The 57671-nt window shown below is 67.3% G+C and carries 52 protein-coding genes (1 of these 52 running past the window's edge); 28 read left to right on the forward strand and 24 right to left on the reverse strand.

All coding sequences use genetic code 11. From position 1 onward, the window contains the following. Window positions 1-302: 302 nt before the first annotated feature. From JO236_RS13800 to JO236_RS13810, 3 genes are all read left to right on the forward strand, one after another. Complete coding sequence (locus tag JO236_RS13800; RefSeq protein ID WP_293330936.1) at window positions 303-2243, forward strand: potassium transporter Kup; 1941 nt, start codon at window positions 303-305, stop codon at window positions 2241-2243. 183 nt (window positions 2244-2426) lie between these two features. Next, a complete protein-coding gene (locus JO236_RS13805; protein ID WP_293330939.1) occupies window positions 2427-2696 on the forward strand; it encodes a hypothetical protein in 270 nt (89 codons plus the stop codon). A 57-nt stretch (window positions 2697-2753) separates the two neighbouring features. Continuing rightward, complete coding sequence (locus JO236_RS13810) at window positions 2754-3761, forward strand: VWA domain-containing protein (RefSeq protein WP_293330942.1); 1008 nt, start codon at window positions 2754-2756, stop codon at window positions 3759-3761. A 6-nt stretch (window positions 3762-3767) separates the two neighbouring features. Here the strand turns inward: JO236_RS13810 and JO236_RS13815 are convergent, their stop codons facing one another. From JO236_RS13815 to JO236_RS13825, 3 genes are all read right to left on the reverse strand, one after another. Beyond that, entirely contained in the window at window positions 3768-4751 is a 984-nt protein-coding gene (locus tag JO236_RS13815; RefSeq protein WP_293330945.1) for a VWA domain-containing protein, read from the reverse strand. 234 nt (window positions 4752-4985) lie between these two features. After that, window positions 4986-6341, reverse strand: coding sequence for a primosomal protein (locus JO236_RS13820; RefSeq protein ID WP_293330948.1), 1356 nt, complete (start codon window positions 6339-6341; stop codon window positions 4986-4988). A gap of 39 nt (window positions 6342-6380) precedes the next feature. Continuing rightward, window positions 6381-7205: an alkaline phosphatase family protein gene (locus tag JO236_RS13825; RefSeq protein WP_293331097.1), complete on the reverse strand. Its 825-nt coding sequence runs from the start codon at window positions 7203-7205 to the stop codon at window positions 6381-6383. Window positions 7206-7487: 282 nt separating this feature from the next. Between JO236_RS13825 and upp the strand changes: the two genes are divergently transcribed. Further along, entirely contained in the window at window positions 7488-8111 is a 624-nt protein-coding gene (upp, locus tag JO236_RS13830; protein ID WP_293330951.1) for a uracil phosphoribosyltransferase, read from the forward strand. Between the two features lies 1 nt (window position 8112). On the opposite strand, the gene JO236_RS13835 is transcribed toward upp, so the two are convergent. From JO236_RS13835 to JO236_RS13845, 3 genes are all read right to left on the reverse strand, one after another. Then, window positions 8113-9732, reverse strand: a complete 1620-nt coding sequence (locus tag JO236_RS13835; RefSeq protein ID WP_293331100.1) for a phospho-sugar mutase — start codon at window positions 9730-9732, stop codon at window positions 8113-8115. Between the two features lie 13 nt (window positions 9733-9745). Beyond that, window positions 9746-10567: a purine-nucleoside phosphorylase gene (locus JO236_RS13840; RefSeq protein ID WP_293330954.1), complete on the reverse strand. Its 822-nt coding sequence runs from the start codon at window positions 10565-10567 to the stop codon at window positions 9746-9748. A gap of 108 nt (window positions 10568-10675) precedes the next feature. Then, window positions 10676-12373, reverse strand: coding sequence for a PPE family protein (locus JO236_RS13845; RefSeq protein ID WP_293330957.1), 1698 nt, complete (start codon window positions 12371-12373; stop codon window positions 10676-10678). Between the two features lie 211 nt (window positions 12374-12584). On the opposite strand from JO236_RS13845, the gene JO236_RS13850 reads away from it, so the two are divergent. The 3 genes from JO236_RS13850 to JO236_RS13860 all read left to right on the forward strand — a co-directional run bounded on the left by JO236_RS13850 (window position 12585) and on the right by JO236_RS13860 (window position 15931). Beyond that, window positions 12585-13775 carry a M20 family metallopeptidase gene (locus JO236_RS13850; protein WP_293330960.1) on the forward strand — a complete coding sequence of 397 codons (1191 nt, stop codon included), beginning with the start codon at window positions 12585-12587 and terminating at the stop codon, window positions 13773-13775. Next, the gene (locus JO236_RS13855; protein WP_293330963.1) at window positions 13772-14941 is read left to right on the forward strand and encodes a M20 family metallopeptidase; all 1170 of its coding nucleotides are present in this window, start codon (window positions 13772-13774) and stop codon (window positions 14939-14941) included. The genes JO236_RS13850 and JO236_RS13855 overlap by 4 nt, the downstream gene beginning before the upstream one ends. Window positions 14942-15049: 108 nt before the next feature. Next, a complete protein-coding gene (locus tag JO236_RS13860; protein ID WP_293330965.1) occupies window positions 15050-15931 on the forward strand; it encodes a hypothetical protein in 882 nt (293 codons plus the stop codon). A 67-nt stretch (window positions 15932-15998) separates the two neighbouring features. On the opposite strand, the gene JO236_RS13865 is transcribed toward JO236_RS13860, so the two are convergent. Then, the gene (locus JO236_RS13865; protein WP_293330968.1) at window positions 15999-16472 is read right to left on the reverse strand and encodes a gamma-glutamylcyclotransferase; all 474 of its coding nucleotides are present in this window, start codon (window positions 16470-16472) and stop codon (window positions 15999-16001) included. Window positions 16473-16530: 58 nt separating this feature from the next. Here JO236_RS13865 and JO236_RS13870 point away from each other — a divergent pair, with 58 nt between their 5' ends. The 3 genes from JO236_RS13870 to JO236_RS13880 all read left to right on the forward strand — a co-directional run bounded on the left by JO236_RS13870 (window position 16531) and on the right by JO236_RS13880 (window position 20639). After that, entirely contained in the window at window positions 16531-17946 is a 1416-nt protein-coding gene (locus JO236_RS13870) for an NAD(P)H-quinone dehydrogenase (RefSeq protein WP_293330971.1), read from the forward strand. Between the two features lie 84 nt (window positions 17947-18030). Continuing rightward, window positions 18031-19785: a glycerol-3-phosphate dehydrogenase/oxidase gene (locus JO236_RS13875; RefSeq protein ID WP_293330974.1), complete on the forward strand. Its 1755-nt coding sequence runs from the start codon at window positions 18031-18033 to the stop codon at window positions 19783-19785. After that, window positions 19782-20639 carry a pseudouridine synthase gene (locus JO236_RS13880; RefSeq protein ID WP_293330977.1) on the forward strand — a complete coding sequence of 286 codons (858 nt, stop codon included), beginning with the start codon at window positions 19782-19784 and terminating at the stop codon, window positions 20637-20639. Before JO236_RS13875 ends, JO236_RS13880 begins: the two co-directional genes overlap by 4 nt. 16 nt (window positions 20640-20655) lie before the next feature. On the opposite strand, the gene JO236_RS13885 is transcribed toward JO236_RS13880, so the two are convergent. Beyond that, a complete protein-coding gene (locus JO236_RS13885) occupies window positions 20656-20979 on the reverse strand; it encodes a DUF732 domain-containing protein (protein WP_293330980.1) in 324 nt (107 codons plus the stop codon). A 453-nt stretch (window positions 20980-21432) separates the two neighbouring features. On the opposite strand from JO236_RS13885, the gene JO236_RS13890 reads away from it, so the two are divergent. Together JO236_RS13890 and JO236_RS13895 are read left to right on the forward strand one after the other, a co-directional pair. Beyond that, the gene (locus JO236_RS13890; RefSeq protein WP_293330983.1) at window positions 21433-22347 is read left to right on the forward strand and encodes an alpha/beta hydrolase family esterase; all 915 of its coding nucleotides are present in this window, start codon (window positions 21433-21435) and stop codon (window positions 22345-22347) included. A 99-nt stretch (window positions 22348-22446) separates the two neighbouring features. After that, window positions 22447-23571 carry a PPE family protein gene (locus JO236_RS13895; protein WP_293330986.1) on the forward strand — a complete coding sequence of 375 codons (1125 nt, stop codon included), beginning with the start codon at window positions 22447-22449 and terminating at the stop codon, window positions 23569-23571. 13 nt (window positions 23572-23584) lie between these two features. Here the strand turns inward: JO236_RS13895 and JO236_RS13900 are convergent, their stop codons facing one another. From JO236_RS13900 to JO236_RS13920, 5 genes are all read right to left on the reverse strand, one after another. Next, window positions 23585-23791, reverse strand: coding sequence for a hypothetical protein (locus JO236_RS13900; protein ID WP_293330989.1), 207 nt, complete (start codon window positions 23789-23791; stop codon window positions 23585-23587). A gap of 88 nt (window positions 23792-23879) precedes the next feature. Further along, window positions 23880-24224 (reverse strand): DUF732 domain-containing protein, encoded by a 345-nt coding sequence (locus JO236_RS13905; protein ID WP_293330992.1) that lies wholly within the window; start codon window positions 24222-24224, stop codon window positions 23880-23882. 64 nt (window positions 24225-24288) lie between these two features. Next, window positions 24289-25044 carry an endonuclease VIII Nei2 gene (nei2, locus tag JO236_RS13910; RefSeq protein WP_293330995.1) on the reverse strand — a complete coding sequence of 252 codons (756 nt, stop codon included), beginning with the start codon at window positions 25042-25044 and terminating at the stop codon, window positions 24289-24291. A 3-nt stretch (window positions 25045-25047) separates the two neighbouring features. Further along, complete coding sequence (locus tag JO236_RS13915; RefSeq protein ID WP_293330998.1) at window positions 25048-29595, reverse strand: ATP-dependent helicase; 4548 nt, start codon at window positions 29593-29595, stop codon at window positions 25048-25050. 30 nt (window positions 29596-29625) lie between these two features. Continuing rightward, window positions 29626-30297, reverse strand: coding sequence for a TetR/AcrR family transcriptional regulator (locus JO236_RS13920; RefSeq protein ID WP_293331001.1), 672 nt, complete (start codon window positions 30295-30297; stop codon window positions 29626-29628). Window positions 30298-30534: 237 nt separating this feature from the next. On the opposite strand from JO236_RS13920, the gene JO236_RS13925 reads away from it, so the two are divergent. The 4 genes from JO236_RS13925 to JO236_RS13940 all read left to right on the forward strand — a co-directional run bounded on the left by JO236_RS13925 (window position 30535) and on the right by JO236_RS13940 (window position 33000). Beyond that, on the forward strand, window positions 30535-30918 hold the full coding sequence (locus tag JO236_RS13925) for a hypothetical protein (protein ID WP_293331004.1): 384 nt from the start codon (window positions 30535-30537) through the stop codon (window positions 30916-30918). A gap of 152 nt (window positions 30919-31070) precedes the next feature. Continuing rightward, window positions 31071-31382 (forward strand): protein UsfY, encoded by a 312-nt coding sequence (gene usfY, locus JO236_RS13930; RefSeq protein WP_293331007.1) that lies wholly within the window; start codon window positions 31071-31073, stop codon window positions 31380-31382. A 398-nt stretch (window positions 31383-31780) separates the two neighbouring features. Beyond that, complete coding sequence (locus JO236_RS13935; protein WP_293331010.1) at window positions 31781-32218, forward strand: anti-sigma factor; 438 nt, start codon at window positions 31781-31783, stop codon at window positions 32216-32218. Then, window positions 32215-33000 carry an RNA polymerase sigma factor SigF gene (locus JO236_RS13940; RefSeq protein ID WP_293331013.1) on the forward strand — a complete coding sequence of 262 codons (786 nt, stop codon included), beginning with the start codon at window positions 32215-32217 and terminating at the stop codon, window positions 32998-33000. The genes JO236_RS13935 and JO236_RS13940 overlap by 4 nt, the downstream gene beginning before the upstream one ends. On the opposite strand, the gene JO236_RS13945 is transcribed toward JO236_RS13940, so the two are convergent. The 7 genes from JO236_RS13945 to JO236_RS13975 all read right to left on the reverse strand — a co-directional run bounded on the left by JO236_RS13945 (window position 32971) and on the right by JO236_RS13975 (window position 39474). Continuing rightward, on the reverse strand, window positions 32971-33408 hold the full coding sequence (locus tag JO236_RS13945) for an STAS domain-containing protein (protein WP_293331016.1): 438 nt from the start codon (window positions 33406-33408) through the stop codon (window positions 32971-32973). The genes JO236_RS13940 and JO236_RS13945 overlap by 30 nt on opposite strands. Window positions 33409-33613: 205 nt before the next feature. Further along, on the reverse strand, window positions 33614-35407 hold the full coding sequence (locus JO236_RS13950) for an acetyl/propionyl/methylcrotonyl-CoA carboxylase subunit alpha (RefSeq protein WP_293331019.1): 1794 nt from the start codon (window positions 35405-35407) through the stop codon (window positions 33614-33616). Window positions 35408-35532: 125 nt separating this feature from the next. After that, window positions 35533-35964: a SufE family protein gene (locus tag JO236_RS13955; protein ID WP_293331022.1), complete on the reverse strand. Its 432-nt coding sequence runs from the start codon at window positions 35962-35964 to the stop codon at window positions 35533-35535. Continuing rightward, window positions 35964-36854 (reverse strand): sulfurtransferase, encoded by an 891-nt coding sequence (locus JO236_RS13960; RefSeq protein WP_293331025.1) that lies wholly within the window; start codon window positions 36852-36854, stop codon window positions 35964-35966. Before JO236_RS13960 ends, JO236_RS13955 begins: the two co-directional genes overlap by 1 nt. 23 nt (window positions 36855-36877) lie before the next feature. Then, window positions 36878-37528, reverse strand: coding sequence for a Maf family protein (locus JO236_RS13965; protein WP_293331028.1), 651 nt, complete (start codon window positions 37526-37528; stop codon window positions 36878-36880). Between the two features lie 61 nt (window positions 37529-37589). After that, a complete protein-coding gene (locus JO236_RS13970) occupies window positions 37590-37802 on the reverse strand; it encodes an acyl-CoA carboxylase subunit epsilon (protein ID WP_323802159.1) in 213 nt (70 codons plus the stop codon). 31 nt (window positions 37803-37833) lie between these two features. Then, window positions 37834-39474 carry an acyl-CoA carboxylase subunit beta gene (locus tag JO236_RS13975; protein WP_293331031.1) on the reverse strand — a complete coding sequence of 547 codons (1641 nt, stop codon included), beginning with the start codon at window positions 39472-39474 and terminating at the stop codon, window positions 37834-37836. A gap of 35 nt (window positions 39475-39509) precedes the next feature. On the opposite strand from JO236_RS13975, the gene JO236_RS13980 reads away from it, so the two are divergent. From JO236_RS13980 to JO236_RS13990, 3 genes are all read left to right on the forward strand, one after another. After that, on the forward strand, window positions 39510-41078 hold the full coding sequence (locus JO236_RS13980) for an FAD-binding protein (RefSeq protein WP_293331034.1): 1569 nt from the start codon (window positions 39510-39512) through the stop codon (window positions 41076-41078). Window positions 41079-41225: 147 nt separating this feature from the next. Beyond that, window positions 41226-42002, forward strand: coding sequence for a biotin--[acetyl-CoA-carboxylase] ligase (locus tag JO236_RS13985; protein WP_293331037.1), 777 nt, complete (start codon window positions 41226-41228; stop codon window positions 42000-42002). Window positions 42003-42035: 33 nt separating this feature from the next. Further along, the gene (locus JO236_RS13990) at window positions 42036-42503 is read left to right on the forward strand and encodes a hypothetical protein (protein WP_293331040.1); all 468 of its coding nucleotides are present in this window, start codon (window positions 42036-42038) and stop codon (window positions 42501-42503) included. A gap of 2 nt (window positions 42504-42505) precedes the next feature. Here JO236_RS13990 and JO236_RS13995 read toward each other — a convergent pair whose 3' ends face one another. Further along, window positions 42506-45676: an adenylate/guanylate cyclase domain-containing protein gene (locus JO236_RS13995; protein ID WP_293331043.1), complete on the reverse strand. Its 3171-nt coding sequence runs from the start codon at window positions 45674-45676 to the stop codon at window positions 42506-42508. Between the two features lie 119 nt (window positions 45677-45795). Here JO236_RS13995 and JO236_RS14000 point away from each other — a divergent pair, with 119 nt between their 5' ends. Then, window positions 45796-47505, forward strand: a complete 1710-nt coding sequence (locus JO236_RS14000; RefSeq protein ID WP_293331046.1) for a hydroxysqualene dehydroxylase — start codon at window positions 45796-45798, stop codon at window positions 47503-47505. 10 nt (window positions 47506-47515) lie between these two features. Further along, a complete protein-coding gene (locus tag JO236_RS14005; RefSeq protein ID WP_293331049.1) occupies window positions 47516-48061 on the forward strand; it encodes a PH domain-containing protein in 546 nt (181 codons plus the stop codon). On the opposite strand, the gene JO236_RS14010 is transcribed toward JO236_RS14005, so the two are convergent. Further along, window positions 47989-48687, reverse strand: a complete 699-nt coding sequence (locus JO236_RS14010) for a GtrA family protein (protein ID WP_293331052.1) — start codon at window positions 48685-48687, stop codon at window positions 47989-47991. The two genes, JO236_RS14005 and JO236_RS14010, sit on opposite strands and share 73 nt — an antisense overlap. 98 nt (window positions 48688-48785) lie before the next feature. Here JO236_RS14010 and JO236_RS14015 point away from each other — a divergent pair, with 98 nt between their 5' ends. The 6 genes from JO236_RS14015 to JO236_RS14040 all read left to right on the forward strand — a co-directional run bounded on the left by JO236_RS14015 (window position 48786) and on the right by JO236_RS14040 (window position 55168). Continuing rightward, window positions 48786-50033 (forward strand): 5-(carboxyamino)imidazole ribonucleotide synthase, encoded by a 1248-nt coding sequence (locus tag JO236_RS14015; RefSeq protein WP_293331102.1) that lies wholly within the window; start codon window positions 48786-48788, stop codon window positions 50031-50033. Beyond that, on the forward strand, window positions 50030-50548 hold the full coding sequence (gene purE, locus JO236_RS14020; protein WP_293331055.1) for a 5-(carboxyamino)imidazole ribonucleotide mutase: 519 nt from the start codon (window positions 50030-50032) through the stop codon (window positions 50546-50548). The genes JO236_RS14015 and purE overlap by 4 nt, the downstream gene beginning before the upstream one ends. Window positions 50549-50563: 15 nt before the next feature. Further along, window positions 50564-51733: an acyl-CoA dehydrogenase gene (locus JO236_RS14025; RefSeq protein WP_293331058.1), complete on the forward strand. Its 1170-nt coding sequence runs from the start codon at window positions 50564-50566 to the stop codon at window positions 51731-51733. A gap of 243 nt (window positions 51734-51976) precedes the next feature. Continuing rightward, complete coding sequence (locus JO236_RS14030) at window positions 51977-53122, forward strand: PP2C family protein-serine/threonine phosphatase (RefSeq protein ID WP_293331104.1); 1146 nt, start codon at window positions 51977-51979, stop codon at window positions 53120-53122. 71 nt (window positions 53123-53193) lie between these two features. Beyond that, window positions 53194-54741 carry a sensor histidine kinase gene (locus JO236_RS14035; RefSeq protein ID WP_293331107.1) on the forward strand — a complete coding sequence of 516 codons (1548 nt, stop codon included), beginning with the start codon at window positions 53194-53196 and terminating at the stop codon, window positions 54739-54741. Next, a complete protein-coding gene (locus JO236_RS14040; protein ID WP_293331061.1) occupies window positions 54725-55168 on the forward strand; it encodes a response regulator in 444 nt (147 codons plus the stop codon). The genes JO236_RS14035 and JO236_RS14040 overlap by 17 nt, the downstream gene beginning before the upstream one ends. A 22-nt stretch (window positions 55169-55190) precedes the next feature. Here the strand turns inward: JO236_RS14040 and JO236_RS14045 are convergent, their stop codons facing one another. After that, window positions 55191-56393 carry a CoA transferase gene (locus JO236_RS14045; RefSeq protein ID WP_293331064.1) on the reverse strand — a complete coding sequence of 401 codons (1203 nt, stop codon included), beginning with the start codon at window positions 56391-56393 and terminating at the stop codon, window positions 55191-55193. 14 nt (window positions 56394-56407) lie between these two features. After that, window positions 56408-57319 carry a class I SAM-dependent methyltransferase gene (locus JO236_RS14050; protein ID WP_293331067.1) on the reverse strand — a complete coding sequence of 304 codons (912 nt, stop codon included), beginning with the start codon at window positions 57317-57319 and terminating at the stop codon, window positions 56408-56410. Between the two features lie 142 nt (window positions 57320-57461). On the opposite strand from JO236_RS14050, the gene JO236_RS14055 reads away from it, so the two are divergent. Next, window positions 57462-57671 carry the start of a cation transporter gene (locus JO236_RS14055; protein ID WP_293331070.1) on the forward strand. Its footprint extends 465 nt past the window's final position, so the window shows 210 of its 675 coding nt (coding positions 1-210); its start codon is at window positions 57462-57464; its stop codon lies off the right edge, out of view.

Below are 57671 nucleotides of genomic sequence, written 5' to 3' on the forward strand. Positions count from 1 at the left end.
GCCACCGCAACGCCGACCGGCAGCAGTGTGCCGACAATGGCCTTCTTCATCCTGATGTCCACAGCGCTTCCTTTCGCTTTTATCAGATCGCAACGTAACGCCGGCCTCTTGAGAAATTCTTGCGCGCTTGGTGAACTTCTGATCGGCCCAAATGGCTTCGGACAACGCGGTGTTGGTGGCACAGGCATTTCAGGTTTGAGGCATCCGCCCGCGAGGGGCGGGCCCCAGCTCGAATAGAGCGGTTCAGGGTTACGCCTTACGATCGACCCGCCGCCACGCCCCTCCGGCAAAGGAACCCCGCCATGCACGCGCACCTTCGGCCCGCCTTGCCGCTTCGCCGCATCTTCGCCTCCCAGAAGGCCCGCCCCGCACTGCTGATCGGCGCGCTCGGCGTCGTATTCGGTGACCTCGGGACAAGTCCGATCTACACGATCCAGACGATCTTCGACCCCCACGACCCCCATCCCATACCGCTCACCACCGACAATCTCTACGGGATCGTGTCGTTGGTCTTCTGGTCGGTGATGGTCATCGTCACGCTCACCTACGTGACTCTGGTGATGCGCGCCGATAACGACGGCGAGGGCGGCATTATGGCGCTCATCACGCTGGTGCGCCGCTTCGCCGGCCGGGGGAGTGGGCGCATAGCGACGCTGTTGGCCGCGCTCGGCATCTTCGGCGCCTCGTTGTTTTTTGGCGACAGCATGATCACGCCGGCGATTTCGGTGATCTCGGCGGTGGAGGGTCTCAAAGTTGTTCAACCGCACTTAGGGGGCTGGGTCGTGCCGATCACCGCGGTGATCATCGTTATCCTGTTCGCCTTTCAGAGCCGCGGCACCGCCGCCATTGGTCGCTTGTTCGGACCCGTGATGATTGTGTGGTTCACCGCAATTGGCGCCTGCGGAGTAGGGGGCATTGCCACGCACCCACAAATCCTTCGGGCGTTGTCGCCGGTATACGCGTTGATGTTCGTGGTTAAGCATTTCGACGTGGCGTTTTTTTCGTTAGCCGCTGTTGTGTTGGCGGTGACGGGCGCGGAGGCGCTCTACGCCGACATGGGGCACTTCGGCCGGCCGGCGATCACCCGGGCGTGGGTGTTTGTGGTGATGCCGGCGTGCGTGCTCAGCTATTTCGGTCAGGCGGCGCTCCTGTTGGGCAACAGGACTGTCGTCGACGCCCCCTTCTTCCTGCTTCCCCCGGAGTGGGCGCGGTTGCCGATGGTGCTGCTGGCGACGGCGGCAACAGTGATCGCGTCCCAGGCGGTGATCACGGGGGCCTATTCGGTGGCATCGCAAGCCGCTCAACTCGGCTACCTGCCCAGGGTGCGGGTCGTGCACACGTCCGAGTCGACCATCGGCCAGATCTATGTGCCCTGGATCAACGGTCTGCTGATGGTCTCGGTGCTCATCTTGGTGTTCGCGTTCCGCAGCTCGGCGGCGCTTGCGTTTGCGTTCGGCATGGCGGTGACCGGCACGATCACCATCACCACACTGCTGTTCTTCTATATCGCACGCACACGCTGGCGAACACCGTTGTGGCTGATCGTGATTGGCGCGACCACGTTGTTGTCGGTAGACCTGATGTTCTTCGCGGCCAACCTGACCAAGCTGGTTCACGGAGCGTGGGTACCGCTGTTGATCGGCGCCTCGGCCTTCACGGTGCTGACCACCTGGCAGCGGGGCAGCCAGCTCGTCACGCAGGCCCGGGCGCGAGCGGAGGGCCCACTGCGCGAATTTATCGATCAGCTGGCCATCTATCAGCCGCCCCTGCTACGAATCGCCGGCACGGCGGTATTCCTGAACCGCGGCAAAGACACCGCGCCGCTGGCCATGCGGGCCAATGTCGAACACAACCACGTCCTGCACGAACACGTGGTGATCATGTCGATCGAAATCCGCCCGGTGCCGCGGGTGCCGGACACGGAGCGAGTAGAAGTCGACCCGCTGGGTTACGCGGAAGACGGCGTCATCCACGTCACCGCGAGCTTCGGGTACACGGAACGGCCCAACATCCCGGACGCGCTGCGCCTGCTCGAGCCGCAGCAAAGCGAAGGCCAAATCGCCATAGACGACGCATCGTATTTCCTTTCCAAGGTTGAACTCCGGAGAGGCTCGGCGCCGACTATGCCGGCGTGGCGCAAGCGGCTGTTCATCGCCACCGCCTACATAGCCGCGGACGCCGCCGAGTACTTCGGCTTGCCGAGCAACCGAACCGTGGTCATGGGTTCGCGGATCGAGGTATAGGACGCCACCGCCGCCAGCAGCGATGCGGAGCGCGCAGGCGTGCGCGCCGAAACCCTTCCAATATGGGCGTCTCGCATTGAACACCGGCGTCGGCCGCGCCGACCGGATGTTCTACTACGTTGAAGGCATCGGCCCACGGCGCGGATGGTTCCGACTGGTGGCGTGACGGAGGAGGATACGCCCATGAGGATTGTCGTGATGGCCGCCGGCAGCCTGGTGGGCGTCGTGCTGTTCGGCTCCGGTGTCGCGCACGCCAACACAAGCCAGGAGATGCAGGCATGCCAGCTGATGGACGATCCATCCGGGCACGACCAGGGCTACGCGCCAGCCGAATACGCCTTCATGATGTTGCGGGCCACTATGACGGCGGAGGACGCCAGGAATGTCATGTCTCGGGCGGTCCAAGATTACTGCCCAAACCACCTTATCGACCTTCCGGCGGGCTGGCGCTAGCCGAAGCCGGCGAGCACCCAACTTGACGACGGCCCGTCCGGCCAGCACCTTGGTGTGGTGAAGTTGCCCCTGCTCGGCCCCGTTTCGTTGACCGGCTTTCATAACGCCTGGTTCTTCCTGTTCCTGCTGGCCGTGCTGCTGGTGGTGGGGGTTTACGTCGCCATGTTGTTCGTGCGGCGTCGGCGGGTGTTGCGATTCGCCAACATGGAGGTGTTGCAGCGAGTTGCCCCCGCGCGCCGCAGCCGCTGGCGCCATGTGCCGACGATCCTGCTGGTCACATCGCTGGTGCTGCTGACGACGGCGATGGCCGGCCCCACGTCCGACGTCCGGATCCCGCTCAACCGCGCCGTGGTGATGCTGGTCATCGACGTCTCGGAATCCATGGCTTCTGACGACGTCCCGCCGAACCGGCTGGCCGCCGCGCAGGAGGCCGGAAAGCAATTCGCCGACGAGCTGACCCCGGCCATCAACCTGGGCCTGGTGGAGTTCGCGGCCACCGCCACGCTGTTGGTCTCCCCCACGACCAACCGCGCCGCGGTGAAAGCGGCCATCGACAAGCTGCAGCCGGCCCCCAAAACCGCGACCGGAGAGGGCATTCTGACGGCATTGCAGGCAATCGCGACGGTCGGGTCGGTGATGGGCGGCGGCGACGGGCCGCCACCGGCCAGGATCGTGCTCGAGTCCGACGGCGCCGAGAATGTGCCACTGGACCCGAACGCGCCGCAGGGTGCATTCACCGCGGCTCGGGCCGCCAAGTCCGAGGGCGTGCAGATATCGACGATCTCGTTCGGCACGCCAGACGGCACCGTCGAGTACAACGGCTCCACCATCCCGGTTCCCGTGGACGATCAGACCTTGAAGAAAATCTGCGAGATCACCGACGGCCAGGCGTTCCACGCCGACAGCCTGGAATCGCTCCGGAACGTCTACTCGACCCTGCAAAAGCAGATCGGCTACGAAACCGTCCGCGGTGACGCCAGCGGCGCCTGGATGCTGCTCGGTGCGGTGGTCATGGCCGGCGCCGTGCTGGCGGGCCTGTTCCTGAACCGCAGGCTGCCTGCCTGAGGTGCCTCACACCGGCAGGCGCCGGTTGATCAGCAACGCCAGTCCCGCGGCGACGAGGGCCACGATGACAGCAAGCCGCAGCCAACCGGCGCTGCCGGGCCCGGGCACGATGCGATAACCGATGTCCTTTTCGATGGAGTCGTAGATCTTGTGGAGTTCGCTGAGGTTGCTGGCGGTGTACGGCTGCCCGCCAGACAGGCGTGCGATGGTCTTGAGCTGATCGGGCTTGACGGGAACCGCGACGCGCTGCCCGCTCATCTCGATGGTGCCGTTGGGCGTCCCGAACGAGATCGTCGAAATCGGCACGCCCTGATCCTTGGCTAGGCGCGCCGCCGTGTAGGCGCCGTCGTGCGGATCGCTGGGGTTGGACGGCTTATTCTCACCGCCGTCGGAGAGCAACACGATACGTGCCGGCGGTGGGGTGTCTCCGCCGGCCACGGCCGAGGCGCTGATGGCGTGCAGGGCCGTCAGGATGGCCTCGCCGGTGGCGGTGCTGTCGGCGAACTGCAGCTTCTGCAGCCCGTCGATGACCGCCTGGTGCTGCGGGGTCGGCGGAACCAGAAGGTACGGCGTTCCGGCGAAGCCGACCAGTCCCAGGTTGATTCCCGGCGTCAGTTGGGTGGCGAACTGCGTCGCGGCCTGCTCGGCGGCCTTGAGCCGGGTGGGTTCGACGTCGGTGGCCCGCATCGAGTTGGACATGTCGATCACCAGCATCACGACGGCGCGGTTGCGCGGTATGCGCATCTCGTGGGTGGGGGTGGCCAGCGCCACGGTCAGCAGGACCAGGCTGAGCAGAGAGACAACGAGGGGAATGTGACGCCACACCGGCTGCGGCACTTGCGCATCGGTGAACCGGTGCAGCCGCTGTCGGCGTCGAGCCTGAACGAAGATGTAGAAGCCCAACAGCGCCAGCGGGACCAACCCGAACAGCAACATGCCCGGGCGTTGGAACCCGTACAGCGGCAGGACGCCGATCCCGGGCAGCGACACCGACTCACCTACCTATCTGGGCCTATCTGGGGCCTGTCTGGGCTGATGCGGGGCCCTGCCTGGCCGTTCCCCGGAAAACGGGCGGATGCTGCCGCCAGTAAAGAGCAGGATGGGTGGTCCGTCAAACGCGCCTGGCCAGCACCCCCCACAACGCGTCGGCAAATTCGCCTGGTGCCGAGCAAATCCGCCGTGGTCGCCAGGAAACTCGAGCGACGCTTGAGCAGTCCTGCACCGCTATTCGCGCCGAAGCCGCGAATCCACAAACTTTTCCAGCTGCTCCCATTGGCGCACCGCCGCCGAGTACGGAGCCGCGGGCTTGCCGACCGAGCCGGGTTCCAGCACGTAGGTCACCAACTTGCCCAGCGGCTTGCCGGTTTCCAGGGCCTTGTCGACTGTGCTCTCCTCCGAGTAGTCGCCGACGTCACGGAGCAACTCGACGGCGAGGTCGAGTTGCTCGCGATCCACGGCGTCGGGCCCTTCGGCGAAATCGTCGGAGAGTCCGCTCAGCACGTAGACGTTGTCGTCGGTGATCTGGACGGCCAGTGAGCCGTCGGTCGCGGCGGTGCGGATGTCATCGTAGGTGCTGAGGTCGGACAGGTCGTGATCGTGTTCGTCGGCGAGATAGCGGGCCAGCGCGCGCTCCGAGGTGAACACGCTGATCCGACCGTTGCGGCCCAGGAAGATCGGCCGATCGTCGAGGTAACAGCGCAGCGTGTAAAAGGTGCCCGAACTCGTCATGATCCGGATCGGGTCGATACCCACCTGCGCCCAGAAATCCGCGTCGCTGCCCAGCACGACGCTGTCGCCTTGCGCGCGGGCGTCCTCTTCTTCGTCCTCGTCTTCTTCGTCCTCTGTGTCCTCGTCTTCTGTGTCCTCGTCGGCTTCTTCCTCCACGTCTTCCTCTTCGGCAACCGCGGCGGACTCCTCGTCGGACTCCTCGGCGTCTTCTTCGGCGTCTTCTTCGGGCTCGTCGGGCTCTTCGGGTTCTTCGGGTTCCTCCGCCAATTCCTCGGCGGCCTTGGCCGAGATCTCCTCGTCGACTTCGGGCGTGGTGATGACCTCGTCGATGGCCTTGAGCACGTCGTCCCAGCTTCGGTTGATGACCTCGCCGATCGCGTTCCATCGCTTCTGCCCGGCTTTGCCGGTGAAGTAGTCGATTCCGCCGGATACCGTGCCCAGGCTCGGATTGCCGTTAAAGAATTTCGCCACGGCCGGCAGCTCGCAGACCGATCCGATGGACGACACGATCGCCAGCGCGGCCGCCAGTGCGGTCACCGACTCCTCGGTGGGCTTCTCCGCCACCAGCTCCTCGACGGCCACCAGGTCGAATTGCTGGTCGTCGGGCGGGTCCAGTTTGTGCGCGTGGGCTGTGGTCACGTCCTCCCACCCCGGGTGGTCGACCAGGTCGTTGTCGGTGTCGGTACGCACGAATGCGATCAGGTCGGCCACGGTCTCGAAGCCGTACAGGTCCTCGTCCTTACCGAGAAACGCCTCCCACTCGTCGCCGGCGTCGCGCCAGCGGGGTGCCCACAGGGTGTAGCGGTCACCATCGGACAAGCTCAGGCGGACGGGCACGAGGGCAGCAACCATGCGGCACACAATAGCGACGGCCCGAGCGCGCCCCGGCGGTTACCCGCCCCAGATGGTGGCGATCGGCGGCGCGTTCGCCGCATTACCTATCTTGGGCAGGCCGTACATCTGCTCCAGCGTGGAAAGCACGTTGTAGTGGCTGATCGTCTCGTTGTAGGTTCCCGGCTGCACGTGGGCGCCATAAATCACGGTCGGGATCTGGTTGCGGGGAGTGCCATCATCCTCGTCCCAGGTCACGATCAGCAGGCTGTTGTTGGTCGTGGCCCAGTTGGCGTAGCTGGACAGCTGCCGGTTCAGCCACGCGTCGCCCTGGGCGATCGAGCCGTCATGCATGTTGTCGTCGTTGTTGGGAATGACGAACGACACGGTGGGCAGGCTCGCGTAGTTCGCCGGTTGTGGAAAGGCCGAGAACGGCACCGAGTTCGCCGGCGGCACGTTGCTGAAGTTGGCCCACGGCACGTGCTTGCGCGCGTACTTGCCCGCGCTGCAGGCGGGTGAGCCGACCGCAGGCAGGTCTTCGGCGTAGCCGCCGAATGTGTAGCCGGCAGAAAGCAATTCGGAGGCCAGGTTGGGTGCGGCGCCGGCGTTCACCGGGCAGACGTCCTTGGTCACGCCGAATGTGTCGCCCGCGAACAGCGCCAAATAATTCGGCTCGCTGGGATGCGTTTCGGCGAACGACGCCGCCATCATCGCGCCGCCCGCGGCCAACGCATTGATGAACGGAGCCGACTTGTTTCCGATGATGTTGGCCTGTGACCGGTTCTCCTCGATCACGATCACCACGTGGGCGGGAGTCGGCAGGGCCGCAGCCGCCTGGGCCGTGCGGGGGTTGACCGGGAAGGTCAACATCGCGAGGACCAGCATCGCGCCCAACACCCTCAGAGCCCGTCGCACCGGGGGAGTATACGAACGGATTTCGGCGATCCGCGGGACGGACGCAAGCGTGTCAGCAGACTTACTTCCGATTGTTATGTGGCCAGCTGATGGCGACCCGCTGCACCCGGCTTCGCCGCGCTTGCAATCGCCCGGCCATGATGGCGACCCGCTGCACCCGGCTTCGCCGCGTTTGCGATCGCCCGGCCAGCTGATGACGACCCGCTGCACCCGGCTTCGCCGCGCTTGCGATCGCCATTAGGGTCGGGATCCGTGGACGTGAGCCTCATTGACCACCCGCTGGTGGCGACCCGGTTGACCACGCTGCGCGACGAGCGCACCGACAACGCCGTCTTCCGGGTGGCGTTGCGCGAGTTGACGCTGATGCTCGTGTACGAGGCCACCCGGGATGCGCCCACCAAGCCTGCTCCGATCCGCACGCCGTTGGCCGAGACGGTGGGCTCGCGGCTGGCCAATCCACCGCTGCTGGTGCCGGTGCTGCGTGCCGGGCTGGGAATGGTCGATCAGGCGCTCGAGTTGCTGCCGCAGGCGCGGGTGGGCTTCGTCGGCATTGCCCGAGACGAGGACACCGCACAGCCGGTGCCGTATCTGGAGTCCCTGCCCGACGATCTGGCCGATGTGCCCGTCATGGTCCTTGATCCCATGCTGGCTACCGGCGGATCGATCACGCACACCGTCGGGCTGCTGTTGCGCCGCGGCGCCACGAATATCACCGTGCTCTGTGTGGTAGCGGTGCCGGAAGGCCTTGCGGCACTTGAGAAATTGGCGCCCCATGCGCGGGTGTTCACCGCGGCCGTCGATGACGGGTTAAACGAAATCGCTTATATCGTTCCGGGGCTCGGTGACGCGGGCGATCGCCAGTTCGGTCCCCGATAGCTCACCACGCGCGCACCGCGGCGGTCAGTTCATCGAGCAGCGCGGCCGCGCGTTCCTGAGCGGCACTTAGATCTTCGGCGGCAGACGCGACAGAGCAGCGAATTTCCAAGTAGCACTTCAGTTTTGGCTCGGTCCCCGATGGCCGAACCGCGAGCCGAGCCGACGTGTCGTCGTCGCCGCCGGTGAAGATCAGTATGTCGGTGAAATCGGTTGGGCCGGAAGGAGCACCGGAAAGAGAAGTGAAGAAGCCGATCAGCCGAGCCGGCGGGTCCGCGCGCAGTTGCCGCATCAAGACGGCCGCCTCGTCGGGGCCTGCGACACGACGCGACACCGCCGCCACCTTGTGCACCCCGTGGCGCCGGGCGAGGTCGTCCAGCGCATCGGGCACCGAACGTCCCTCGTTCTTGAGCGCGGCCACCAGGTCGCACGCCAACACCGCGGCGCTGATGCCGTCCTTGTCGCGCACGGCGTCGGGATCGACGCAATGGCCGATCGCTTCCTCGTAGGCGTACGCCAGGGTCCCGGGCCGGTCGGCATCGGCGCGCGCCAGCCATTTGAAGCCGGTGCGGGTTTCGACGTGCACCGCGCCGTAGTGCGCGGCTATCGCCGCCAGCATGCGTGAGGAAACCACCGTGCTGGCCACCACCACCGTCGCGGGTTCTTGTGCCTGCGAGAGTATGTAATCGCCCAGCAGCCAACCGGTTTCGTCACCGGACAACATTCGCCACCCCGATGGGGTGGGTATTCCCACCGCGCACCGGTCGGCGTCGGGGTCCAGCGCGATCGCGACGTCAGCGTCGACGTCGGCCGCGAGCGCGAGCAGCGCGTCGGTGGCACCCGGTTCCTCGGGATTCGGGAACGGGACGGTGGGGAATTCGGGATCCGGCGCGAACTGCGCCGCGACAGTATGCACGTCGTCGAACCCGGCCCGCTGCAACGCCTTTAGGGCCACGGCCCCGCCAACGCCGTGCATCGGCGTGAGGGCCGGCCGGACCGAGCCGGTGCCGCGCCGGACGCCGGCTGCCCGCTCGACATAGCGCTCGACCAGGTCTGTGGCGCGGGCGTTGGGTGGGTCGACGGGCCGGCGGGCGATTTCGTCGGCCGGGGGAGCGGCCGACATCGCGGCTTCGATCTGGTGGTCGGTTGGCGAGACGATCTGGACGCCACCGTCGAGATAAACCTTGTAGCCGTTGTCGGCCGGCGGGTTGTGCGATGCCGTGATCTGGATGCCGGCGCCGGCGCCCGTATGCCTGACCCCGAACGCGACCACCGGCGTAGGCACCGGGCCGGATAGCTGTAACACGGAAAACCCCGCGGCGGCAAGCACTTCCGACGCTACGGTAGCGAACGTGCTCGAACCGTGCCGGGCATCGTGCCCGACGATCGCCGTTGTGGGGGCGGCGCGCCGTTCGGTGAGCACCCGTGCCAGCGCCCAGGTGGCTCGCGACACCACCGCGACGTTCATCGCATCCGGACCGCCGCGCACCGGTCCGCGCAACCCCGCTGTGCCGAACTTCAGCGGGCGGGCGAACCGCGCGGCGAGTTCGTCGGGGTCGCACGCGGCCAGCTCGGCGGCCGTCTGCGGGTCCGGGTCGTGCGCGATCCAATCCTCGGGCGTCACGGTGGAGCTCAAGCTATGACGGGACTCGGGCTATGCGCTCGATAATCAGGGCCAGCAGCGCGCCGATCCGGCTCGCCGACGCCGCCGCGGCCGCAAGTACATCCGTGTGCCGGAGTGGCTCGCCGGTGATCCCCGCGGCGAGGTTTGTCACCAGGGAGACACCCAGCACCTCGGCGCCGGCCGCCCGGGCGGCGATGGTTTCATGCACCGTCGACATGCCGACCAGGTCTGCGCCCAGGATCCGCAACATCCGGATTTCCGCGGGCGTCTCGTAGTGCGGCCCCGGCATTCCCGCGTACACGCCTTCGGTCAATCCGGGGTCGGCTTGCCGGGCGAGTTGCCGCAGCCGCAGTGAATACGCGTCGGTCAGGTCGACGAAGTGGGGGCCGATCAGCGGCGACCGCGTCGTGAGGTTCAGGTGGTCGCTGATCAGCACCGGCTGGCCGACTTCCAGGTCCGGTCGCAGTCCACCGGCCGCGTTGGTGAGCACGATGATTCGCGCCCCCGCGGCGCAGGCCGCCCGCACCGGATGCACGACGTGCAGCAGGTCATGACCCTCGTAGGGGTGGATGCGGCCGGCCAGCACCAGCACCCGGTGGTCTCCGATGGGTACCGACAGCAGCTCGCCGAGATGCCCGAGCGCGGTCGGAGGCGCGAAGCCGGGCAGTTCGGCTTGGGGCAGCACGGCCGTCGGGGTGCCGAGTGCCGCTACCGCCGGCGTCCATCCCGATCCAAGCACGATTGCGACGTCGTGCTCGCCGACCCCGGTGCGCTCGGCGATGACCCGAGCCGCCAGGCGCGCGAGGTCACCGGGATCGGTCGGTGGGCTGGTCACAGTGGGCGAGCCTAGCCGGGCGACGGCGAGCACCGGAACGCCCGCGGCGCGGCGAGCACCGGACGGTGCGAGCAAGGTGCTCGGCAATCGGGCCTAGCGTTCAGCCGCTCAGCTGTTGAAGAACCCCGAAACGAAGCCGTGGCTGATCGAATTGAAGTAGCCCGAGGTGTACCCATCGAGGGTGGTGTTGTAGTAACCGGTGGTCCCGCCCTCGAAGATGCCCGTCGTGTTGTGGACGCCCGACCCGTAGGCACCGATCTGATTTTGGATGCCACTGACGTAGTCGCCGGTGTTGTTGAACCCCGAGCTGTTGGTGCCGGTGTTTCCGTAACCCGAACTCGTCCCGGGTAGGTCCCACGGGGAACCGGTGCCGGTGTTCAGGTCGCCCGAGTTGAAGAAGCCGGTGTTGATGCTGCCCGAGTTGAAGAAGCCGGTGTTGTAGTTGCCGCTGTTGAACCATCCGGTGTTGAAGTCGCCCGAGTTGAACCATCCGGTGTTCCGGTTGCCCGAGTTGAAGCTTCCGGTATCCCAGATGCCCGCGTTGCCAATGCCGGTGGTGAACGTGCCCGCGTTGCCGATGCCGGTGTTCACGCCGTAGCCGGGGGCGGGGCCGAAGCCGGAGTTCCACATGCCGACGTCGCCGCCGCCGGAGTTTCCGAAGCCCGAGGCCCCGTTGCCCGAGTTGAACAATCCGACGGCGTTGTTGCCCGAGTTTCCGAAGCCGACGTCGTTGGTGCCGGAGTTGAAGCCGCCGAAGCCGGTCTGATGGTTGCCGGTGAGGCCGATGCCGATGTTGCCGTTGCCCGTGTTACCGAAGCCGATGTTCCCCGCGCCGGTGTTGCCCCAGCCGAAGTTCCCGGAGCCGACGTTGCCGTCACCGAAGTTGTTGCTGCCGATATTGCCGCTGCCGATGTTGGCGAAGGCGTTTGTGCCGTTCAGGCCGACGTTGCCGAAGCCCAGGTTGTAGGCACCGACGTTGCCGAAGCCCGGGTTGAAATCACCGACGTTGCCGCTGCCCAGGTTGAACTTGCCGAGGTTGCCGCTACCCAGGTTGAAGCTGCCGACGTTGCCGCTGCCGAAGTTGGTCTCGCCGAGGTTTCCGCTGCCGACGCTGACCTCGCCGCCGTTGCCGCTGCCCAGGTTCCAACTTTGGCTGTTGCCCACACCGATGTTCACCAAGTGCTGGTTGCCGATGCCGAACACGGTGAAGCCGGGGAGGCGCTCGATTGGCCCGAAGATCGGTCCGAGGATGTTGGCCTCCACCGAATAGATGGTGTCGCCGAAAGAGTCCGCTGCGGTGGACCACGGCGTCAGCTCGGCGGCCGCGGCGGAAGCACCGGAGTGATAGCCGACCAACGCGGCGACGTCCTGGGCCCACATCTCCTCGTATTGGGCTTCGGTGGCGGCGATTGCGGGGGCGTTCTGGCCGAACAGATTCGACACGACCAGCGACACCAGATTGTCGCGGTTGGCACCGACCAGGGCCGGCGGCACCGTCGCCGCTTGCGCGGCCTCGAAGGCGGCTGCCACCGTCTTGGCCTGGGCGGCGGCGCCTTGCGCCTGCCCCGACGCCGCGCTGAGGAAGCTGGTGTAGGGGGCGGCCGCCGACGTCATCGCCACGGACGCGGGGCCCTGCCAGGCTTGTCCCGCTAGATCCGTGGTCACCGAGGAAAACGACGACGCGGCTGAGCTGAGCTCAGCGGCCAGGCTGTCCCAGGCCGCCGCGGCTTCCAGCATCGGCCCAGAACCGGGACCGACGAACATCTGGAAGGAGTTGATCTCCGGGGGTAACACCATGAAACTCATCGATAGTCCCTTCTAGTTGCGGGTAGTCGCCGATCCCTGCTCAGCAGGCGGCGTGGGGCCGAACGAACACCGCCGCATTTCGCGCCACGCCCACCCCTTCCGCTGTACCTACCAGATGTCAATCATATGGACATATACCATACTTTTTGGATGGTTGCACTGGGTATTAGTAGGGAAGTGGTTCGGCCGGCGATGGTGAGATACTGCCAACATGCCCCCAACCACCGCACTTGACAGCGTCGAGGGGCTGGTTCGGGGCCGTGGCGGCGATCTGATCGAGTTGTCCCATGCCATCCACGCCGAGCCCGAGTTGTCGTTCGCCGAACATCGCAGCTGCGCCAAGACGCAGGCGCTGGTCGCCGAGCGCGGTTTCGAGGTCAGTGCGGTGGCCGGCTTGGACACCGCGTTCCGTGCCGATTTCGGCAGCGGCCCGCTGGTCGTCGGCGTGTGCGCCGAGTACGACGCGTTGCCCGAGATCGGCCATGCCTGCGGGCACAACATCATCGCGGCGGCGGCGGTGGGCACCGTGCTCGCGCTGGCTGAGGTGGCCGACGACCTTGGCCTGACGGTCGCCCTGCTGGGCACGCCGGCCGAAGAGTCCGGCGGCGGTAAGGCGCTGATGCTGCAGGCCGGAACGTTCGACGACGTCGCGGTCGCCGTGATGGTGCACCCCGGGCCGAGCGACATCGCCGGGGCTCGGTCGTTGGCGCTGTCCGAGGTGACCGTGCACTACCAGGGCAAGGAATCGCATGCCGCCGTCGCGCCGTACCAGGGGCTCAATGCCGCCGACGCGGTGACCGTCGCGCAAGTCGCCATCGGTTTACTGCGACAACAACTTTGGCCGGGCCAGATGATGCACGGGATCGTCACCGACGGCGGGCAGGCGGTCAACGTCATCCCTGGGCGCGCGACGTTGCAGTATGCGATGCGGGCGGTCGAATCCGACTCACTGCGACAGCTGGAGGGCAGGCTGTACGCGTGCTTCGCCGCGGGCGCGCTGGCCGCCGGCTGCGAGTACGAAATCGACTCGCCCGCACCGCCTTACGCGGAACTCAAACCTGACCGATGGCTGGCCGACGTGTGCCGGGAGGAGATGCGCCGGCTCGGCCGCGAGCCGGTACCGGCCGCCGTCGAGGCGGAGTTGCCGTTGGGCAGCACCGACATGGGCAACGTGACGCAGGTGCTGCCCGGAATCCATCCGGTGATCGGTGTGGACGCCGGGGGGGCTACCGTCCACCAGCGCGCGTTCGCCGCCGCTGCTGCGGGTCCCAGTGCCGACCGCGCGGTGGTCGACGGCGCGATCATGCTGGCGCGCACCGTAGTCCAGCTGGCGGAGGACCCCGCCGAGCGGGATCGGGTGCTGGCGGCCCAGCAACTCAGGGCCGGCAAGGCGGCGCCATGAGCCTTGTCGACACCGCTGAGTCCTGGCTGGCCGCCCACTACGACGACCTGGTCGGCTGGCGCCGGCACATCCACCGCTACCCGGAGCTGGGCCGCCAGGAATACGCCACCACCCAGTTCGTCGCGGAGCGGTTGGCCGACGCGGGACTCAATCCGAAGGTGCTGCCCGGCGGGACCGGGCTGACCTGCGATCTCGGTCCCGAGCATCGGCCGAAGATCGCGCTGCGTGCCGACATGGACGCGCTGCCCATGGCCGAGCGCACCGGCGCGGCGTACGAATCCACGATGCCCAACGTCGCCCACGCCTGCGGTCACGACGCACACACCGCGATCCTGCTGGGCACGGCGCTGGCGCTGGCGTCGGTGGCCGAGCTGCCCGTCGGCGTGCGGCTGATCTTCCAGGCGGCCGAAGAGCTGATGCCCGGCGGCGCCATCGACGCGATCGCGGCCGGCGTGCTTACCGGGGTGTCGCGAATCTTCGCCTTGCACTGCGATCCCCGACTCGAAGTCGGCAAGGTCGCGGTCAGGCAGGGGCCCATCACGTCGGCGGCCGACCAGATCGAGATCACGCTGTATTCGCCGGGTGGGCACACGTCACGCCCCCACCTGACCGCCGATCTGGTCTACGGGCTTGGCACGCTGATCACCGGGCTGCCCGGGGTGCTGTCGCGTCGCCTCGACCCGCGCAACGGCACGGTGTTGGTGTGGGGCGCGGTCAATGCCGGTGTGGCGCCCAACGCCATTCCGCAGACCGGCGTCCTGGCGGGCACAGTGCGCACCGCCAGCCGGCACACCTGGCTCGTGCTCGAGGGGACGATCCGCGCGGCCGTCGCCGGGCTGCTGTCACCGTTGGGAATCGAACACAGGCTGCACTACCGGCGAGGCGTTCCGCCGGTGGTCAACGAGGACGTCTCGACGCGCATACTTACCCACGCGATCGAAGCCGTCGGCCCCGATGTGCTCGCCGACACCCGGCAGTCCGGTGGGGGTGAGGACTTCTCCTGGTATCTCGAGGAAATCCCCGGGGCCATGGCCCGCCTGGGGGTGTGGTCGGGCGAGGGTCCGCAGTTGGATCTGCACCAGCCGACGTTCGATCTCGACGAACGCGCGTTGGGCATCGGCATGCGGGTGATGGTCAACATCATCGAACAGGCCGCCACTTTTTAACCGCGAGCGTGCGTGCCTGTGCACGACACGCCGCGCCTTTATGGCATTCCGCGCACGCTCGGCAGGGGTGAATTGTGGGTACGCCGCGCTGCGCCGACGATACCCGGCGTGAATGCGGAGCTCGACGGGTTGCTCGTTGCGCAAGGCGACGTGGTGACCTCCGCCCAGGCGTTGACCCACCTCACCCGACGCGGCCTGGAAGCCGATTTGAAATGCGGTGTGCTGCAAAAGCTTTGGTACGGAATTTACGGCCGCGGTGAGGACACCGCCGCGCTCCGGCTGCGCGGCCTGGATCTGGCGACCGGGACGAGGATCGCGGTGTGCCTGAGCACCGCCGCGGCCGCGTACGGCTTCGACACCGAACGGGACAGGGACCTCCATGTGCTCAATCCGGGTGGCCGGCAATTGCGACCTACCCGCGGTCTGGTCGTGCACCGGCGTGCGGGCGCGCCGCTATCCGTCGTCGAGGGACGCCCGGCCACCGAGCCGGCCTGGACGGCGATCGAGGTGGCCCGGGGCCTGCGCCGGCCACGAGCGCTGGCGACACTGGACGCCGCGCTGCGCAGCGGTGCTTGCGGCCGCAACGAACTGCGGCGCGTGCTCAAGCAGCACTCCGGGCGGCGTGGTGTCGTCGCGGTGCGGGAGTTGCTCGAATTGGCGTCGCCGCTGGCCGAGTCGCCGATGGAGAGCGAGGCCCGCCTGGTCATGCTCGACGGCGGTTTGCCGCCGCCGGTGTTGCAGTACAAGGTCGTCGACCTCAACGGCGAAACCTGGCGGTTCGATTTCGCCTGGCCCGAATACCGGGTCGCGGCCGAGTACGACGGCGTCGACTGGCACAGCGGGCCCCAGGCGTTCCTCCGCGATCGCAAACGCGGCGCGGCGGTGCACGATCTGGGGTGGATGGTGGTGCCGATCGTCGCGGAAGACGTCAGGTACCGGCCCGTCGAACTCGTCGCCCGGATCGAACGGCGCCTGCAACGTGCGGCGTGAGCGTGCGCAGAATGCCAGGCGCAGCGGCGTGTCCCTGAACAGACACGCACGGTCGCGACAAGAAAGGTTAGGTCCCGGGTCCGATGTTGCGGGCGGGACGGGTCCGCAGGTCGTGCACGTAATCGCTTGGCGCGCCGGCGATCTCGGCGGCATCGGCCATGACCCCCAGATAGCGCGCGGAGGGCAGCCCGCCCTCCCAGGCGTCTAGCACGTACAACCAGGCCAGGACGGGATCGGTGGTGGTGTCCGAGGACAAGCGGTGCACGCGGCACCGGATCTTCTTGTGCACGCCGAATTCCGAGCCCTCCCAGCGGTCGAGGTTCATTTCGTCGGCCGGCGTCATGTCGTAGAGCACGACGAACACCCGCGAATCCGGGTCCTCGACAATCGTGGCCAGTGCGCCTTCCCAGCCAATGTCCTCGCCACCGAAGGTCAGCCGCCACCCCGGCAACCAGCCGGTTCCGGCCATCGGAGAATGGGGTGCGCGCTTGAGCATCTGGTCTGGATGCATATTCGACCCGTAGGCGGCGTAAAGCGGCACGGGGAAAGCTTAAACGTCACTCTGCGGAGTGCGCGGCCATCAAGCTAGGTTAAGGGCTGTGCTGACGCGCATCGTGGTCATTGGCGGTGGCCCGGCAGGTTACGAAGCCGCCCTGGTGGCGGCCACCTCACATCCGGACACGACGCAGGTCACTGTCATCGACTCCGAAGGCATCGGCGGTGCCGCCGTCCTGGACGACTGCGTGCCGTCGAAGACGTTCATCGCCTCCACCTGGCTGCGCACCGAGCTGCGCCGGGCCCCGCGACTGGGTTTTGACATCGACATCGACGACGCCAAGATCTTGCTGCCGCAGATCCACGCCAGGGTCAAGAGGCTGGCCGCCGAACAGTCGGCTGACATCGCGGCCCAGCTGCGCAGCATGGGCGTTCACCTCGTCGCCGGGCGCGGCGAGTTGGTCGACCCCACCCCCGGGCTGGCGCGCCACCGCGTCAGGGCGACCGCCGCCGACGGCACCACCAGCGAGCACGACGCCGACGTCGTGCTGATCGCCACGGGCGCCAGCCCGCGAATTTTGCCGTCGGCACAGCCGGACGGCGAACGCATTCTCACCTGGCGGCAACTTTACGATTTGGAGGAGCTGCCCGAGCACCTCATCGTGGTGGGCTCGGGGGTCACCGGTGCCGAGTTCGTGCACGCCTACACCGAATTGGGGGTACCGGTGACCGTGGCGGCCAGCCGCGACAGGGTGTTGCCCTATGAGGACGCCGACGCCGCTTTGGTGCTGGAAGAGTCCTTCGCCGAGCGTGGCGTCCGGCTGTTCAAGAACGCTCGGGCGGCCTCCGTCGTCCGCACCGACAACGGTGTCCTGGTCACGATGACCGACGGCCGTACCGTCGAGGGCAGCCACGCCCTGATGACCATCGGCTCGGTGCCCAACACCGGCGGCCTGGGACTCGAGCGGGTCGGCATCGAGCTCGGGCCGGGCAACTACCTGACCGTGGACCGGGTGTCGCGCACCTCGGTGTCAGGAATCTATGCCGCGGGCGACTGCACGGGTCTGCTGCTGCTGGCGTCGGTCGCCGCGATGCAGGGCCGGATCGCGATGTATCACGCGCTGGGCGAGGGCGTCAGCCCGATCCGGTTGCGCACCGTCGCGGCAACGGTTTTCACCAGACCCGAGATCGCGGCGGTCGGCGTTCCACAGTCGGCGATCGACGACGGGTCGTTCAGCGCCCGGACGCTCATGCTGCCGTTGCGGACCAATGCCCGCGCCAAGATGTCGGGGCTGCGACAGGGTTTCGTCAAGATCTTTTGCCGGCAATCTACCGGGGTGGTGATCGGTGGCGTGGTGGTCGCGCCGATCGCATCGGAGTTGATCCTGCCCATCGCCGTGGCCGTAACCAACCGCATCACCGTCAACGAGCTGGCGCAGACGCTGGCCGTCTACCCGTCGCTGTCCGGTTCGATCACCGAAGCGGCACGCCGGCTGATGGCGCACGACGATCTGGACTGAAAGCGCGACAGAAAGCAACGCAAATAGCACGTAGCCTGGGTTGGGCAACACCTACTGACGAGTAACCGAGAGGAATCTGGTTTCGTGAGCAACCCGAACGATCCGGTGGAGGGCGAGCGCCGGCCGGCGTCGTTGCTAAACCCCGAGCAACGCGCGGCGGCCTGGGAACGACTCGGTACCGAGCAGTTCGACGTTGTGGTCATCGGTGGCGGGGTGGTGGGCTCGGGGTGCGCGCTGGACGCGGCCACCCGGGGTCTCAAGGTAGCCCTGGTCGAGGCGCGAGACTTGGCGTCGGGCACGTCGAGCCGCTCGTCGAAGATGTTCCACGGAGGGCTTCGTTATCTCGAACAACTGGAATTCGGGTTGGTCCGGGAGGCGCTCTACGAACGTGAGCTCTCGCTGACCACGTTGGCGCCGCATCTGGTCAAGCCGTTGCCGTTCTTGTTTCCGTTGACCAAGCGTTGGTGGGAGCGGCCCTACATCGCCGCCGGAATCTTCCTCTACGACCGACTCGGCGGCTCGAAATCGGTTCCGGCACAGAAACATTTGACCCGCGCCGGGGCGCTGCGGTTGAGTCCGGGCCTGAAGCGCAGTTCGCTGATCGGTGGCATTCGTTATTACGACACCGTCGTCGACGACGCCCGGCACACCATGACGGTGGCGCGCACCGCGGCGCACTACGGCGCGGTCGTTCGCAGCTCGACACAGGCGGTCGCGTTGCTGCGCGAGGGCGATCGGGTGACCGGCGTTCGGGTGCGCGACTCCGAGGACGGCTCGATCACCGAAGTCCGGGGCCATGTGGTGGTCAACGCGACCGGCGTGTGGACCGACGAGATTCAGGCTTTGTCCAAGCAGCGCGGCCGATTTCAGGTGCGCGCCTCCAAGGGTGTGCACGTAGTGGTCCCGCGGGACCGGGTCGTCAGCGACGCGGCGATGATCCTGCGCACCGAGAAGTCGGTCATGTTCATCATTCCGTGGGGGAGTCACTGGATCATTGGCACCACCGACACCGAGTGGAACCTCGACCTGGCCCACCCCGCGGCCACCAAGGCCGACATCGACTACATCCTGGGCACCGTCAACGAGGTGCTGGCAACGCCGTTGACGCACGGCGACATCGACGGGGTGTACGCCGGGCTGCGCCCGCTGCTCGCCGGCGAAAGCGACGACACCTCCAAACTGTCCCGCGAGCACGCCGTGGCCGTGCCGGCAGCGGGGCTGGTGGCTATCGCCGGTGGCAAGTACACGACCTATCGCGTGATGGCCGCCGACGCGATCGACGCCGCGGTGCAATTCATTCCGGCCCGGGTCGCGCCCTCGATCACCGCGAAGGTGAGCCTGCTGGGCGCCGACGGCTACTTCGCGCTGATCAACCAGGCGGAGCACGTCGGCGCGCTGCAAGGCCTGCACCCATACCGCGTGCGACACTTGCTGGACCGCTACGGCTCGCTGATTGACGAGGTGCTGGCGTTGGCATCGGACGCTCCGGGCCTGCTCAACCCGATCACCGAGGCCCCGGGCTATCTGAAGGTGGAAGCCCGCTACGCCGTCGTCGCCGAGGGTGCCCTGCACCTCGAGGACATCCTGGCCCGGCGGATGCGGATCTCGATCGAATACCCGCACCGCGGCGTGGACTGCGCGCGGGAGGTGGCCGAAGTCGTCGCGCCCGTGCTGGGCTGGAGCGTCTCGGACGTCGAGCGTGAGGTCGACAACTACACCGCCCGGGTGGAGGCCGAGGTGTTGTCCCAGGCTCAGCCCGACGACGTGTCCGCGGACGAGTTGCGTGCCAGCGCGCCCGAGGCGCGCGCCGAGATTCTCGAGCCGGTGCCACTCAATTGAGGCCTGCGCCGCTGCCGGTTCGCGACGGTTTGGGCCCGGCACGGGTGCGGCTGCGGGGCGGACCGGTGCTGGCCGAGCTGACCGCCCGGTTCGGCGCGCGGGCAGCCGCGAAAGTCCTTGCCGGAGAGGTGGTTGACGCCGACGGGACGGTGGTCGACGCGGCCACCGAGCTCGCCCCGGGTGCCAGCGTGTACCTGTATCGGGATCTGCCCGAAGAGGTGCCCGTCCCCTTTGACATGCCGGTGCTGTATCAGGACGGGAACATCGTCGTTGTCGACAAGCCGCACTTCTTGGCGACCATGCCGCGGGGACGCCACGTCGCGCAGAGCGCGCTGGTGCGGCTGCGTCGGGAACTGACGTTGCCGGAGCTGAGCCCGGCCCACCGCTTGGACCGGCTCACCGCCGGGGTGCTGCTGTTCACCACCCGGCGCGAGTTGCGGGGCCGGTACCAAACGCTTTTCGCCAACGGTGCGGTGCACAAGACCTACCTGGCGCGGGCGGCGGTTGATTCGGCGCTGGTGCTGCCGCAGCTGGTTCGCAGCCGCATCGTCAAGCGGCGCGGTCACCTGCAAGCGGTCTGCGAACCCGGTTCGCCCAACGCCGAGACGCTGGTCGAGCTGATATCCGCCGACGGCCTGTACCGGTTGACCCCGCGCACCGGACGCACTCACCAACTACGGGTGCACATGGCGTCGCTGGGTCTGCCGATCCTGGGAGATCCGTTGTACCCCAACGTCGTTGATGTCGCCCCTGACGATTTCGGTATGCCGCTGCAATTGCTGGCGCAGCGCATTGGCTTCGACGATCCACTCAGCGGCTCGCGCAGACAGTTCACCAGTCAGCGAGCGTTGTGACAGGCCGTGATTGGGTTTACGTGGCGGGCACGTCGGTCCTGTGCTGCGGGCAATACGCGTCGATGGCCGCGCCGACGAAGTAGCCGGAATGATAGGCGGGCATACTGCTGCTGTTCAGCACGTCGCTCGCCACATCGGAGGGCGACACGCCGTTGTCGAGTTTCGTGCAGACCAAATGCCCGGCCTCGATCGCGTGTGTCGGGGACATGTGGTCGCTGATGCCCTGGGATTTCAGCGATGCCAGGAATCGATCATCGGACGTGTCGGCGTGCGCGCTCGGCGTTGCGGCCAACAGGCCAATCGAGGCGGCTGCCAACACGGCTAGCAAGCGGGTAACCATCTGGGGTGCTCCCTGACTTGAGGTTGTTGTTGGCGCCAACACAGCCGCCAACCCTTGGTACGGCATTACTACTGTTTCCAGCAGTAATTGTTGCGTTGTTGCGACCGTAGTTCTAGGTAGCCGACTGTTTGTGCATGCTTTGTTCACCCTCGGGACAACTCAGGGACGTGAAAGACGGCGCGACGTCGGTTGCGGAATGCGCCTGATATCCGTTGCGCCACAACGCAAGCACGAAGTTCTGCGTGAGGTAACCCAACGCCGCGGTTCGGTCCTGCCGCGCCAGAGTCGCAATAACGTTTGAATTTGTTCGCAGCGATCCGAAATGAGCGTGCCGGCGCCGATCGTCCGCAGGGCCCCGGGTAGGAGGACAACGACTCGGGCAGTTCCTACGAGATCCACCCGGGTTGCCGGTCACTCTCGTCAATCCGACAGTGCGAGCGGTAATTTGACGACATGCCCCGGGCGCGACTGCTGTCGTCGATCGTCCTGGTGTGCTGCCTGACCGGGTGTGGGGCGCATCGGGTGCAAGCCGCGGCCCGGGACCAGGCCGGCACTTTTGCGTTCGGCGGCCTGAACCGGACCTACACCGTGCATGTGCCGCCCGGCCCGCCCGTGGGCCTGGTGCTCAACCTGCACGGTGGCGGGGGCACCGGCACCGGGCAGGAGGATCTGACGGACTTCGACGCCGTCGCCGACACCGGCAACCTCGCGGTGGTCTACCCCGACGGATACGACAACAGCTGGGCCGACGGCAGGGGGGCCTCGCCGGCGGACCGCCGCCATGTCGACGACGTCGGATTCCTGGTCGCGCTGGTGGGCAAGCTGCAGAACGATCTTGGCGTGCCCGCCGGACACGTCTTCGCCACCGGCCTGTCAAACGGGGGCTTCATGTCCAACCGGCTGGCGTGTGATCGCGCCGACGTGTTCGCCGCGATCGCGCCCGTCGCGGGCACGCTCGGAGTGGGTGCGGCCTGTCATCCCTCCCGCGAGGTGTCCGTGCTGGAGTCGCACGGGACCGCGGATGCGGTGGTGCCGTTCAACGGCGGAGACGTGCACGGTCGTGGCGGGGTCAGCCACTCCATCTCGGCGACCAGCATGGTGGACCAGTGGCGTGCGGCCGACGGCTGCCAGGGCGATCCGGTGGCCCAGCAGCTGCCGGACGTCGGAGACGGGACCACCGTGCGCCGGTTCGATTCCACGGCGTGCGCGGCCTCCACCGAAGTGGTTTTCTACCGAATCGAAAACGGTGGTCACACGTGGCCGGGCGGCAAGCAGTATCTGCCGAAGGCCATCATCGGGCCCACCACCGTCACTTTCGACGCGTCGCAAGTCATCGCCCAATTTTTCCTGACACACGGACGTGGCTAAACTTGCGGCGTCGCCTGGCGCGCAATGTTCGAGGGCTGGTTTCAAGTTTGTAAACCGAAAGTTCCAAAAATTTTCCGATGGCCGTCAAAATTAGCTCTCATGGAGTTCACTTCTTTGCCGCCCGAGGTCATTGCCGCGCTGATCCACTCGGGGCCCGGTGCTGAACCACTGATCGAGGCTTCCGGTGCGTGGCAGGGGCTCGGTACCAGCCTGGACGATACCGCCGGCATCTATGCGGGGGTGGTGGGGCCGCTGTCCGGGGTCTGGCAGGGTCCCTCGGCGGCGGCGATGGTCGCGGCGGTCGACCCCTACGTCGCCTGGATGCGCAGCACCGCACAGCAATGCCAGCAGACAGCCGCGTCGCTCCAGGACGCGGCGGCGGCATTCGCCTCCGCCAGTGCGGCGGTGGTTCCCGTCTCGGCGGTCACCGCGAACAGGACGCGGTTGGCTCAGCTGTTGGCCACCAACCGGTTCGGGAGCAATCTTCCGGCCATCGCCCAGACCGAAGACGAATACCAGAGCATGTGGGCGAACAACTCCGCGGTGATGGATCGCTATCAGGCGGCCTCGGCGCAGGCCACGACGTTGTCCCCGTTCACGTCCCCGCCGTCGATCACCAGCGCGACAGGGACGGCCGGCCAGAGCAGTGCGACATCGGCCGCCGCCACCCCGGCGGACCCGGTCTCGGACGCGATCTCTGAGATAACGTCGCTTATCGGCTTCCCGGACCCCAACAGCGGCTATTTCGGACTGGCGAACACCTACGCCAACCAGTTCATCTCGTCCGGCTTCCCGATCAATCTGCTCAGCTACCTGGCCCAGAACACCCAGGCGCAGGCGTTCCAGGGGTTGGGTGACATTGGCGCGGGCCTGTCGGAAGGGGAGTCCGCACTGGGAGCTTCGACGGCTAATTTGTCCGCTGCGATCAGAGGCGGTATGTCGGCGCCGACGGCGGCGATGGGCGTCGGCGTGACGGTCGGCAAGCTGACGGCGCCGCCTGCCGTCGTGGGGCTGTTGCCCGCGACGCAGACGCCGGTCCAACTCGCGTCGTCGGCAACTCCGCTCACCGCCGTCGACTCCGGCTTCCCCATGCCGCCGCTGATGCCGCCGCCGATCTCGGCGGGCAGCGGTTGGCGCAAGCGGAAGCAGACGAAGTACGAAGACATCGCGATCGGCGCGGAACTCAAGGGAACGGTGATGCCCCGACCGCCCTCCGCGGGATGAGGGCCGGCTACCGCTAGCGGTGCACGCCTTGCAGGTCGGCGAGACCGTTCTGGACTCCTCTGGTCACGTCGTCGCCCGGCCCGCTGTTGGAGACCCTGTTGGCCTGGTCGCAACTGCAGCTGAGGTTGCCGAACACGCTGGGGTCGGCACCGGCCGGAGCCGCAACACCCACGGCAACAACGAACGTAATCGCGGCGCCGAACGCCAATTTCGGTATCACTATGGCTCTCCGTGAATAGTGGTTTGACGGAGTCTATCGGCAGTTGTCTCGGATGGCGTGCAGCGTAGATGACGTTGTTGTTACGAAGTCACGAAGCATAATTCGGGCAGTACGCGGCGATGCTGGCGCCGACAAAATACCCCGCGAGGTAGCCGGACAGGTCGCTGTTTTGCATCACTTCGGCCGCGATCTCGGCAGTCGATCTGCCGTGCCCGAGTTCGTCGCAAACCTCGTGCGCGGCGGTGAGGGCGGTTTGCGGTGAGCCGAAATTGATGCCCTTGGCCGTGATCGCGGCGAGGAACGCGTCATCGGTGTGGTCGGCGCGGGCGGCCGGGCCGGTCACCGCCGCGAGACCCAACAGCGCGACCGCCGCGAAAAGCCCGGCCAGCAGTGATCGCACTGTGCCGTGCGAGCGCACGCGGACGGTCCTCATTTGTGACGATCATCGCATGCACCCGGCACCGCCGGACCGGTCGCATGTGCCGAGCCGGGACCGTTCAGGCTTGGCAGGCCGGACACCAATACCTGACCCGCTCGCCGCTGCCGTCGTAGTCGATCGGTGTGCCGCAGCGGCGGCACGGCTGGCCGGCCCGCCCGTACACCCATAGCTGCCGGCCCGCCCGGGTGTCGCCGGTGGTGCTGCGGTTCCAGCGGAACCGGTTGGCCCACAGCATGTCTCGGGCCCGGGCGACCAGACGCCGCGGGTTGCCGACCGCCCCGATCGGCGCGGTCGGTAGATGTCCGCTGACAAAGCACAATTCGTTGCAGTAAACGTTGCCGATCCCGGCCAGGACCCGTTGGTCGAGCAGGGCTTCGGCGATGGGCCGGTCCGGCTGTGCGGTCAGGTTGGCCACGGCAAGCGCGGGGTCCCAGTCCTCGCCCAACAGATCGGGTCCAAGGTGCGCCACGACGGCGTCGTCCTGGTCGCGGTCCAGGATCTGCAGTACCCCCAGGTCGACGCCGACAGCGCGGATACCGTTGGCTTCCAGGATGATTCGTGCACGGTGATCCACCCGTGTCGCGCGGGTGCCGACCCGCCAGCTGCCGTCCATTTTCAGATGCGAGTGGATGCTGGCCGGCCCGACGCGGATGAACAGATGCTTGCCCCGACTGAACACCTGGTCGACTGCCTGCCCGGTCAGGTCGACGGTGGCAAACCGTGGTACCCGCACGTCGCAGCGGGTCAGCGTCCGGCCGGCCAGATGCTCGCGCAGCGTGGCCGCCGTGTGCCAGACGGTGTCACCTTCGGGCATGGTTCACCGCAGCCGCAACCCGCGCGGGGTGCGGACGAAACCGGCGTCGGCGAGTGCGTCGGCCACCACACCCGGCTCGCCGGGTCGCAGGATGGCCATGCCGTCGACGCGCTCGACGAGAATCGAGGCCAGGCGCCGGGCGGCGACCAGGTCGGCCAGTGCGCCGGCCGCCGCGTGGTCGGCGGCGGGGTCGTCGGTGAAGGTGAGCAGCGAGCGCCCGCCGCGCTCGAGGAACCAGGCCAGCTCGCCGTCCACCAAGACGACCAGCGCGCCGGCTTTGCGGCCCGGCCGCGCCGCGCCGTCACCTCCCGCCCCGGGCCAGGGCAGCGCCGCGCCGTACGGATTGGCGGGGTCGGCGGCGGCCAGCGCGACGGCCCGGTATTCGGGCCGCTCCGGGTCGATTCCGTCGGAGTAGCTGCGCAGCCGGTCGACGGTCGACGCGACGGCGAACTGGGCGCCGCCCAGCGACTCGACGAAATAGCCCCGCTGACACCTGCCCGCGTCCTCGAACGTGCTGAGCACCTTGTAGAGCGTGGCAAATCCGCCCGGGACCCCCTCGGCCGCGACCGCGCCTTTGGTCAGTACGCCGTAGCGGTTCAATAGCAGCTCGGCTTGGTAGTGGGCGCGCACGGTGGAATCGGGCTCTGGCATCGGCAGCGCCGACCACCGGCCGGCCACCGTCGGATCGATGCTGCGGGACTGGGCGTGGGCGACGCTGTATCGGCTCAGGCGTGGCGGGCGGCGACGCGGCGCGGCGGTCGAGCGTTTACGTGCACCGCCGCCGCCCAGCCGCCCGCGCACCGGCGCGAAGGTGTCACCGGTGACCCAGCCGGCCCAAATCAGTTCCCACAGCGCGTTTTTGAGTTCTGTCTCAGCGAATCCGTCCTGCGCGAGCTGGCGGAAGAAGTAGGCCCCGCCCCCGGCCAGTGTCTGCAGTATCGCCCGGTGCGCGTCGGTTAATTCGATCTCGGCCGGTGCGGCCAGTGTCAGCGGTGCCGAGTCGGCCAGGTGCAGCGCGACCCAGCCGTCGCTGCCCGAGATCGACCCAACGCCAGACCAGGTGACCTCGCCGGTGGCGAGCAACTCGTCGAGCAGCGCGGGAGAGTAGTCCCGGATCCGCGGTGCCAGCACCAACGGTTCGATCGCCGAGGCCGGGATGCGGGCGCCGGCGAGCTGGTCGATGACGGCGGCCAGCCCGTCCACACCCGCATAGCTCGACGGCCCGGTGGTGCCCACGTGGTGCCAGGCGGGCAGGAACCGCGCGTAGGCGGCGGTGCTCACGGGCTCGACCTGAGCCCGCAGCGCCGCCAACGATCGGCGCCGCAAAATGCGCAAAACATCTGCGTCACACCACTGTTCGCCGCCGGCCGCAGTCGGGATCCCGGCGACGAAATCGCCGCGCACCAGCCGGCCATCGCTGGCCAGCCGGCCCAGCACGTCGGCGGTGACCCGCAGCCCGAGGCCGAACCGGGCGGCGGCCTCGGCGGTGCTGAACGGGGTGTGGGTGCGCGCGTAGCGACCGAGCAGGTCGCCGAGCGGGTCGGCGACCTCCTCGGTGAAGCTGGACGGCAACCCCACCGGAACCGCCGCGCCGACCCCGTCGCGCAGCCGGCCGATGTCCTCGACGGCCACCCACCAGCTGCGGGCGGCGAACGACACCGTTAGCGCGCGCCGGGCGGCGCGCAGACCTTCGAGCCAACCACCAACATCGGAAACTCTTGCGCGGGCGGCTATCTCGTCTTCAGTTAACGGCCCCAACAGCCGCAGCAGATCGGCGACCGCTTCCGCGTCGCGGGCGAGCCGGTCGTCTGCGAGGTGCTGTAGCTGGCGCCCGGTGGCGGCGATGACGTCGGGGTCGAGCAGTTCGCGCAGTTCCACCCGGCCGAGCAGCTCGGCCAGCAGCGTGCTGTCCAGCGAGAGTGCCGCCGCGCGGCGCTCGGCCAGTGGCGAATCGCCCTCGTACATGAACGCGCCGACGTAGCCGAACAACAGTGACGCCGCAAAGGGAGACGGTCTTGCGGTTTCCGTCTCGATCACCCGCACCCGGCGCTGGGCGATGCCGGCCATCAACTCGGTGAGCGCCGGGACGTCGTAGACGTCCTGCAGGCATTCGCGAATCGTCTCCAGCACGATCGGGAAGTCCGGATACTTCCGGGCCACGTCCAGCAGCTGGGCGGCGCGCTGGCGCTGGTGCCACAAGGGCGAGCGTTTGCCGGGGTGCCGGCGCGGCAACAGCAGCGCACGGGCCGCGCACTCCCGGAACCGCGAGGCGAACAACGCCGAAGCGCCCACCTCGGCGGTGACGATGGGGTCAACCTCGTCGGCGTCAAAGACGAACAGCTCGGCACCGGGCGGGGCACCCTCCCCGCCGGAAAACTCGGTGTCGGGCAGCCGCACCACGATGCCGTCGTCGGAGGCGGTCGGCTTGTCGTCGATGCCGTGGCGTTCCCGGAGGCGCCGGGCCACCGCCAGCGCCAGCGGACCGTGCACCCGCAATCCGTACGGCGAATGCAGGATCACCCGCCAGTCACCCAGCTCGTCGCGGAACCGCTCGACCACCAGCGTGGCGTCCGTGGGAATCGCCCCGGTGGCGGTGCGCTGCTCGTCCAGCAGCACCCACAGGTTGTCGCGCCCGTAAGCATCGAAACCCAAAGCGGCACAACGCTTGTCGAATGCCTCGCGGCCCAGGCGGGCGAGTTGGCCGGTGAACTCGCCCAGTGCGCGGCCGAGTTCGGCCGGTCGGCCGACGTCGTCGCCGCGCCAGAACGGCAACCGGGCCGGCTGACCCGGCGCGGGAATGACCAGCACCCGGTCGTGGGTGATCTCGACGATCCGCCAGCTAGTAGCCCCCAGCGAGATCACGTCGCCCGGCCGCGACTCGTACACCATTTCCTCGTCGAGTTCCCCTACGCGCGAGGGCTTTTCGGAATCGGTAGCCAGATAGACGGTAAACATCCCGCGATCGGGAATGGCGCCGCCGGAGGTGACGGCCAGCCGCTGCGCGCCGGGGCGCGCGGACAGGGTCCCGCTATCGCGGTCGTAGACCAGTCGCGGGCGCAGCTCGGCGAATTCGGTGGAGGGGTACTTGCCCGACAGCAGGTCCAGGGTGGCCTCGTACACGCTGCGCGGCAGCGTCGCGAACGGGGCGCTGCGGCGCACCGTGTCGAACCACCGGTCGGCGTCCAGCGGCTCCAGCGCGGCCGCGGCAACGGTGTGCTGGGCCAGGATGTCGAGCGGATTGGTGGGCACCCGCATGGTCTCGATCTGCCCGGCGAGCATCCGCTGCACGCTGACCGCGCAGCCGATCAAATCGGTGCGGTGTTTGGGGAACAGCACCCCCCGCGACACCTCACCGACCTGATGTCCCGCCCGCCCGATGCGCTGCAGGCCGCTGGCCACCGACGGCGGAGCCTCCACCTGGATCACCAGATCGACCGCGCCCATGTCGATGCCCAGCTCCAGGCTCGAGGTCGCCACCACCGCCCTGAGCCGGCCGCTTTTCAGGTCTTCTTCGACCACGGCGCGCTGCTCCTTGCTGACCGAGCCGTGATGCGCGCGCGCCAGCAGCGGGGGCGCACCGAAGGTCTGGCCACTGCCCATGATGTGGGCCGGTGCCCCGCCGCCCACCTGCGGGTTGGCCGCCGGTGACAACTCGATGCCGCAACGCTCGGCGTGAATCTCGTTGAGCCGCGCGGTAAGTCGCTCGGCCAGCCGGCGTGAGTTGGCGAACACGATGGTGGAGCGGTGCTCTTCGATCAGGTCGACCAGGCGCGCTTCGACATCGGGCCAGATGGTGTTGTTGGTCAGGTTGGCCATGTCGGGCACCGGCACCTGCACGGTGAGCTCGAGGGTTTTGGCGGCCGGGGGGGCCACGATGGTCGTCGGCGACCGACCGGACAGAAACCGCGCGAGTTCCTCGGGCGGACGCACGGTCGCCGACAACCCGATGCGCTGCGCCGGCCGCCCCGCCCGCAGGTCGTCCAGCCGCTCCAAAGACAGCGCCAGGTGTGCGCCGCGCTTGCCGGCCGCGATGGCGTGAATCTCGTCGACGATCACCGTCTGGACGCCGGCCAGGGTCTCGCGGGCGGCCGAGGTCAGCATGAGAAACAGCGACTCCGGGGTGGTGATCAGCACGTCGGGTGGCTGGGCGATGAGCTGGCGGCGCAGCGTGGGCGGGGTGTCCCCGGATCGCACCCCGACGCTGATGTCCGGCACGGGCAGCCCGCCGCGCTCGGCGATCCGGGTGAGCCCGGCCAGCGGGGTGCGCAGGTTGCGCTCGATGTCGACGGCCAGGGCCTTCAGCGGTGACACATAGAGCACGCGGGTGCCCGCGGGCCGATCGGGGGCGCTTGCCAGGTTGTCTAGCGCCCACAAAAACGCGGCCAACGTCTTGCCCGAGCCGGTGGGCGCGATGACCAACGTGTTGTCGCCCGCCGCGATCGCGTTCCACGCGCTGGCCTGCGCGGTGGTGGGGGCGGCGAAGGTGCCGGCGAACCACTCCCGGGTGATCGCGCTGAACCGGCCCAGCGCTGCAGACGATGCGGTGCTCACCTGGCCATGGTGCCAACGGGGACCGACAAGTTACCTCTGGGGTACGTCCCGCGCACTCGCCATCGCCTCGGCCAGTCCGTGCGGGATCTCGGGAACCCGCGCGATCGAGTCCAGCAACGTGTGTGCGCACGCGTCGGCGAGCCGTTCGGCGTCCGTGGTGGGGTCCATGATGCGCTGCCGGCACAGCTCGAAGGTGAAGGCGAGCCAGCCGTGAATGATGACCCGCAGATCCCGCTCGACAAGCGGTTCCAGCTTCGCGTCCACATCGCTCACCACATCGTTGATGCGCTTCATGATGTGTTCCATCTGGCGGTTCTTGGCCTCGTCGTCGATGCCCAACAGAACCGGGTCGGACCGCCCAAGGCCGACGTACGCGGCCCACGCGGCCTCGGGGTTCTGCTGGTGGTAGGCCATGTAGCCCAACACACCGATCCGCACCTCTTCGTACATGGTCAGGCCGGTGGGCGGGAGGTTCTGGGTCACCTCATACAACCGGTCGGCCTCGTCCTTGACGACCGCCGCGAAGAAGGCCCGCTTATCGGGAAAGTAGTGATACATCAAAGCGCGCGACACCCCGGCGCGCTCCGCGATCTCGTCGATGCGGACTTCGTCGTAGGGCCGCTTCCCGAAGACCTCTGCCCCCAGGGCCAGCAACTCAGCGCGTCGATCCTCGGGGGATAGCCGCCTCCGCGCTGGTGCCATGTGACAGATACTACTCACGAGTTAACAAGTGATGGCCACGCCTGATGTGTGCGTTCAACTTGCCGCGCACATCCGAGCGCGATTTGAGCTCGCTTGCCGGCGTTTGACGGGTTTGTCCTGGCTATTGCCGGGCAATCCCATAACTTCGTAACAAAAGCGCCTCGGTAACTAAAACGACGTGGCCGACGATAATCCACAAAAGAACCTGAAACACTGCGCGATATATGAGGTCGGAGGATGCAAGAGCTGGGTGCGCGACCTCCCGGTGACCACTTGGGGCAGGACGACAACGAGGTCCGTGCCGCCATTCGGTTTGCCGTCGTAGCGGCGCTGGCCGGTGTCGGCTTTCTCATCCTGGCCGCGGTCTGGGTCAGCACCTGCGGGGGCACCAGCGTCGACACCGTGGCCTGCGGCCCACCGGAACGCACGCTGCTGGGCTTCGGGGGTCCCGTCATCTTGTTAATCGCCGGACTCTGGGCGTTCTACCGCACGTACCGGGTATGGCGGGATGCGGGGACCTGGTGGGGATGGCACGGGGCCGGCTGGTTCCTGCTGACGCTGATGGCCGTGACGCTCTCGCTCGGCGTCGCGCCGATCGCCGGCCTGGTGCTGTCGCTCTGAATTTCTGCGACGGCCTAATGCGTGAGCGCCGCGAAAGCGCCGCGAACGTGCAAAGTAATTGGCCTTATCCCTCCACAACGCCTTCCGTGAGTTCTACCGTTATTGGTAATGCCTGGTTAGCGGACCGAAAAGGCAGGGAAACGGAGGAAGCCATGGGTGACACCTATCGTGACCCAGTCGACCATCTACGGACGACACGGCCCCTTGCCGGCGAATCACTGATCGACGTGCTGCACTGGCCCGGTTATCTCCTGGTTGTCGCGGGCGTCGTCGGTGCGGTTGGAAGTCTTGCCGCCTTCGGCACCGGACATTATGCGCAGGGCATGACCTCTGGTGTGGCCGCAATCGCGGTCGCGCTGGTTGGTCTTGCCTGGCTTGCCGTCGAGCACCGGCGGGTCCGCGGGATCGCCGAACGCTGGTACGCCGAGCATCCCGAGGTCCGCAGGCAGCGTTTGGCCAGTTAGGCCAGCGCGTTTCGGGGTCGGGCGGTGGGATGGCCGGTCGCGGTAAGCGCCGGTCGGAAAACTTGGGTGCCTGGGTTGTATTTCCCCGCTGAGTGGGTATCAGGCTTAGACCATGATGAGTACCGACAGTCTTGCGTCAGCGTTGTCACCCCATCATGGGGGACAGAACCACGAAAGCACCGACATAAATCCCTACCGCGATCACGACGAGAACGGTCGACGTAATCGCGGCATTCAGCGTCATGCGCTAAAGGCGGCGCGTCCGGATTGCTTCCGCACGGTCAGACTCGTCCATCGCGGGTGGCTATCCGGCGGCGAGCATGACTAACCGGCTCGAACGTACGCATCAGGTCAGGGGTGGAGAGGGTAATGTCACGCGGATATTGCCGGGAGAGCACATGACCGATGCGGAATCACGCGCTAACAAGCGCCAACGGAGCCACCGAGCCGTGGAGTTGCATGTTGCTGCGCGCTTGGAGAATCTGGCGGTGCTGCGCACGCTGGTGGGTGCGATCGGCACGTTCGAGGATCTCGATTTCGACGCGGTCGCCGATTTGCGGCTCGCGGTGGACGAGGTGTGCACCCGCCTGATCCGCTCGGCCACACCGGATGCGACGTTGGTGGTTGTCGTCGACCCGTCGGACGACGATTTGATCGTCGAGGCTTCCGCCGCGTGCGACACCCACGACGTGCTGACACCGGGCAGCTTCAGCTGGCACGTCCTGACTTCGCTGGCCGACGATGTGCAGACCTTCCACGACGGCCGTGAGCCCGATGAAACCGGCAGTGTTTTCGGCATCACTTTGACGGCGAGACGGGCGGCCACCAGCCGGTGACTTCCCGAGCTGACGCCGGTTCATCTCGTCCAAACGAGTACGCCGATGTGCCGGAGATGTTTCGTGAGTTGGCTGGATTCGCAGCCGACTCAACGGATTTCGTGCGCCACCGGGACAAGATCGTCGAGAGGTGCCTGCCGCTGGCCGATCATATCGCCAGGCGCTTCGAGGGCCGTGGTGAGCCGCGTGACGACCTGGTTCAGGTCGCGCGAGTCGGACTGGTGAACGCGGTGGCCCGCTTCGATGTCGAAACAGGTTCGGATTTCGTCTCTTTCGCCGTTCCCACCATCATGGGCGAGGTCCGTCGTCACTTCCGCGACAACAGCTGGTCGGTCAAGGTTCCGCGGCGGCTCAAGGAATTGCACTTGCGACTCGGCGCGGCCACCGCCGATCTGTCGCAGCGGTTGGGCCGCGCGCCGACGGCATCGGAGCTCGCCGTTGAACTGGGCATGGACCGCGCCGAGGTGGTCGAGGGCCTGGTCGCGGGCAGCTCGTACAACACCTTGTCCATCGAAAGCGGTGGCGGCAGCGAGGACGACGACGCCCGCGCGATCGCTGACACCCTGGGCGACGTCGACACCGGCCTGGACCGGATCGAGAACCGCGAAGCGCTCCGCCCGCTACTGGAGGCCTTGCCCGAGCGTGAGCGAATGGTGTTGGTGCTCAGGTTCTTCGATTCGATGACGCAAACGCAGATCGCCGAGCGGGTGGGCATCTCACAGATGCACGTGTCCCGACTGTTGGCAAAATCGCTAACGCGGCTGCGGGACCAGTTGGAGTAGGGCCGGGGTGGCCGGAGGCTCGCCGTCGGTGGGTACCGGCTCGGTGAACACCTCTCCCGCGGTCGCTGTGATCGGCAAGGTGCCTTCCGGATCGCAGACGCGCAGCAATCGGGACACCACCCGGCCCGGCATCATCGACCAGTGCGAACCGGCGTTCGAACACACCACATTGATCCGGTGCAGCGTCGAAAAGCCAGCTGTACCAATGAATTCCAGGCCTCGTAAATCCAGCGTCAGGCGCGCGGTAGGGCGAACCCAGCGCTCGACATAGTCGGCGAGCTGGTTTGCGTTGGCAGCGTCCAGTTCTCCGTGCGCGGCGATGACGACACCCGAAGGCCCCACGCGAGCGCTGAACTGAGCGGTCCGGCTCTTCTGCCAGGAATGAGTAAGAGACATCGGCGACTCCATCAGTCGACGAACACGCGCTGTAAGGGTTACGTCGACGATGCGTCAGAAGTTCACGACAGGAAGCTCGCCTTGCCGCGGACCCGGACGTAATTCCCAGGGCGTCTTTCGGGCGGCTGTGAACTCAACCTGTCTTGAACCCTACCCGTGGCGCACGGAGCCGACAACGTAATTCGAGCTGATTCACAGGAAGTTCGCCCAGACGTCGCTACTTGATCTCGGCGAGCACCGTGCCCTGGGTGATCGCGGCACCGGGCTCGACGGCCAATCCGGTGATGGTGCCGTCCTTGTGCGCGGTGACCGGGTTCTCCATCTTCATCGCCTCGAGGACCACCACCAGATCGCCGGCGGAGACTTCCTGTCCCTCTTCGACCGCGACCTTGACCACGGTGCCCTGCATGGGTGCGGTCACCGCGTCCCCGGAGGCCGCCGCGCCCGCATGTGAGCCCCGCTTGCGTGGCTTGGGCTTCTTGCGCACGACGCCCACCGCGTCGGGCGAGCCGTTGGACAGTGCCAGGTCGCCGGGCAGCGAAACCTCGAGCCGCCTTCCGCCGACCTCGACCACCACTTTCTGCCGTGGCCGGGTCTCGTCTTCGTCAAGGGGTTCGCCGCCGGTGAACGGTTCGATGGTGTTGTCCCATTCGGTCTCGATCCAGCGGGTGTGCACCGTGAAGCCGTTCTCGTCTCCGATGAATGCCGGGTCGGACACCACCGCGCGGTGGAACGGGATGACCGTGGCCAGGCCTTCGACCTGGAATTCGTCCAGGGCGCGGCGGGCGCGGGCCAGGGCCTCGTTGCGGTCTGCGCCGTAGACGATCAGCTTGGCCAGCATCGAATCGAACTGACCGCCGATCACCGAACCGCTCTCGACGCCGGAGTCCATCCGCACGCCGGGGCCGCTGGGCGGGTGGAACTTGGTTACCGGTCCGGGGGCGGGCAGGAAGCCGCGCCCGGCGTCCTCGCCGTTGATCCGAAACTCGATGGCGTGCCCGCGCGGGGTGGGGTCCTCGGTGATGTCGAGCTTCTCGCCGTTGGCGATCTTGAACTGCTGCAACACCAGGTCGATGCCCGCGGTCTCCTCGGTGACCGGGTGCTCCACCTGCAGCCGGGTGTTGACCTCCAGGAAGGAGATCAGGCCGTCCTGACCCACGAGGTATTCGACGGTCCCGGCGCCGTAGTAGTGGGCCTCTTTGCAGATCCGTTTGGCGGATTCGTGGATCTCTTTGCGCTGCGCGTCGGTTAGGAACGGCGCCGGCGCCTCTTCGACCAGCTTCTGGAAGCGGCGCTGCAGCGAGCAGTCCCGGGTGCCTGCGACGATCACGTTGCCGTGCTGGTCGGCGATCACCTGCGCCTCGACGTGACGGGGCTTGTCCAGGTAGCGCTCCACGAAGCACTCCCCGCGGCCGAATGCGGCGACGGCCTCGCGGGTGGCCGAGTCGAACAGTTCGGGGATCTCCTCGAGGGTACGGGCCACCTTCATGCCGCGGCCCCCGCCGCCGAAGGCGGCCTTGATCGCGATCGGCACGCCGTACTCCTCGGCAAAGGCGACGACCTCGTCGGCGTTCTTCACCGGGTCGGGAGTGCCGGGCACCAGCGGGGCCTGCGCGCGGGCGGCGATGTGGCGGGCGGTCACCTTGTCGCCGAGGTCACGGATCGACTGCGGGCTGGGCCCGATCCAGATCAGGCCCGCATCGAGGACCGCCTGGGCGAAATCGGCGTTCTCCGACAGGAAGCCGTAGCCGGGATGAACGGCGTTGGCGCCGGACTTGGCCGCGGCGTCCAGGAGCTTGCCGAAGTCCAGGTACGATTCCGCCGAAGTCTGGCCCCCAAGGGCGAACGCCTCGTCGGCCAGCGCCACGTGCGGAGCCTCGGCGTCGGGTTCGGCGTAGACCGCCACGCTGGGCAGGCCCGCGTCGCGGGCCGCCCGGATCACCCGTACCGCGATCTCGCCGCGATTGGCGACCAGAACCTTCGAGATCCTCGAGCTGGCGTGACTGGCCACTGCGCCTCCTGTGGGACTGGACGTCTTTGCGTCTCTGTCGAAAATGTCTCTTTAAGAGAATTTCTTACAAGTCTTGTCGGGGGAAGTTTATGCGGCGCGCCGTCGGCGGTATAACCCGGCTCCACTCACCGGGTTTGGCGGCCGGACTCGCGCAGTCGACGTTTGATCCGGGCCAGCATGGCCGACATGCCCCGCAGCCGAAGGGGGCTGATCAGAGCGGCCAGGCCCAGGTCGGTATAGAAGTCGTCGGGCACGGCCAAGATGTCGGCGGCGGGTTGCTCGTCCAAGCCGGCGGCCAGGATCGAGGCGAACCCCCGGGTGGTCGGGGCTTCGGCAGGCGCGCTGAAATGCAGCCGCACCCGGCTCGGGTCGCTGGCATCGACGTGCAGGAACAGCGGGGACTGGCATTCGGGCACCGGCTCCATCGCCGCCTCTGTCAATTGAGCCGGCAGGGCCGGTAATTCAGTGGCGAACTCCAGCAGCAGCTTGAGCTTGTCCTGGCCCTGGACTTCGGCGAAGTCGGACACCACCTCGGCCAACGGGGCGGGCAAGCTCATCACGGGGATACAACGCCGGGGCTTTCACCCGCGACGATCGGCGCGCGCACGGTGTTGCCCCACTCGGTCCACGACCCGTCGTAGTTGCGCACGCCGGGCTTGCCCAGCAAGTGGGTGAGCACGAACCAGGTGTGGCTGGAGCGCTCTCCGATGCGGCAATACACGATGCTCCGGTCGTCCGGGGTTATGAATCCGTAGAGCTCGTCCAGCTCTTCGCGGCTGCGGAAGCGGCCGGCCTCGTCGGCGGCTTTGGCCCACGGGATCGACCTGGCGGTGGGGATGTGGCCGGCCCGCAGCGCGCCCTCTTCCGGATAGTCGGGCATGTGGGTGCGCTTGCCGGTGTACTCGTCGGGTGAGCGCACGTCGACCAACGGCTGGCTGCCCAGGCCGGACAGCACATCGTCCTTGAACGCGCGGATCGGGGCATCGTTGCGCTGTACGACGGGGTAGCCGGCGGATGTCCTGGACGGGACCTCCAGGGTGGTGTCCCGGCGTTCGGACAGCCAGAGGTCGCGGCCGCCGTTGAGCAGCCGAACGTCGGGATGGCCGAACAGCGTGAAGACCCACAGCGCATACGCCGCCCACCAGTTGTTCTTGTCGCCGTAGATCACCACGGTGTCGTCGCGGGCGATGCCTTTGCGGTTCATCAGGTCGGCGAACTGCTCGCCGTTGATGTAGTCGCGGACTAGCGGGTCGTTGAGGTCGGTGTGCCAGTCGATCTTGACCGCTGTGGGGATGTGGCCGACGTCGTACAGCAGGACGTCCTCGTCGGACTCGGCGATGACCAGGCCGGGCGTGCCCAGATGGGCTGACAACCAGTCGGCGGTCACGAGCCGTTCGGGGTGGGCGTAGGCCGACAGGGTTGGGCTTGGATCGGGCGGTAGCGGCACGCCTTAAAGCCTACCCATCTGGCTTAGCTGAGCGGATTGGCTGCCCACAGCGCCGCCATCGACAGCCCGGCGCGGCTGAGCAGCGAACGCGTCACCGGCAAACCGAGGCCGATCACGGCGGACGGGTCTCCGTCGACGCGGTCGATGAACCAGCCGCCCAGGCCGTCCAAGGTGAATCCGCCCGCCACGCTCAACGATTCGCCGCTGTCCAGGTAGGCCTCCAGATCCTCGGGCGATGGCGTGCCGAAATGCACTGTGGTGATTGATGTTTCGGTATCCCGGAAGACGATCACGTCGTCCCGCAGGCGGACGACGCAGTGGCCGGTGTAGAGCTGGCCGGCGCGGCCCGCCATGGCCTGCCACTGCCGGCGGGCCTCGTCGATCGATGCGGGCTTACCGCACAGCCGACCGTCGAGCTCGAGCATCGAATCACAGCCGATGACCACGCAATCGGATGCGACGATGCTGTTCGGGCTGGAGAGCGTGCCGGTCACCTGCGCGGCCTTGGCCTGGGCCAGGGCACGCACCACGTCGGCGGGCCGCGCATCGGACCCCAGGCCCGCTGCGACCAGATCCTCGTCGACGCCGGAGACCCTGACTAACGGGTCGATGCCGGCCTGGCGGAGGACCTTGAGTCGACCGGGCGAGGCGGACCCGAGTACCACGCGGGTCATCGGCGCCGCTCCTCGATCCCGGCTCGAAACTCCAAGCCGGCATCATCGTCGTCGGCGCGGGTCATCGGCGCATGTGTATCCGTTCCTGCAGGGTGACCCGTTGATAGTTGGAAATCGCGTAGCGCAGCTTGTCCACCGGCAACCCCCAGCGGCTGCTCTCGGTCAGTCCGGACTGGGCCGCGCCGCCGGACGCTCCGCCCAGCACCGCGACCAGCGCGGCGAGCTCCTCATCGGTGGGTCGGCCCCTGAGGATCTGGATGTGGGGTTCGTTCACGCAGTTTCCTCACTCACAGTGCTCGCAGTGCTCACAGCGGCACGTTCCCGTGCTTCTTCGGCGGCAGATGGGCGATCTTGCGTTCCAGCAGCCGCAGCGCCGTGCCGACATAGCCACGGGTGTGTGACGGCGGGATGACCGCATCGACGTATCCGCGTTCGGCGGCGACGTAGGGGTTGACCAACGTGTCCTCGTACTCCTGCTGCAACTGCAGGCGGAGCTCGTCGACTTCCTTGCCCTCCTTGGCGGCCTCGGACAGCTGCTTGCGGTAGACGAAGCCGACGGCGCCGGAGGCGCCCATCACCGCGATCTGCGCGGTCGGCCAGGCCAGGTTGACGTCGCAGCCCATGTCTTTGGAACCCATGACGCAATAGGCGCCGCCGTAGGCCTTGCGGGTGATGACGGTGATCTTCGGGACGGTGGCCTCGCCGTAGGCGTAGAGCAACTTGGCGCCGCGGCGGATGATGCCGTTGTATTCCTGGCCGGTGCCGGGCAGGAAGCCCGGGACGTCGACCAGCATGACGATCGGGATGTTGAAGCAGTCGCAGGTCCGCACGAACCGGGCCGCCTTCTCCGAGGCGTTGATGTCCAGGCAGCCGGCGAACTGGGTGGGCTGGTTGGCGACGATGCCCACCGGCCGCCCGTCGATACGCCCGAATCCGACCACGATGTTCTGGGCGTAACCGGCCTGGATTTCCAGGAACTCGTCGTCGTCGAGGATGCGGACAATCACTTCGTGCATGTCGTAGGGCTGGTTGGGCGAGTCGGGGATCAGCGTGTCCAGTTCGAGGTCCTCTTCGGTGAGGTTGTCCTCGATCGCGCCCTCGGGCACGGGTACGGGGTCGCGCGGGGCGTCGGTGAAGTTGTTGGGCGGCAGGTAGCTCAACAGGTCGCGGACCCAGTCGAAGGCGTCCTGCTCGCCGGATGCGACGTAGTGCAACGTGCCCGACTTGGCCATGTGGGTGTGCGCGCCGCCGAGTTCCTCCATGGTGACGTCCTCACCGGTCACCGTCTTGATGACGTCGGGGCCGGTGATGAACATCTGGCTGGTCTGGTCGACCATGATCACGAAGTCGGTCAGCGCGGGGGAGTAGACGTGTCCGCCGGCGGCCGCGCCCATGATCAGGGAGATCTGCGGGATGACGCCCGAGGCCAGGATGTTGTTGCGGAAGATCTTGCTGTAGAGGCCCAGCGAGACGACGCCCTCCTGGATGCGCGCGCCGGCACCGTCGTTGATGCCGATCAGCGGACGACCGGTCTTGATCGCCAGCTCCTGCACCTTGACGATCTTCTCGCCGTAAACCTCGCCCAGGCTGCCGCCGAACACCGTGGCGTCCTGGCTGAAGACGCACACGTCGCGGCCGTCGATGGTGCCGTAGCCGGTGACCACGCCGTCGCCCAGCGGCCGGTTGCTTTCCAACCCGAAGTTGGTGCTGCGATGCCGGGCCAGCGCGTCGAGCTCGACGAACGAGTCCTCGTCGAGCAGGGCGTAGATACGTTCGCGGGCGGTTAGCTTGCCCTTGGCGTGCACCTTGTCGACGGCGGTTTCGCCGACGGGATGCAGCGACTCTTCTCGGCGCTTGTGCAGTTCCGCCAGCTTGCCCGCCGTGGTGTGGATGTCGATCGTGTGCTCCTCGGCGGGTTCTGCGGTGTGGTCGGTAACGCTGGTCATGGGTCACGAGCTTAGCGGCGAGGTAGTCTCCGCTCGTGGCGGCGGTGGTCGATTGGGCCGAAGAACACGACGTGCTGGTCGCCGGGTCCGGTGGCGGGGGTGTTACCGGCGCCTACACCGCGGCCCGCGAAGGACTCGACGTGCTGCTGGTCGAGGCGACCGACAAGTTCGGCGGCACCACGGCCTACTCAGGCGGCGGCGGGGTGTGGTTCCCGTGCAACCCGGTACTGCTTCGCGCAGGCACCGACGACACCATCGACGACGCGCTGACCTACTACCACGCGGTGGTCGGTGACCGCACTCCCCGCGAACTGCAGGAGACGTTCGTGCGCGGCGGCGCCCCGCTGATCGAGTACCTCGAGCGCGATCCGAACCTGAAATTCGTGCCGCTGCCCTGGCCCGACTACTACGGCAAAGCGCCCAAGGCGCGGTTGGACGGCCAGCGGCACATCGCGGTGAAGCCGCTGAAGGTGGCCGCCGCCCCCGCACTGCGTGAGGTGATCCGCGGGCCGCTCGACACCGACCGGCTCGGCGCCGAAACGCCGGCCGACTACTACGTCGGGGGCCGCGCGCTGATCGCCCGGTTCCTCACTGCCATCGCGCAGTACCCCGGTGCGTCGCTGCGGCGCGAGACCGCCCTGGTCGAGCTGGTCGTGTCGGACGGCGCCGTGACGGGAGCGATGGTCGAAAGCAACGGCAAGCGCAAAGCCATCCGCGCCCGCCTCGGAGTGTTGTTGGCGGCCGGCGGTTTTGAGAGCAACGACAAGCTGCGCCGCGAATTCGGCGTGCCCGGCGTGGCGCGAGACACCATGGGTGGGCCGGGAAGTCGCGGCCTGGCGCACCTGGCTGGCATCGCTGCCGGTGCGGACACTGATCTGCTGGATCAGGCCTGGTGGTCGCCGGGCATGACGCACCCCGACGGTCGTTCGGCCTTCGCGTTGTGGTTCACCGGCGGCATCTTCGTCAACCAGGACGGCAACCGGTTCGTCAACGAATCCAGGGCCTACGACCGGGCCGGCCGCGAGATCATCGCCTTGCTGCAGGACGGGTCGATCACGTTGCCGTACTGGATGATCTACGACGACAGGGAAGGCGAGGTGCCGCCGGTCAAGGCCGCCAACGTCGCCATCGTGGAGGCCGAAAAGTACCGTAAGGCCGGGCTGTGGCACACGGCCGACACCCTCGAGGAACTCGCCGGCAAGATCGGCGTGCCGGCCGGTCGACTCGAGGCGACGGTGGCCCGGTTCAACGAATTCGCCGCCGCCGGCGTCGACCAGGACTTCGGCCGGGGCGACGAGGGTTTCGACCGCGCATTCTCTGCGGGCGCGGCGCCGCTGGTGCCGATCGACAAACCGCCGTTCCACGCCGCGGCGTTCGGCATCTCCGACCTGGGCACCAAGGGCGGGTTGCGCACCGACACCGCGGCCCGGGTGCTCGACACCTCCGGCAGGCCGATCCCCGGACTGTATGCGGCCGGCAACACGATGGCCGCGCCCAGCGGCGAGGCGTATCCCGGCGGCGGCAACCCGATCGGGACCAGCATGCTGTTCAGCCATCTGGCGGTGCGGGACATGCTCAACCGCGCGAATCTCCGAAACGTCTGATTAGCCGCTGCCGCACGGGTTTCGGGCATCGGTGGGGCCGGCGGCGCCGGGGTTCGGGAGCCACTGGCATCGGGGAGCAGGGGGCCGCGCCGGATCGCTCTTCGGCGCGCCGGGCCAGCACGGGCAGGCGCTCTAAGCTGAGCGGTCATGGACCGCGACCAGCCGCTGGACGAGGCCGTGCTGCGCGCGGGCCTGACCGGGATGTGGCGCCAACTCGATGTCGTCGAACGGACCGGGTCCACCAACGCCGACCTGTTGGCGCGGGCGGCGTCGGGAAGCGACATCGCCGGGCGGGTGCTGATCGCCGAGCACCAGACCGCCGGCCGTGGCCGCCAGGGCCGCACCTGGACGGCGACCCCGCGCACGCAGCTCAGCATGTCGGTGGGCGTCAGCGTGGTGGACGTCCCCGTCGCCTCCTGGGGCTGGCTGTCGCTGGCCACCGGCATCGCGGTGGTCGACGCGGTGGCCGGCCTCGGAGTGCGGGCGGGCCTCAAATGGCCCAACGACGTGCTCGCCGGTCCGCAGGACTCGCCGCGCAAGCTAGCCGGCATCCTGGCCGAGGTCGCCCGCCCGGCGGTGGTGGTCGGGCTGGGGTTGAACGTCACCGAGGCGCCCGACGGTGTCGACGGGGCGACGTCGCTACTGGATCTCGGCGTCGCGGCACCCGACCGGCAAAGCCTCGTCTGCACGCTGCTGGATGAGCTGAGCTCCCGGATCGCGCAATGGCGGCGCGGCGATTCCCAACTGGCGGCCGACTACCGGGCCCGCAGCCTGACCCTCGGATCGCGGGTGCGCGCCCTGCTGCCCGGCGACCGGGAGGTGATCGGGACCGCGACCGCCATCGACGAGCAGGGCCGGTTGTGCCTGGAATCGGCGGGCCGGGCCGTGGTGGTGTCGGCCGGCGACGTCATTCATTTGCGCTAGGTGGGCAGCGAAAGTTAGGGTACCCTAACTAAGGTGCGTACCGTCCACATCGAAACGATTCTGCCGACCACCGCCGACCGAGTGTGGCCAGCGATGCTTTCTCCGGTCACGTTCCTCTATGTGTGCAAGGGCCTGTTCGGCGTCCCCGCGCTGGCGGGACGCTCACAGGAGCTGCGCGCGGGTGAGTGCGGAACCGGTTGGCTGTTCGCCTTCCATGTGTTGCCGGCGTATCGGCACACCATCGAGGTCGTCGAGGTGGACCCGACCAGCAAAACCGTGCGCACCCACGAGCACGGCGGCGTCCTGAAGGCCTGGAACCACACGTTGCGGGTCGAACCGATCGACGAGCATTCGTGCCGCTACAGCGACACCGTCGACATCGACGCGGGCATCGCCACCGGCTTCGTTGCCACGCTCGCGGTCGGGATCTACCGCTACCGGCAACGGCGCTGGCGCAAACTCGTGCGCCGGCACCTGATAGCGGAGCCGCATTTGCGCTGATTTCACGCCATCGCCTCGGCCCACGCGATATGGCCTTCGAAGCCAAGCGATTTCGCCATGTCCCGGTAACCATCTCGGAGGTGGGTGTAGTTCGCGCTATCGCCGCGCGCCCGTGCCAGCAGCGCTTGTAGTCGCAGCAGAAAGACGTCGCGCACGGCCAAGTCCGCTGTAGTCGGCGCCGTCGCTAACCGTCCGATCGCGGCCTCGGCTTCGGCCACGTCACCGTCGGCGTCGCGTTCCAGCAGCGTCTCCACCAGCACACCCGTCGCACAGACGCCCCAACACAGCAGCTGCCCCTCGCGCACCAGTTGCTCGATGGCCGCGCGCATGACCACGATGGCGTCGTCGCGATCTCCGCGCCGAGCCCTCTCCCGCGCCGAGTACACCTCGACGGTCGGTAGATCGGACAGGTTGTGTCCCCGGCGCACCAGCTCTTCGCCGACCTCAGCCAGCACCTGCTGACCGCGTTCGTGCTCGGCAGCCGTATGGCGATGCACCAGCGCAACGCCTAGGGTCAGCCGGGCCGCCGACACCGCGTTATCGTGGCCGGATCGTTCGGCAATGTGCACGGCGTCCTCGATCTCGCGCACCACGGAATCTTCTGGCCGCACGACTCCAAGCGGTATTCCCACGCAGTAGGCGTAGGCGATCACCATCATGTACATCGGGGGATCGGCGTTGCGGGCCATGGTGAGGCCGCGCTCTAGGTCCTCTCGCCATCCGCGACGGCCCAGGCAATACCGGGCGATGGCCCGCGACGTCAGGGCAAGCGCAAGGGGGGACCCGATAATGAAGTTGCCTTTGGCCGGATCATCGTCGGCCAGCTCGATGACCCTCTGCGACCACCGCAGGGCGTCGGAATATTCGCCGCTTTGGCCCCTGGCGAGGATGGGGGACATGGACAGCCCCACCGTCAAGGTGGGATCGCCGATCGACTCGATGAGCGCCCAGGCTTCCGACGCCAGCTGTGTGGCTTCGCGCATCCGGCCGCGATAGTTGTGATCCATCACCAATCCCGCCATCGCGATAGCCAGTGAGGTCTTGTCGCCGGCGGCCGCGCACAACTGCCGCAATTCATCGAAGCGGTCGCCGGCGACGCTCACAAAAGTTCGCCAAGCCGTCCCACACAACATCGTGCGCGGAGCGATGCGCATGGCGTCTCGGTTGTCGTCGTCCGCCGGTAGTGCGTCGGCGATCGTTTGGGCACGCTCCCAGCTCAGTCGCGCCGCGATGAAGTCGCGGTGGGTGGCCCACGCCGCGGCGCGCATGTGCCAGCCGTAGGCGGCGTGCAGATCACCGGCGGCCTCCAGATGCTCGGCGATCAGCGCCGCGTTTTGTTCTCCTGCCGCCGGGTCACGCGATTGGATTGCGGTCGCGACCCGCCGGTGCAGCTCGGCGCGATCGGATTTGAGCTGTGAATCATGGGCCACCTTGCGAATCAGCGGATGGTGGAATACGTACTCGGGTTGCGGGGTGAATTCCATCTGATCGATAAGTTCGCCCTCGACCAGCTCGGCAAGAACGGGAGTAATCCCCAATGTCTCGAGCAGGTCCCGGCCGAACCGCGAGCCGACCACTGCCGCCGCACTCAAGGTCCGCTTGGCCGCCGGGTTGAGGCGGTCGATGCGCGCGGCGATGGTCGCCTGCAGGGTGGCGGGCACGCCGACCTCTGCGACGTCGGCCGGCGACATGTAGGCGCCGCGGTTCCCCCGCAGTACACCGCGCTCGGCCAGGTCATGCACCATCTCCTCGGCAAAAAACGGATTACCGGCGGCTCGCTCGGTGATCACGGTTGTCAATCCGCCCACTGAAGGTTCCGGCCCAAGTAGCTCGGCCACCAATGCTGCGGTATCCGAATCACTCAGCGGCGCCAGGGCTATGGTCTGAGCGCCCGGAAGCGTGCTCAGCGCCCCCCGATATTCGGGCCGGTAGGTGATCAGTACCAGTGACGGCGTCTGCGAGATCACCCCGAGAAAATCCGCGAGCATGGATTCGCTCACCTCGTCGATCCAGTGTGCGTCCTCGACGACATAGACCGCGGGGGCATCGCGGGCCAGCAACGCGGCGTTGACCAGCGCGGTCAATCGCCGGCGCCGCGCATCCGGCTGGATCCTGGGGAGGTTCACGTCGGGATCGGCGATGCCCAGCAGGTCGTCGAAGAGCAGCAAGTCTTCGGCCTCGGCGTCGCGAGCGCGGGTCCGTACCTGGGCGCGGGCCGCCGGGCCGTCCAGCTCACCCACACCGCTGGCCGCCCGTAGCAGCCGCGCTACGGCCACGAAGGCAACGTCGCTGGTATGCGACTCACAGAAGGCAGAACACACGCGGACACCCCGGACGGCCGCCATCGCGGCGACCTCGCGCACCAGACGACTCTTGCCGATGCCCGCCGCTCCCCGCACGCCGACCACCGCGCCGTGGCCCTCGACGGCACGCTCCAGCAGGCCTTCGACGGTGGCCATTTCGGGGCGCCGGCCTACCAGAATCGACTCGGCGCGCCCGGCGCGACGCCGTTCCGACACGCTCAACAGCTGCTGGGCACAGACCGGTTGGTCGGCACCTTTGATACGGACCAGTTCAGGGTTATCGAGCACAGCCGCATCCTCGACCAGCCGCGCGGTGGATGCGCTGAGCATCACCGCGCCGGGCGGAGCGACGGACTCCATCCGCTGGGCAATTCCCACCTGCTCGCCGATGGTGGTGTAACCCAAAGCGCCCGAACCGATTTCACCGGCAATCACCTGACCGGAATTGAGGCCCACCCGCAGCCGCAGGTTCACCCCGTCGCGGCGTTCGACGTCAGCGGCCAGGCGCTTGGCTTCACCCTGAACACCCAGTGCGGCCAAACACGCGCGCAGAGCGTGATCCTCGAGCGCGGCCGGCGCCCCGAAAACGGCCATGATGCCGTCTCCGGTGAATTTGTCCACTGTGCCGCCGTAGCGGTGCACCACCGCCGCCGAGCGAGTGACCAGCTGGGTCATGATTTCCCGTAACCGCTCCGCGCCGACCGCCGCCGCGATCTGCATCGAGTGAACAACGTCGGCAAACAGCACAGTGACCTGCTTGTACTCCGCCGGTGTGCCCGCTATCTCGGTCGGTGACCCGCACTCATGGCAGAACTTCTCGCTCGGCCGCAATTCGGTGCCGCATGTCATGCATGCCAATACGGTCGTCACGACAGCACCATCCATTTCCGGCTACGGCGATCCCGTCAGCCCAACAATAGGGTGCTTAGCAGGCGCAAAACCAGCGTCTCCATGGCGGAGAACCGCACCCGCGACGTATGTTGACAGCCGTGACAACTGTCGCCGTCCTGGGCGGTGGAGTCGCGGGTCTCAGCGCCGCCCACGAGCTGGCTACGCGCGGGTTCGACGTGACCGTCTACGAGTGGCGCGACGTGTTCGGCGGGAAGGCCCGCTCGATACCCGTGCCGAAAACCGGAGCCGGGTCTGCGGCATTGCCCGGCGAGCACGGCTTCCGCTTCTTCCCCGGCTTCTACCGTCACTTGCCGGACACTATGGCGCACATCCCGGACGGCAACCCGGCCGACAACCGGAGCGTCGCGGACCACTTTGTCGCAGCGACCCGGGTGTTGCTGGCACAAGACGACGGTGAACCGGAGCTCGTCGCGCCCGCCGAGTTGCCCTCCTCGTTGAACGATGTCGAGGTCGCAACGCGGTTCGTGTGGGAATTCGGCACTCGTTTGGGTCTCAAGCCCGCCGAGTTGTCGGTGTTTGTGGAGCTGTTGCTGACGTTGCTCACCTCGTGTGACAAGCGCCGTTATGACGAGTGGGAGCAAATAAGTTGGTGGGAATACAGCGGCGCAGAGCAGCGGTCGCCGGCGTTTCAGAAGTTCCTTGCCGACGGGCTGAGCCGTTCGCTGGTCGCGGCGCGGGCGCGCGAGATATCGGCACGCACCGGCGGACTGATCCTTTGTCAACTGCTGCTAAGCCTGATGCGACGCGGCGGGCGGGTCGACCGGGTGCTGGACGGCCCCACCAGTGAGGTGTGGATTGACCCGTGGGTCGAGCACCTGCGCACCACTGGCGTTGCGTTGCGTTCCGGTTGGGAGGTCGCCGGGATCGACTGCGACGGCCATCGCGTCACGGGTGTGACGTTGCAGGATGGCAACAGCACGGAGCGTGTGACGGCCGACCATTACGTGGCCGCGCTGCCGGTGGAGCGGTTGCGCCTGCTGATCTCGCCGGCGCTCCGCTCGGCGGAGCCGCGGCTGGCAGCGCTGTCGGCATTGGTCACGCGATGGATGAATGGGGCCATGTTCTACCTCAAGCGGGATGTCCCCCTGCAGCGCGGCCACGCCATCTTCATCGACTCTGAGTGGTCGCTGACCGCAATCTCGCAGGCGCAGTTCTGGGCCGGCATCGATCTCAAGCAACGCGGCGACGGCGACGTCGCCGGGATTTTGTCGGTCGCCATCTCGGAATGGGACCGCCCCGGTCGTCGCACCGGAAAGGTGGCTCACGCGTGCACCATGGACGAGATCTGCGAGGAAGTCTGGGGACAGATGGTCGACCATCTGGGTAGCGCCACGCTGGATTTCAACAACGTCGACAGCTGGTTCCTCGACCCCGACATCGAGTTTCCAAATACCACCGCGACGACCAACCTCGAGCCGCTGCTGATCAACACCGCTGGCTCTTGGGCCAACCGGCCGGACGCGGTGACGCACATTCCCAACTTGTTTCTCGCCGCCGATTTCGTTCGAACCCATACCGATCTGGCGACAATGGAGGCTGCCAACGAGGCGGCCCGGCGCGCGGTCAACGGCATTCTCGACGCGACAGGCTCGGCCGCCGCCCGTTGTGGGGTCTGGCCGCTGCACGAGCCGCGCGTCCTCGGTCCGTTTCGCGAATTCGACCGGCTGCGCTATCGATTGCGGCGCCCCGCCGCCAAGCTGACGGTGAGCAAGACCGGTGAGTTGGCGCGGAACGACCCCGTCGCGAGGGGGCTGCTCGCGGCAACAAACCATCTCGGTCGGGGCTGAGGTCGCGAACATGAGCTATCCGGACAATGCCCTGGCCGCCGGTGAACAGGTCGTGCTGCACCGTCATCCGCACTGGAAATGTCTGATCCTGCCTGTCCTGGTGCTGGTCTTGGTGACCGCATTGGCCGCGTTCGGATCGGGGTTCGTCAACTCGACGCACTGGCAACAGCTCGCCAAGAACATTATCTACGGTGTCGTCTGGGGAATATGGCTGGTGATCGTCGGCTGGCAGACCCTCTGGCCGTTTCTGAGCTGGGTGACCACGCACTTTGTCGTCACCAACCGGCGGGTGATGTATCGGCACGGGGTCCTGACCCGCAGCGGCATCGACATCCCGTTGGCCCGCATCAACAGCGTGGAATTCCGGGACCGGTTGTTGGAGAGGATGTTTCGCACGGGCACGTTGATCATCGAGTCCGCATCACAGGATCCGCTCGAGTTTTACGACATTCCGCGTCTGCGCGAGGTGCACGCGCTGCTATATCACGAGGTTTTCGACACCTGGGGCGCAGAGGACTCCGGGGCCCCAGGGGCCTCAGGGGCATTGCCCAGCTGAGAAAACCGGCTCGCCCGGTTGCGCCAGGAGCGCAAAAGGGTGACGTTGCTTTCTTCCAGGCCGCCCCCTATGGCGTCCTCGAAGACCTCGGCGATGCCGCCGGCGGTCAGGGCCGACTCCAGCGCCTTGTCGGGGTTGCGGGCGAACTGGTCGGGGAACACCCAGCGCCGGAACGCCCAGAAGCGGAATCCCATCTGCAGCAGGTTTCCGACGATGTAGGCCGAGACGAAGTCGGCGATGTTTTCCATGGTCAGCGACACCGTGGGCACCCGCAGCTGCAGTACGTAGCTGGAGAACCACAGCGGAGCCATGCTCAGCAGCACGCCGACGCCGCTGAACGCGAAAAACAGCAGCGCCTCGTGGTGTCGCTCACGGCCGCCGCGGTCGCGGAAGCTCCACTCCCGGTTCAGGATGTAGGAGGCGATGACCGCGACAATTCCCGCGATGACCTTGGCCGTCACCGGTTTGGACTCCAGAATTGTCAGCTTGAGCGTGTAAAAAATTGCCGTGTCGATGACGAACGTCGTACCGCCGACGATGGCGAATTTGATCAGTTCGTGGTGGCGTTCCGCATAGGGCTGAAACACCCCGGGGAGGCGCGCGATCGTGGCATCGGCAAAGGACACAACACCGCAGTCTACGGACGTACGCAGAATCGGCGCAAAATCTTACGTAACGATTGGGCGTCATGGCCGGTCAACACGCCGGTGAGTGTCATGACAACATGATGGCCGTGTCGAGTACCCGGAGCCCGGTGGTTGCGATGGTCGGCGGCGGTCAACTGGCCCGGATGACACATCAGGCCGCGATCGCGCTGGGGCAGAGTCTGCGGGTGTTGGCCGCGGCCCCGGACGACCCTGCCGCGCAGGTGGCGCACGACGTGATCGTCGGTTCCCATGCCGATCTCGACGACCTGCGCCGCGTCGCGAACGGCGCCGACGTGCTGACTTTCGACCACGAGCACGTTCCGACCGAGCTGCTGGAGAAGTTGGTCGCCGAAGGCGTGAAGGTGGCACCGCCGCCGCACGCGCTGGTGCACGCCCAGGACAAGCTGGTGATGCGGCGGCGCTTGGCGGCGCTCGGCGCCGCGGTGCCGCGCTACGCGGCGATCGAGACCTTGCAAGAGTTAAGCGAGGTCGACGCCTTCGCGGCCAGACTGGACGGGCCGATCGTGGTCAAGGCGGCGCGCGGCGGTTACGACGGTCGGGGCGTGCAAATCGCGGGCGAGCTGGCCCAGGCCCGCGCCATCGCCCACGACTACCTGCGCTCGGGCGTGCCGGTGCTGGTCGAGGAGAAAGTGGACCTGCGGCGCGAATTGTCCGCGCTGGTGGCGCGCTCGCCGTTCGGCCAGGGCGCGGCATGGCCGGTCGTGGAGACGGTGCAGCGTGACGGGATCTGCGTGCAAGTGATCGCGCCGGCGCCCGCGCTGCCCGAGGAGCACGGCGCCGCGGCGCAGGAGCTGGCGCTACGGTTGGCCGCCGAACTCGACGTGGTCGGGGTTCTCGCGGTCGAGCTGTTCGAGACCTCCGACGGTGAGCTGCTCGTGAACGAGCTCGCGATGCGTCCGCACAACTCCGGACACTGGACCATGGACGGCGCGCGCACCAGCCAGTTCGAGCAGCACCTGCGGGCAGTACTGGACTATCCGCTCGGGGATACCGCCGCTATCGTGCCGGTGACGGTGATGGCCAACGTCCTGGGCGCCCCCGAACTGCCGGGGTCGACGCTCGACGAGCGGTTGCACCATCTGTTCGCGCGGATGCCCGACGCCCGGGTGCACCTCTACGGCAAGGCCGAGCGCCCGGGCCGCAAGATTGGGCACATCAACTTCCTCGGGGACGACATGTCCGGCGTCGCCAGCCTGCGTGAGCGGGCCGAGCGGGCCGCACACTGGTTGTCGCACGGGCAGTGGAGTGACGGATGGGATCCGCATGCAGGCGACGATGCGAGCAAAAGGAGCGGGCGCATATGACCCCTGAAACCCCCCGGGTCGGGGTCATCATGGGCAGCGACAGCGACTGGTCGGTGATGGCCGATGCCGCGAAGGCGCTGGATGAGTTCGACATCCCCACCGAGGTCCGGGTGGTCTCGGCGCACCGCACGCCGGACGTGATGTTCGACTACGCGCGCGGCGCGGCCGAGCGCGGCATCGAGGTGATCATCGCCGGCGCCGGCGGGGCCGCGCACCTGCCCGGCATGGTCGCCGCGGCGACACCGCTGCCGGTGATCGGCGTGCCGGTACCCCTGGCGCGGCTCGACGGCCTCGACTCGCTGCTGTCGATCGTGCAGATGCCCGCCGGTGTCCCGGTGGCCACGGTGTCCATCGGCGGTGCCCGCAACGCCGGCCTGCTGGCCGTGCGCATTCTGGGCTCCTCGGATCCGCAACTGCGCTCCCGCATAATCGCTTTCCAGGACGAGCTGGCCGAGACTGTGCGGATGAAGGATGCGGCGCTGCAGGAGCGGCGCGGTAAGGTTACCGGCGAGTAGCAAGGAGGCCGAAAGATGGCTGGTTGGGCCGGAAACCCATCGTTCGATTTGTTCCAGTTGCCGGAGGAACACCAGGAGCTGCGCGCCGCGATCCGGGCGCTGGCTGAAAAGGAGATCGCGCCGCACGCCGCGGACGTCGATGAGAATGCGCGGTTCCCGCAGGAGGCGTTGGATGCGCTGAACGCCTCGGGTTTCAACGCGGTACACGTGCCCGAGGAGTACGGCGGCCAGGGTGCGGACTCGGTGGCCGCCTGCATCGTCATCGAAGAGGTCGCCCGCGTCGACACCTCCGCCTCGTTGATCCCCGCGGTCAACAAGCTGGGCACCATGGGCCTGATCCTGCGCGGCTCCGACGAGCTGAAGAAGCAGGTTCTGCCGTCGATCGCCGATGGCAGCGCGATGGCCTCCTATGCCTTGAGCGAGCGCGAGGCCGGTTCGGACGCGGGATCGATGCGGACGCGGGCCAAGGCCGACGGCGACGACTGGATCCTCAACGGCGCGAAATGCTGGATCACCAACGGCGGCAAGTCGAGCTGGTACACGGTGATGGCGGTGACCGACCCCGACAACGGCGCCAATGGCATTTCGGCGTTCATGGTGCACAAGGACGACGAGGGATTCGTCGTCGGCCCCAAGGAACGCAAGCTGGGCATCAAGGGCTCACCCACCACCGAGCTGTATTTCGAAAACTGTCGGGTGCCCGGTGACCGGATCATCGGGGAGCCGGGCACCGGGTTCAAAACGGCGCTGGCCACGCTGGACCACACCCGCCCGACCATCGGAGCGCAGGCCGTCGGGATCGCCCAGGGTGCACTGGACGCGGCGATCGCCTACACCAAGGACCGTAAGCAGTTCGGCAACTCGATCAGCAGCTTCCAGGCGGTGCAATTCATGATCGCCGACATGGCGATGAAGGTGGAGTCGGCCCGGCTGATGGTCTACAGCGCCGCGGCACGCGCCGAGCGCGGCGAGAGCCATCTGGGGTTCATCTCCGCGGCCTCGAAATGCCTGGCTTCGGATGTGGCCATGGAGGTCACCACCGACGCCGTGCAGTTGTTCGGTGGCGCCGGCTACACCGTCGACTTTCCCGTCGAACGGATGATGCGCGATGCCAAGATCACCCAGATTTACGAAGGCACCAACCAGATTCAGCGCGTCGTGATGTCGCGGGCCCTGTTGCGCTGAGTAGCTGTGGGTTGGCTGTAGTTTCAAAACTCAACGAAAAGACCAGCGCTACCGCATAGGATCCACGCGTGCGACGGTCACGCTACTGACAGCCGTTCGGAGGTGGAAGAAGCCCACCTGTCGGGCCTTAGGTCGACGTCCGGCCGCCCGGTCGCCCGCCGACGCCATCAGCAGAAATCCAACCGCGGCCCTGAGGGGGTGCTAGTGCGTGGTCCTGTAGCTCCGGCGGCGCATTGGCAGTCCATGTCCCTGCTGCTGGTCGAGGACGACCGTGCCGATGCGGTGCTCGTCGAAGAACTGATCTCCGACGCCGTCGCCGACATCGAAGTGGTGTGGGCGAAGACGATGGCGCACGCGGAGCGTGAGCTGGCGTCCGCTCGACCCGATTGCGTGCTACTGGATCTGCACCTGCCCGACGCCAATGGGATGGACGCTCTGGACCGCATCGCCAAACACGACGCCACCGTTCCGATCGTCGTGCTGACCGGTCTGAACGACGAGTACTTCGGCGCTTCCGCGGTCGCGGCGGGTGCGCAGGACTATCTGGTCAAGGGCCGGGTCGAACCAGACATGCTGCGGCGCGCGCTGCTGTACGCGATCGAGCGCAAGCGGGCCGAGCTGATCGCCGCGGACCTGCACGCAAGCCAGCTGCGCGCCAGGGAGAACGCGCTGCTGGAACGCGGGCTGCTGCCCTCCCCGCTGCTGCTCGACGAGCCGGGTGTGGACATCGTCGCCCGCTATCGCCCGAGCCGCGAGGACGCGTTGCTGTGCGGCGATTTCTACGATGTCGTGCAGACGCCAGACCGAGTCGTCCATGTTTTGATCGGCGACGTCGCGGGACACGGACCCGACGAGGCGGCCCTCGGTGCGGCTTTGCGGATCGCTTGGCGCACCCTCACCCTGGCGGCCGTCACCGGGGTCGATCTCATGCGGCACCTCGAGCGTGTCCTGCACGCCGAGCGCACCGGCAGTGGAATCTTCGCGACGGTGCTCGGCTTGCGGATCCTTCCCGACAGCACCCGTGTCAACGCGATTCGCGCGGGTCATCCCGGAATGTTGCTGCAGGGCGGTGGCTCGGTGGACTGGATCGAGACGCCCGCCGGTCCGGCGCTGGGCCTGCGGTCCGCCGACTGGCCCGAGCAGGACGTGGAGTTGCCGGCGGGGCACGGGTTGCTGTTGCTCACCGACGGACTCTTCGAGGGATATTCGGGGCAGGGCAACCAACGTCTGGGCGAGGACGGTTTGCTGGAACTGGCCCGCGCGAACGCGGCCCTGCCCGGTCCAGCGTTCGTGGACGCGCTCATCAACGGCGCCCAGCGGCGCGCTCAGGCGCACGGCGGCCTCACCGACGACATCGCAGTGCTGCGGGTGGAACGGACCGCCCGGTGAGTGTCCTGTTCAGCCCGCTGCGGCGCGCGCAGCTCACCGTGCAGGGATGGCAAGCCCTGGTGCTGAGCGTCATGGGTGTGACGGTGCTTGCGGGCGCGGTGGCGGGCGCCGTGTTGCTGACCCATGCCGACGATGTGTCGGGCCAGTTGAACACCAGCCTCTCGCCGGCGCGGGTATCGGCGTGCGAATTGCAGGCGGCGCTGCGCGACCAGGAAACGGGCATCCGTGGCTACCTGATCGCCGGCGATCGACAGTTCCTTGCCCCCTATTACGACGGACAGCGCGCCGAACACGCGGCGGCCGAAGACATCCGGCAACGGCTCGGTGGCCGCGCGGACCTCATCGCGGACCTGGACGCGATCGAGGCCACCGGGACCACCTGGCGCGAGGACTACGCGGAGCCGGTCATGGCGAGCGTCACACCAACCGTCGGGAAAACCTTGGACGCTCCCACGGCCGTGCGCGGCAAAGCCGAATTCGACCATTTGCGTGCGCTTTTCGATCGACAGAACACCAACCTGGCCGCGGCCAGGGCGGATAGCGCCAGCCGGCTCGAGCGCATGAACCACTGGCGCGACAGGGTGCTGGGCGCAATGGTGTTGGTGTTCTTCGTGACCGCCGCACTGCTGGGAGTGCTGACTCGACGTGCGGTGACCCGTCCGCTCGCCGCGCTGGCCGCGGGTTGCCGACGGGTCACCCAGGGCGATTTCGAGGAACCCATCCCGCGGCCCCGCAGGCCCAAGGACATCCGCGCCATTGCGATCGACGTCGAGAACATGCGGCAGCGAATCGTGACAGAGCTCGAGGCGACGCGGGCGGCGCGAGCCCTCCTGGACGATCAGGCGGTCGAATTGCGCCGATCCAACGCCGAACTCGAACAGTTCGCCTATGTCGCGTCGCACGATTTGCAGGAACCGTTGCGAAAGGTTGCCTCGTTCTGCCAACTGCTGGAGAAGCGTTACGGCGACCGGCTCGACGAGCGCGCCCGCGAATACATCGCCTTCGCCGTCGACGGAGCCAAACGCATGCAGATGCTCATCAACGACCTCCTCGCCTTCTCCCGCGTGGGCCGGCTGGAGGCCGAGCGGACGGAGGTGGTCCTGGACACGGCGCTGGACGTCGCCCTGGCCAACCTCTCCACGGCGATCGAGGAATCCGGCGCCGAGATCGTCCTGCCACAACAGCAGCTCCCTGTGGTCATCGGTGACCCCGGTCAGCTGATCATGTTGTGGCAGAACCTGATCGGAAATGCGGTGAAGTTTCGCAGCGCCGATCGCCCGCCGCGGATCGTCATCGACTGTAAGCCGGGGGCCGGTGAGCGCGACGGCCAATGGCTGCTGAGCGTTTCGGACAACGGCATTGGCGTCCCAGCGGAGTTCGCAGACAAGGTCTTTGTGATCTTTCAACGACTGCACGGCCGCGACGTCTACAGCGGAACCGGACTAGGCCTGGCGTTGTGTAAGAAAATCGTCGAACACCACGGTGGCACCATTTGGATCGACAGGTCTTACACCGACGGAACCCGCTTCGAATTCACCTTTCCCACCATCTTGAACAGCGAACCCGTCAGGGAACCCCTGGCCATTCTGGAAGGAGCAGCGAATGATAACGGAGGGTAGGGCCATCGACATCCTGCTTGTCGAAGACGATCCCGGGGACGAGCTCATCACTCGGGAAGCGTTCGACCACAACAAGTTAAAGAACCGGCTGCACGTCGCCCACGACGGCGAAGAGGGCCTGAACTACCTCTACCGGCGCGGCGCCTACCACGACGCGCCGCGGCCCGATCTCATCCTGCTCGATTTGAACCTGCCCAAATACGACGGCCGCCAGCTGTTGCAGAAGATCAAGTCCGATCCCGACCTGTGCCGCATCCCGGTGGTGGTGCTCACCACCTCGTCGGCGGAGGAGGACATTCTGCGCATGTACAAACTGCACGCCAATGCTTACGTCACCAAGCCGGTCGACCTCGACCAGTTCATGAGCGCGGTGCGCCAGATCGACGAGTTCTTCCTGCAGGTGGTCCGCCTGCCGCAGGGCGGTTAAGAACTCACCGGGGTATACCCCGTCACGAAGCCGTTTCGGGCTCGGAAACACACTCGGCAAGGAACACGTCGTTGTGCTCACCGGCGGCCGGCGGCGGATCGGTCACGACGGCGTCGAAGCTGGAATAGCGTGCCGGCGTGCGGATCACGGTGATGGTGTGGTCGCCGCTGCCCACCTGAAGGGCGAGCTCGTTCTCGGCGAAAATCGGGGTCTCGACGACCTGCTTCCAGCTGTAGGCGAGGCAGGCCATCAGGCCGCCCCCTTGGAGCAGCTCCACCCATTCGGCGGCGGTCTTGGCCGCCAGTGCCGCCTCCAGTTCGTCGGTCAGCTCGGGGTAGTTGATCGCCCGCGAGCGCTGCTCGGCGAACCGCTCGTCGTCGATCAGATCGGGCCGGCCGATGAGCTGACACAACTTCGTCCAATGCCTGGGCACGTAGGCGCTGATGACGACGTAACCGTCGGCGGCCTTGAACGCGTCCGACGGCTGAGTGGCAAAGCCAACTCCCTTGCGTTTCTTCGTGTTCGGCGTTGCCTCGGGCCTGGGCTGGTCGCCGGACTTATTCAGGTGAATGGTCAGCTGGTTGGCCTGTAGGCCGACCGCGACGTCGTACATCGCGACCCGCACCAGGTCGCCGACCCCGTGTCGCTCCCGATTGAGCAGCGCGGCCAGCACCGCCTGCGCCAGGACGTGACCGCTGGCGTTGTCGACGAGCTGGAACGGGATGATCTGCGGTTTGCCGCTCGGCGTGGGCATTCCGGTGCTCATGCCGGACTCGGCGGCGACCATCAGGTCCACGCCGGGCCGGGTGCCGTGGGGGCCGTTGCCGCCGAAGGCGCTCAGGCGGGCGTAGATCAGCCGGGGGTTGCGGGCCCGTAACTCGTCGGGACCCAGGCCCATTCGCTCCATCACCCCGGGCCGAAACCCTTCCAGCACGACATCGGCGGTGTCGGCCAGGCGCAGGATCTGCTGTTTGGCCTCCTCGGTGGTCAGGTCCACCGTCACCGACTTCTTGCCGCGGTTGTTGGGTAGGAAGTAGGTCGCCAGCGGGGGCCGCCCGGGCAGGACCGAGGTGAGCCGCCGGGCCTGCTCACCACCGGGCGCCTCGATCTTGATCACCTCGGCGCCCAGGTCGGCCAGCACTTGGCCGGCCAGCGGCCCGGCCACGTTCTGGGTGAAGTCCAGCACGCGGAAACCGTCAAGAGGCTTGGTTGGCGTGTTCGGCATGAGGAGGGCCTTCCCTAGTCTTTGCGCAGCACCGCGGTGCAGTAGTAATTGCGGGCAAACGCCGCGTTCTCGCCGGTCGGCTGCAGCGGTAGTCCGTTGGCGGCCAACAACTCGTTCATCGGGGTGCGCACCGGACGCCAGCCGTGGTCTTCCAGGTAGGTCGCCACGTCGTTACGGTCGCCGGGGAAGCCGAGGTTGTCCAGCTCGGCGTCTAGACCGCGCTCCTGCCACCGCTGCGCGGCGCCGTTCAAAGCCTGCTGGTTGACCGAGGAATCGAGAAAGATTTCGGCCACCACTCGGCTGCCGTCGGCGCTGAGCGCGGTGACGATGTCCAGCAGCCGGTCCTGGGCGTCTGGCGGCAGGAAGCCGAGCAGACCCTCGGCGGCCCATGCGGCGGGACGCCGCGTGTCGAACCCGGCCTGTTGCAGCGCCGCGGGCCAGTCGTGGCGCAGGTCGATCGGGACCGCCCGCACGTCGGCTGTGGGCTTGGCACCCAGAGCACTCACCGTGGCTGTCTTGAAATCGATGACCTGCGGCTGGTCGATCTCGAACACCGTCATGCCCGGCGCCCAGGGCAGCCGGTAGGCGCGGGCGTCCAGGCCCGAGGCCAGGATCACGGCCTGGCGGATGCCCGCGGCGGCGGCGTCGGCGAAAAACGCGTCGATGTAGCGGGTGCGCGCGGCCAGCAGGTCGGTCATGCGCTGCATGCCCCACGTGGCGTCGGGGTCGTCGACGTCGGCCGACTCGAGTTCGCCGGCGGCCCACCGGGTGAAGAAGTCGACGCCGACGGCCCGCACCAGCGGCTCAGCGAACGGGTCGTCGATCAACCCGTCCCGGGTGGCCCTGGCCCGACCCGCGGCAACCATGGTCGCGGTGGCTCCCACGCTGGTCGCCAGGTCCCAGGTGTCGTTGTCGGTGCGCGCCATACCGTGCTCCCTCTCTTCGTGAGGCTGCTGAATCGGACTTGGGCTTTGCTTAGACAGAGTAACGACACATTTCGGTGACAAACCGTCGGCACCGGGACCGGCCAGCCGGTGCGGGGCCGGGTCCGCACCTAGCATCGGCCGGATGGAGACGACCTCTGCCGTCGGGACCCCGGCGCTCGTTGCCGACGCCTGCTGCTTTGCGACTCTGCACGACGCCCAATGGCGACGCGACGCGCGCTGGGCCCTGCGGCTGGCGTGGCTCAGCCTGGCCGTGGTGCTCTCCGAGGGAGTGATCGGGCTCTGGGAGGGCATCGCGGTCGGATCGGTCGCGTTGACGGGTTGGGCGCTCGGC

Source organism: Mycobacterium sp., from assembly GCF_019247635.1.
Taxonomy (GTDB): Bacteria; Actinomycetota; Actinomycetes; order Mycobacteriales; family Mycobacteriaceae; genus Mycobacterium.

Bases quoted from the DNA above. Each gene is read 5' to 3' on its own strand.
- JO236_RS13800 (WP_293330936.1), top strand. From the start codon at position 303: ATGCACGCGCACCTTCGGCCCGCCTTGCCGCTTCGCCGCATCTTCGCC.
- JO236_RS13805 (WP_293330939.1), top strand. From the start codon at position 2,427: ATGAGGATTGTCGTGATGGCCGCCGGCAGCCTGGTGGGCGTCGTGCTG.
- JO236_RS13820 (WP_293330948.1), bottom strand. From the start codon at position 6,341: ATGGTTGCTGCCCTCGTGCCCGTCCGCCTGAGCTTGTCCGATGGTGAC.
- JO236_RS13825 (WP_293331097.1), bottom strand. From the start codon at position 7,205: ATGCTGGTCCTCGCGATGTTGACCTTCCCGGTCAACCCCCGCACGGCC.
- JO236_RS13845 (WP_293330957.1), bottom strand. From the start codon at position 12,373: ATGAGTTTCATGGTGTTACCCCCGGAGATCAACTCCTTCCAGATGTTC.
- JO236_RS13850 (WP_293330960.1), top strand. From the start codon at position 12,585: ATGCCCCCAACCACCGCACTTGACAGCGTCGAGGGGCTGGTTCGGGGC.
- JO236_RS13855 (WP_293330963.1), top strand. From the start codon at position 13,772: ATGAGCCTTGTCGACACCGCTGAGTCCTGGCTGGCCGCCCACTACGAC.
- JO236_RS13885 (WP_293330980.1), bottom strand. From the start codon at position 20,979: ATGGTTACCCGCTTGCTAGCCGTGTTGGCAGCCGCCTCGATTGGCCTG.
- JO236_RS13890 (WP_293330983.1), top strand. From the start codon at position 21,433: ATGCCCCGGGCGCGACTGCTGTCGTCGATCGTCCTGGTGTGCTGCCTG.
- JO236_RS13895 (WP_293330986.1), top strand. From the start codon at position 22,447: ATGGAGTTCACTTCTTTGCCGCCCGAGGTCATTGCCGCGCTGATCCAC.
- JO236_RS13905 (WP_293330992.1), bottom strand. From the start codon at position 24,224: ATGAGGACCGTCCGCGTGCGCTCGCACGGCACAGTGCGATCACTGCTG.
- nei2 (WP_293330995.1), bottom strand. From the start codon at position 25,044: ATGCCCGAAGGTGACACCGTCTGGCACACGGCGGCCACGCTGCGCGAG.
- JO236_RS13920 (WP_293331001.1), bottom strand. From the start codon at position 30,297: ATGGCACCAGCGCGGAGGCGGCTATCCCCCGAGGATCGACGCGCTGAG.
- JO236_RS13925 (WP_293331004.1), top strand. From the start codon at position 30,535: ATGCAAGAGCTGGGTGCGCGACCTCCCGGTGACCACTTGGGGCAGGAC.
- usfY (WP_293331007.1), top strand. From the start codon at position 31,071: ATGGGTGACACCTATCGTGACCCAGTCGACCATCTACGGACGACACGG.
- JO236_RS13935 (WP_293331010.1), top strand. From the start codon at position 31,781: ATGACCGATGCGGAATCACGCGCTAACAAGCGCCAACGGAGCCACCGA.
- JO236_RS13945 (WP_293331016.1), bottom strand. From the start codon at position 33,408: ATGGAGTCGCCGATGTCTCTTACTCATTCCTGGCAGAAGAGCCGGACC.
- JO236_RS13955 (WP_293331022.1), bottom strand. From the start codon at position 35,964: ATGAGCTTGCCCGCCCCGTTGGCCGAGGTGGTGTCCGACTTCGCCGAA.
- JO236_RS13965 (WP_293331028.1), bottom strand. From the start codon at position 37,528: ATGACCCGCGTGGTACTCGGGTCCGCCTCGCCCGGTCGACTCAAGGTC.
- JO236_RS13975 (WP_293331031.1), bottom strand. From the start codon at position 39,474: ATGACCAGCGTTACCGACCACACCGCAGAACCCGCCGAGGAGCACACG.
- JO236_RS13985 (WP_293331037.1), top strand. From the start codon at position 41,226: ATGGACCGCGACCAGCCGCTGGACGAGGCCGTGCTGCGCGCGGGCCTG.
- JO236_RS14005 (WP_293331049.1), top strand. From the start codon at position 47,516: ATGAGCTATCCGGACAATGCCCTGGCCGCCGGTGAACAGGTCGTGCTG.
- JO236_RS14015 (WP_293331102.1), top strand. From the start codon at position 48,786: ATGATGGCCGTGTCGAGTACCCGGAGCCCGGTGGTTGCGATGGTCGGC.
- purE (WP_293331055.1), top strand. From the start codon at position 50,030: ATGACCCCTGAAACCCCCCGGGTCGGGGTCATCATGGGCAGCGACAGC.
- JO236_RS14025 (WP_293331058.1), top strand. From the start codon at position 50,564: ATGGCTGGTTGGGCCGGAAACCCATCGTTCGATTTGTTCCAGTTGCCG.
- JO236_RS14030 (WP_293331104.1), top strand. From the start codon at position 51,977: ATGTCCCTGCTGCTGGTCGAGGACGACCGTGCCGATGCGGTGCTCGTC.
- JO236_RS14035 (WP_293331107.1), top strand. From the start codon at position 53,194: ATGGGTGTGACGGTGCTTGCGGGCGCGGTGGCGGGCGCCGTGTTGCTG.
- JO236_RS14040 (WP_293331061.1), top strand. From the start codon at position 54,725: ATGATAACGGAGGGTAGGGCCATCGACATCCTGCTTGTCGAAGACGAT.
- JO236_RS14045 (WP_293331064.1), bottom strand. From the start codon at position 56,393: ATGCCGAACACGCCAACCAAGCCTCTTGACGGTTTCCGCGTGCTGGAC.
- JO236_RS14050 (WP_293331067.1), bottom strand. From the start codon at position 57,319: ATGGCGCGCACCGACAACGACACCTGGGACCTGGCGACCAGCGTGGGA.